At 44.4% G+C, this 57,671-nt stretch carries 56 protein-coding genes and 1 pseudogene (2 of these 57 cut by a window edge); 20 read left to right on the top strand and 37 right to left on the bottom strand.

The annotated features are described in order from the left end of the window. Window positions 1–780: the 5' portion of an exopolyphosphatase gene (gene ppx, locus QLH32_RS14255; protein WP_283266733.1), read on the bottom strand. Its footprint begins 741 nt before the window's first position; 780 of the gene's 1,521 nt are visible here — the first part of the coding sequence; it begins with the start codon at window positions 778–780; the stop codon falls past the left edge of the window. Between the two features lie 273 nt (window positions 781–1,053). On the opposite strand from ppx, the gene trxA reads away from it, so the two are divergent. The 3 genes from trxA to QLH32_RS14240 all read left to right on the top strand — a co-directional run bounded on the left by trxA (window position 1,054) and on the right by QLH32_RS14240 (window position 3,655). Further along, the gene (gene trxA, locus QLH32_RS14250; protein WP_004675702.1) at window positions 1,054–1,380 is read left to right on the top strand and encodes a thioredoxin; all 327 of its coding nucleotides are present in this window, start codon (window positions 1,054–1,056) and stop codon (window positions 1,378–1,380) included. Between the two features lie 329 nt (window positions 1,381–1,709). Further along, window positions 1,710–2,978, top strand: a complete 1,269-nt coding sequence (gene rho, locus QLH32_RS14245) for a transcription termination factor Rho (RefSeq protein ID WP_005085280.1) — start codon at window positions 1,710–1,712, stop codon at window positions 2,976–2,978. Between the two features lie 395 nt (window positions 2,979–3,373). After that, a complete protein-coding gene (locus QLH32_RS14240) occupies window positions 3,374–3,655 on the top strand; it encodes a hypothetical protein (RefSeq protein ID WP_279960044.1) in 282 nt (93 codons plus the stop codon). Between the two features lie 105 nt (window positions 3,656–3,760). On the opposite strand, the gene QLH32_RS14235 is transcribed toward QLH32_RS14240, so the two are convergent. The 3 genes from QLH32_RS14235 to pheS form a co-directional block, all read right to left on the bottom strand. Further along, complete coding sequence (locus QLH32_RS14235; RefSeq protein ID WP_004664224.1) at window positions 3,761–4,057, bottom strand: integration host factor subunit alpha; 297 nt, start codon at window positions 4,055–4,057, stop codon at window positions 3,761–3,763. Beyond that, window positions 4,054–6,435, bottom strand: a complete 2,382-nt coding sequence (gene pheT, locus QLH32_RS14230; protein WP_283266729.1) for a phenylalanine--tRNA ligase subunit beta — start codon at window positions 6,433–6,435, stop codon at window positions 4,054–4,056. The genes QLH32_RS14235 and pheT overlap by 4 nt, the downstream gene beginning before the upstream one ends. Window positions 6,436–6,504: 69 nt before the next feature. Further along, entirely contained in the window at window positions 6,505–7,485 is a 981-nt protein-coding gene (pheS, locus tag QLH32_RS14225; RefSeq protein WP_283266727.1) for a phenylalanine--tRNA ligase subunit alpha, read from the bottom strand. Between the two features lie 231 nt (window positions 7,486–7,716). Between pheS and QLH32_RS14220 the strand changes: the two genes are divergently transcribed. After that, window positions 7,717–8,715 (top strand): hypothetical protein, encoded by a 999-nt coding sequence (locus QLH32_RS14220; RefSeq protein WP_283266726.1) that lies wholly within the window; start codon window positions 7,717–7,719, stop codon window positions 8,713–8,715. A gap of 53 nt (window positions 8,716–8,768) precedes the next feature. Here the strand turns inward: QLH32_RS14220 and QLH32_RS14215 are convergent, their stop codons facing one another. The 3 genes from QLH32_RS14215 to rpmI all read right to left on the bottom strand — a co-directional run bounded on the left by QLH32_RS14215 (window position 8,769) and on the right by rpmI (window position 9,708). Beyond that, the gene (locus tag QLH32_RS14215) at window positions 8,769–8,966 is read right to left on the bottom strand and encodes a hypothetical protein (RefSeq protein ID WP_004761977.1); all 198 of its coding nucleotides are present in this window, start codon (window positions 8,964–8,966) and stop codon (window positions 8,769–8,771) included. Window positions 8,967–9,142: 176 nt separating this feature from the next. Continuing rightward, window positions 9,143–9,502 carry a 50S ribosomal protein L20 gene (rplT, locus tag QLH32_RS14210; RefSeq protein ID WP_004867327.1) on the bottom strand — a complete coding sequence of 120 codons (360 nt, stop codon included), beginning with the start codon at window positions 9,500–9,502 and terminating at the stop codon, window positions 9,143–9,145. Between the two features lie 11 nt (window positions 9,503–9,513). Beyond that, window positions 9,514–9,708: a 50S ribosomal protein L35 gene (gene rpmI, locus QLH32_RS14205; RefSeq protein WP_004637967.1), complete on the bottom strand. Its 195-nt coding sequence runs from the start codon at window positions 9,706–9,708 to the stop codon at window positions 9,514–9,516. Window positions 9,709–9,944: 236 nt separating this feature from the next. On the opposite strand from rpmI, the gene QLH32_RS14200 reads away from it, so the two are divergent. Continuing rightward, window positions 9,945–11,198 carry an MFS transporter gene (locus tag QLH32_RS14200; RefSeq protein ID WP_283266723.1) on the top strand — a complete coding sequence of 418 codons (1,254 nt, stop codon included), beginning with the start codon at window positions 9,945–9,947 and terminating at the stop codon, window positions 11,196–11,198. 53 nt (window positions 11,199–11,251) lie between these two features. Here QLH32_RS14200 and QLH32_RS14195 read toward each other — a convergent pair whose 3' ends face one another. The 4 genes from QLH32_RS14195 to thrS form a co-directional block, all read right to left on the bottom strand. Then, entirely contained in the window at window positions 11,252–11,677 is a 426-nt protein-coding gene (locus QLH32_RS14195; protein WP_283266722.1) for a YqaA family protein, read from the bottom strand. A 27-nt stretch (window positions 11,678–11,704) separates the two neighbouring features. Then, window positions 11,705–12,322 carry a glutathione S-transferase N-terminal domain-containing protein gene (locus tag QLH32_RS14190; RefSeq protein WP_283266721.1) on the bottom strand — a complete coding sequence of 206 codons (618 nt, stop codon included), beginning with the start codon at window positions 12,320–12,322 and terminating at the stop codon, window positions 11,705–11,707. 134 nt (window positions 12,323–12,456) lie between these two features. Further along, on the bottom strand, window positions 12,457–13,008 hold the full coding sequence (infC, locus tag QLH32_RS14185; protein ID WP_283269351.1) for a translation initiation factor IF-3: 552 nt from the start codon (window positions 13,006–13,008) through the stop codon (window positions 12,457–12,459). 5 nt (window positions 13,009–13,013) lie between these two features. Then, window positions 13,014–14,936, bottom strand: a complete 1,923-nt coding sequence (thrS, locus tag QLH32_RS14180) for a threonine--tRNA ligase (RefSeq protein WP_267981744.1) — start codon at window positions 14,934–14,936, stop codon at window positions 13,014–13,016. A 273-nt stretch (window positions 14,937–15,209) separates the two neighbouring features. Between thrS and QLH32_RS14175 the strand changes: the two genes are divergently transcribed. Further along, window positions 15,210–16,853: an acyl-CoA synthetase gene (locus tag QLH32_RS14175; RefSeq protein ID WP_283266720.1), complete on the top strand. Its 1,644-nt coding sequence runs from the start codon at window positions 15,210–15,212 to the stop codon at window positions 16,851–16,853. A gap of 47 nt (window positions 16,854–16,900) precedes the next feature. On the opposite strand, the gene yjgA is transcribed toward QLH32_RS14175, so the two are convergent. From yjgA to mazG, 9 genes are all read right to left on the bottom strand, one after another. Further along, window positions 16,901–17,437 carry a ribosome biogenesis factor YjgA gene (gene yjgA, locus QLH32_RS14170; protein WP_283266718.1) on the bottom strand — a complete coding sequence of 179 codons (537 nt, stop codon included), beginning with the start codon at window positions 17,435–17,437 and terminating at the stop codon, window positions 16,901–16,903. 2 nt (window positions 17,438–17,439) lie between these two features. Continuing rightward, the gene (locus QLH32_RS14165) at window positions 17,440–17,709 is read right to left on the bottom strand and encodes an HPr family phosphocarrier protein (RefSeq protein ID WP_004678316.1); all 270 of its coding nucleotides are present in this window, start codon (window positions 17,707–17,709) and stop codon (window positions 17,440–17,442) included. Next, entirely contained in the window at window positions 17,706–18,557 is an 852-nt protein-coding gene (gene rapZ / locus QLH32_RS14160; RefSeq protein ID WP_283266715.1) for an RNase adapter RapZ, read from the bottom strand. The genes QLH32_RS14165 and rapZ overlap by 4 nt, the downstream gene beginning before the upstream one ends. Window positions 18,558–18,584: 27 nt before the next feature. Continuing rightward, window positions 18,585–19,430, bottom strand: a complete 846-nt coding sequence (gene panC, locus QLH32_RS14155) for a pantoate--beta-alanine ligase (protein WP_283266713.1) — start codon at window positions 19,428–19,430, stop codon at window positions 18,585–18,587. Between the two features lie 3 nt (window positions 19,431–19,433). After that, the gene (panB, locus tag QLH32_RS14150; RefSeq protein WP_283266711.1) at window positions 19,434–20,243 is read right to left on the bottom strand and encodes a 3-methyl-2-oxobutanoate hydroxymethyltransferase; all 810 of its coding nucleotides are present in this window, start codon (window positions 20,241–20,243) and stop codon (window positions 19,434–19,436) included. Window positions 20,244–20,282: 39 nt separating this feature from the next. Then, complete coding sequence (gene folK / locus QLH32_RS14145) at window positions 20,283–20,771, bottom strand: 2-amino-4-hydroxy-6-hydroxymethyldihydropteridine diphosphokinase (protein WP_283266710.1); 489 nt, start codon at window positions 20,769–20,771, stop codon at window positions 20,283–20,285. Further along, entirely contained in the window at window positions 20,768–22,225 is a 1,458-nt protein-coding gene (pcnB, locus tag QLH32_RS14140; RefSeq protein ID WP_283266709.1) for a polynucleotide adenylyltransferase PcnB, read from the bottom strand. The genes folK and pcnB overlap by 4 nt, the downstream gene beginning before the upstream one ends. A 139-nt stretch (window positions 22,226–22,364) precedes the next feature. Continuing rightward, window positions 22,365–22,793 carry a ComEA family DNA-binding protein gene (locus QLH32_RS14135; protein ID WP_283266708.1) on the bottom strand — a complete coding sequence of 143 codons (429 nt, stop codon included), beginning with the start codon at window positions 22,791–22,793 and terminating at the stop codon, window positions 22,365–22,367. Next, window positions 22,762–23,568: a nucleoside triphosphate pyrophosphohydrolase gene (mazG, locus tag QLH32_RS14130; RefSeq protein WP_283266706.1), complete on the bottom strand. Its 807-nt coding sequence runs from the start codon at window positions 23,566–23,568 to the stop codon at window positions 22,762–22,764. Before mazG ends, QLH32_RS14135 begins: the two co-directional genes overlap by 32 nt. Window positions 23,569–23,670: 102 nt before the next feature. On the opposite strand from mazG, the gene QLH32_RS14125 reads away from it, so the two are divergent. From QLH32_RS14125 to QLH32_RS14105, 5 genes are all read left to right on the top strand, one after another. Continuing rightward, a complete protein-coding gene (locus QLH32_RS14125; RefSeq protein ID WP_283266705.1) occupies window positions 23,671–24,444 on the top strand; it encodes an SDR family oxidoreductase in 774 nt (257 codons plus the stop codon). Between the two features lie 204 nt (window positions 24,445–24,648). Then, window positions 24,649–26,019 (top strand): COG3014 family protein, encoded by a 1,371-nt coding sequence (locus QLH32_RS14120; RefSeq protein ID WP_283266704.1) that lies wholly within the window; start codon window positions 24,649–24,651, stop codon window positions 26,017–26,019. 18 nt (window positions 26,020–26,037) lie between these two features. Next, entirely contained in the window at window positions 26,038–26,445 is a 408-nt protein-coding gene (locus tag QLH32_RS14115) for a YcfL family putative periplasmic lipoprotein (protein ID WP_283266703.1), read from the top strand. A gap of 28 nt (window positions 26,446–26,473) precedes the next feature. Then, window positions 26,474–27,076, top strand: coding sequence for a penicillin-binding protein activator LpoB (gene lpoB / locus QLH32_RS14110; RefSeq protein WP_267981731.1), 603 nt, complete (start codon window positions 26,474–26,476; stop codon window positions 27,074–27,076). Between the two features lie 74 nt (window positions 27,077–27,150). Continuing rightward, window positions 27,151–28,152, top strand: a complete 1,002-nt coding sequence (locus tag QLH32_RS14105; protein ID WP_283269350.1) for a CsgG/HfaB family protein — start codon at window positions 27,151–27,153, stop codon at window positions 28,150–28,152. A 34-nt stretch (window positions 28,153–28,186) separates the two neighbouring features. Here QLH32_RS14105 and QLH32_RS14100 read toward each other — a convergent pair whose 3' ends face one another. The 4 genes from QLH32_RS14100 to cysM are packed head-to-tail and all read right to left on the bottom strand — an operon-like array spanning window position 28,187 to window position 33,735. Then, a complete protein-coding gene (locus QLH32_RS14100; protein ID WP_267981730.1) occupies window positions 28,187–30,493 on the bottom strand; it encodes a RelA/SpoT family protein in 2,307 nt (768 codons plus the stop codon). 31 nt (window positions 30,494–30,524) lie between these two features. Next, entirely contained in the window at window positions 30,525–31,952 is a 1,428-nt protein-coding gene (gene rlmD / locus QLH32_RS14095; protein WP_283266702.1) for a 23S rRNA (uracil(1939)-C(5))-methyltransferase RlmD, read from the bottom strand. Window positions 31,953–31,961: 9 nt separating this feature from the next. Next, window positions 31,962–32,777 (bottom strand): 3'-5' exonuclease, encoded by an 816-nt coding sequence (locus QLH32_RS14090; protein WP_283269348.1) that lies wholly within the window; start codon window positions 32,775–32,777, stop codon window positions 31,962–31,964. A gap of 22 nt (window positions 32,778–32,799) precedes the next feature. Then, a complete protein-coding gene (gene cysM / locus QLH32_RS14085) occupies window positions 32,800–33,735 on the bottom strand; it encodes a cysteine synthase CysM (protein WP_279960063.1) in 936 nt (311 codons plus the stop codon). A 149-nt stretch (window positions 33,736–33,884) separates the two neighbouring features. Here cysM and QLH32_RS14080 point away from each other — a divergent pair, with 149 nt between their 5' ends. The 5 genes from QLH32_RS14080 (at window position 33,885) to rsfS (ending at window position 39,797) form a co-directional block, all read left to right on the top strand. Continuing rightward, window positions 33,885–36,695 carry a GacS-like sensor histidine kinase gene (locus QLH32_RS14080; protein ID WP_283266701.1) on the top strand — a complete coding sequence of 937 codons (2,811 nt, stop codon included), beginning with the start codon at window positions 33,885–33,887 and terminating at the stop codon, window positions 36,693–36,695. 118 nt (window positions 36,696–36,813) lie between these two features. Then, entirely contained in the window at window positions 36,814–37,602 is a 789-nt protein-coding gene (locus QLH32_RS14075; protein ID WP_283266699.1) for a crotonase/enoyl-CoA hydratase family protein, read from the top strand. Window positions 37,603–37,623: 21 nt separating this feature from the next. Continuing rightward, complete coding sequence (locus QLH32_RS14070) at window positions 37,624–38,490, top strand: NAD(P)-dependent oxidoreductase (protein ID WP_283266697.1); 867 nt, start codon at window positions 37,624–37,626, stop codon at window positions 38,488–38,490. A 21-nt stretch (window positions 38,491–38,511) separates the two neighbouring features. Continuing rightward, window positions 38,512–39,306 carry a hydroxypyruvate isomerase family protein gene (locus tag QLH32_RS14065; protein WP_279960067.1) on the top strand — a complete coding sequence of 265 codons (795 nt, stop codon included), beginning with the start codon at window positions 38,512–38,514 and terminating at the stop codon, window positions 39,304–39,306. Between the two features lie 92 nt (window positions 39,307–39,398). After that, the gene (gene rsfS, locus QLH32_RS14060; RefSeq protein WP_004678353.1) at window positions 39,399–39,797 is read left to right on the top strand and encodes a ribosome silencing factor; all 399 of its coding nucleotides are present in this window, start codon (window positions 39,399–39,401) and stop codon (window positions 39,795–39,797) included. Window positions 39,798–39,837: 40 nt separating this feature from the next. On the opposite strand, the gene QLH32_RS14055 is transcribed toward rsfS, so the two are convergent. Next, a complete protein-coding gene (locus QLH32_RS14055) occupies window positions 39,838–40,455 on the bottom strand; it encodes a hypothetical protein (RefSeq protein WP_283266695.1) in 618 nt (205 codons plus the stop codon). Between the two features lie 14 nt (window positions 40,456–40,469). Continuing rightward, a complete protein-coding gene (locus QLH32_RS14050; RefSeq protein ID WP_283266694.1) occupies window positions 40,470–41,792 on the bottom strand; it encodes an ammonium transporter in 1,323 nt (440 codons plus the stop codon). 268 nt (window positions 41,793–42,060) lie between these two features. On the opposite strand from QLH32_RS14050, the gene QLH32_RS14045 reads away from it, so the two are divergent. After that, a complete protein-coding gene (locus QLH32_RS14045) occupies window positions 42,061–42,882 on the top strand; it encodes an SDR family NAD(P)-dependent oxidoreductase (protein WP_283266693.1) in 822 nt (273 codons plus the stop codon). Between the two features lie 61 nt (window positions 42,883–42,943). On the opposite strand, the gene QLH32_RS14040 is transcribed toward QLH32_RS14045, so the two are convergent. From QLH32_RS14040 to soxR, 4 genes are all read right to left on the bottom strand, one after another. Beyond that, complete coding sequence (locus QLH32_RS14040) at window positions 42,944–44,398, bottom strand: NAD(P)(+) transhydrogenase (Re/Si-specific) subunit beta (RefSeq protein WP_267981720.1); 1,455 nt, start codon at window positions 44,396–44,398, stop codon at window positions 42,944–42,946. 3 nt (window positions 44,399–44,401) lie between these two features. Beyond that, window positions 44,402–44,725, bottom strand: a complete 324-nt coding sequence (locus QLH32_RS14035) for a proton-translocating transhydrogenase family protein (protein WP_004664154.1) — start codon at window positions 44,723–44,725, stop codon at window positions 44,402–44,404. An 11-nt stretch (window positions 44,726–44,736) separates the two neighbouring features. Next, complete coding sequence (locus QLH32_RS14030) at window positions 44,737–45,864, bottom strand: Re/Si-specific NAD(P)(+) transhydrogenase subunit alpha (RefSeq protein ID WP_267981719.1); 1,128 nt, start codon at window positions 45,862–45,864, stop codon at window positions 44,737–44,739. A 685-nt stretch (window positions 45,865–46,549) separates the two neighbouring features. Continuing rightward, complete coding sequence (gene soxR / locus QLH32_RS14025; protein WP_283266692.1) at window positions 46,550–47,044, bottom strand: redox-sensitive transcriptional activator SoxR; 495 nt, start codon at window positions 47,042–47,044, stop codon at window positions 46,550–46,552. 72 nt (window positions 47,045–47,116) lie between these two features. Here soxR and QLH32_RS14020 point away from each other — a divergent pair, with 72 nt between their 5' ends. Beyond that, on the top strand, window positions 47,117–47,536 hold the full coding sequence (locus QLH32_RS14020) for a RidA family protein (RefSeq protein ID WP_283266691.1): 420 nt from the start codon (window positions 47,117–47,119) through the stop codon (window positions 47,534–47,536). Window positions 47,537–47,555: 19 nt separating this feature from the next. Further along, a complete protein-coding gene (locus QLH32_RS14015) occupies window positions 47,556–48,749 on the top strand; it encodes an MFS transporter (protein ID WP_283266690.1) in 1,194 nt (397 codons plus the stop codon). Here QLH32_RS14015 and QLH32_RS14010 read toward each other — a convergent pair. Genes QLH32_RS14010 through QLH32_RS14000 form a run of 3 tightly spaced genes read right to left on the bottom strand, consistent with a single transcriptional unit; the run spans window position 48,746 to window position 52,063 of the window. Beyond that, window positions 48,746–49,678, bottom strand: coding sequence for an alpha/beta hydrolase (locus QLH32_RS14010; RefSeq protein ID WP_283266689.1), 933 nt, complete (start codon window positions 49,676–49,678; stop codon window positions 48,746–48,748). The genes QLH32_RS14015 and QLH32_RS14010 overlap by 4 nt on opposite strands. A gap of 36 nt (window positions 49,679–49,714) precedes the next feature. Beyond that, the gene (locus QLH32_RS14005) at window positions 49,715–51,211 is read right to left on the bottom strand and encodes a flavin-containing monooxygenase (protein WP_283266688.1); all 1,497 of its coding nucleotides are present in this window, start codon (window positions 51,209–51,211) and stop codon (window positions 49,715–49,717) included. Between the two features lie 12 nt (window positions 51,212–51,223). Continuing rightward, window positions 51,224–52,063 carry an SDR family oxidoreductase gene (locus QLH32_RS14000; RefSeq protein WP_283266687.1) on the bottom strand — a complete coding sequence of 280 codons (840 nt, stop codon included), beginning with the start codon at window positions 52,061–52,063 and terminating at the stop codon, window positions 51,224–51,226. 122 nt (window positions 52,064–52,185) lie between these two features. Between QLH32_RS14000 and QLH32_RS13995 the strand changes: the two genes are divergently transcribed. After that, complete coding sequence (locus QLH32_RS13995; protein WP_283266686.1) at window positions 52,186–52,815, top strand: TetR/AcrR family transcriptional regulator; 630 nt, start codon at window positions 52,186–52,188, stop codon at window positions 52,813–52,815. Between the two features lie 357 nt (window positions 52,816–53,172). Here QLH32_RS13995 and QLH32_RS13990 read toward each other — a convergent pair. From QLH32_RS13990 to QLH32_RS13975, 4 genes and pseudogenes are all read right to left on the bottom strand, one after another. Next, window positions 53,173–53,458 (bottom strand): annotated as a pseudogene (locus QLH32_RS13990) (Fic family protein); the annotation flags it as partial. 51 nt (window positions 53,459–53,509) lie between these two features. Continuing rightward, on the bottom strand, window positions 53,510–56,611 hold the full coding sequence (locus tag QLH32_RS13985) for a type I restriction endonuclease subunit R (RefSeq protein ID WP_283266685.1): 3,102 nt from the start codon (window positions 56,609–56,611) through the stop codon (window positions 53,510–53,512). Then, window positions 56,608–57,615: a Fic family protein gene (locus tag QLH32_RS13980; RefSeq protein WP_283266684.1), complete on the bottom strand. Its 1,008-nt coding sequence runs from the start codon at window positions 57,613–57,615 to the stop codon at window positions 56,608–56,610. Before QLH32_RS13980 ends, QLH32_RS13985 begins: the two co-directional genes overlap by 4 nt. A gap of 47 nt (window positions 57,616–57,662) precedes the next feature. Then, window positions 57,663–57,671: the 3' portion of a S1 family peptidase gene (locus QLH32_RS13975; protein WP_283266682.1), read on the bottom strand. Its footprint extends 816 nt past the window's final position; only the last 9 of its 825 coding nucleotides appear in the window; its start codon lies off the right edge, out of view; it ends in the stop codon at window positions 57,663–57,665.

Genomic DNA, 57,671 nt, shown 5'->3' with positions numbered 1-57,671 from the left:
AAAATCAATTTCTGAAACATGCTTAAATTTAAGCAGGCGATCCTTTAGCTTAGACAGCCCTTCATGCGTCAGGTTTTCCTGTTCATCACTCAGTCCTAAATTGACTGCAATCTGACGGCATGCCTTGATGGTTCCACTCGAACCGACCACCGTGTCCCAACCGACAGATTTATAAGTATTGGCAATCGCAGACATTTCCTTACGTGCAGCAACGACCGCTTTATCAAACGCTTTATTTGAAATCTCACCCTCTGCAAAATAAGCCTTGGTATATGCAACACAACCCATTTGCAACGACTCAGTTTGAATTGGTTCAAACTCTTCACCAATAATAAATTCGGTTGAACCACCACCAATATCGACCACCAAACGTCGTCCGCCATTGGCCATGGTGTGTGAAACACCCAGATAAATCAGGCGGGCCTCTTCACGGCCTGCAATGATTTCAATTGGTTTTGGCAGGATTTCAGCAGCTTTCTGGATAAACTCATGGCCATTTTTTGCCTGTCTCAGTGCATTGGTCGCCACAATTCTTAAACGGTTGGGTGGCACAGAACTTAAACGACCCACAAAACGTGCCAAACAGGCCAATCCCCGCTGTTGTGCAGCCTCGGTTAAATTCTTGTTTTCGTCCAGCCCCGCTGCCAACTGTACTTTTTCTGACATTGAAGCAACTTTCTTAACTTCACCGTGATCAACACGAGCGATTGCCAAATGGAAACTATTTGAACCCATGTCAATCGCGGCAAGTAATTCTTCATCAATCAGAAAATCAGACATTATTTATATAAACCCATACACCATTCAGGCATTAGAGTAATTCACACGCCAATAATTTTAAAGTCATTTTCAGCAATAAAACTCGCGTATTTTTGCTTTTATCAAGTAAATGATTGTATAAGTCGATGGTCAACATCGTGAGCATCCATTAGACTTTTTATTTTCAAACTTGAATAATCAGAACAAACCCTTACATTGAGTAAAGTAGCAATGTAATATTCATCGTGATGATGATCAAATTCGCACTTTATTCCTTAAATTTGGAGCAACCTCATGTCTGCGACTATTGTTAATACAACTGATGAAAACTTCCAAGCAGATGTTTTAGATGCTGAAACTCCTGTACTTGTTGACTTCTGGGCTGGCTGGTGTGCGCCTTGTAAAGCGATTGCACCTGTACTTGAAGACTTGTCAAACGAATATGCAGGCAAGGTGAAAATCGTTAAGGTTGACGTGACTGCATGTGAAGACACTGCCGTGAAATATAACATCCGTAACATTCCAGCATTATTGATGTTTAAAAATGGTGAAGTTGTGGCACAACAGGTTGGCGCAGCGCCGCGTTCAAAACTTGCAGCATTTATTGACCAGAACATCTAATTGCTGAATGTAGCTGTCAATCGGAAGAAATATACTATTACAGATAGTGTATTTCTTCGTAAAAATTGACAAATTCCCCGATTTCCCCTATATTACTGGATCAAGAAGCCCTGAATGGAATCTACTTCATTACGCTTCTTACAAAACACAAAACATAAGATCGCCGCTCGGCAATAAACAATTGTTTTCACATTTCTCTCTGAAACAATGAACCAAGCTACTGAATCGTGGTTGTGTACCTACAATTACATCAGCATCTATGTATGCGGTCGATTTTTTATTCTTTTCCCAACATTATCCTCCACTTATTCCATTCTGTCTGACCACTTATGAACTTAACTGAACTCAAGAAAAAACCCATTGGCGAACTCATTAAGATTGCGGAGTTTATGGGCCTTGAAGGCATGGCACGTAACCGTAAACAAGATATTATTTTTGCCATTTTAAAGCGCCATGCCATGAATGGCGAAGAAATCTTTGGTGATGGTGTTCTCGAAATTCTCTCTGATGGTTTTGGTTTCCTACGATCGGCTGCTGGTTCATATTTGGCAGGACCAGATGACATTTATGTCAGCCCATCCCAGATTCGCCGTTTCAACCTGCGCACAGGTGACACCATTACAGGTACAATTCGTCCACCAAAAGAAGGCGAGCGTTATTTTGCCCTGTTAAAGGTGAATCAAATTAACTATGACACGCCTGAAAACTCACGTAATAAAATTTTATTTGAAAACCTGACGCCATTGTTCCCAACTGAACAGCTGGTGATGGAGCTTGGGAATGGTACAACTGAAGATCTAACCGCACGTGTGGTTGATCTGGTTGCACCGATTGGTAAAGGCCAGCGTTCAATTATTGTTGCACCACCGAAAGCGGGTAAAACCATGTTGTTGCAAAATATCGCCCAGTCGATTGTACGCAATAACCCTGAAGTATTCTTGATTGTACTTTTAATTGACGAACGTCCTGAAGAAGTTACGGAGATGGAACGTACTGTTCGTGGTGAGGTGGTGGCATCAACCTTTGATGAAGCACCTGCCCGTCACGTTCAGGTTGCTGAAATGGTGATTGAGAAAGCCAAACGTCTGGTTGAGCACAAGAAAGATGTTGTGATCCTGCTTGACTCCATTACCCGTCTTGCACGCGCCTACAACACCGTGATTCCATCATCAGGCAAGGTACTTACAGGTGGTGTGGATGCCCATGCCCTTGAACGTCCGAAACGTTTCTTTGGTGCCGCACGTAATATTGAAGAAGGTGGCTCATTGACCATCATCTCAACTGCCCTGATTGAAACAGGCAGTAAGATGGATGATGTCATCTATGAAGAGTTTAAGGGTACAGGCAACCAGGAAATTACACTGGATCGCCGTATTGCCGAGAAACGCGTGTTCCCTGCCATGAACATCAAGAAATCAGGCACCCGTCGTGAAGAACGCCTCATGGATGAAGACAATCTACGCAAGGTCTGGATTCTGCGCAAACTACTCCATCCTATGGATGAGCTTGCGGCGATGGAATTCTTATTGGATCGCATGAAAGAGACCAAGACTAATGATGATTTCTTCGACCAGATGAAGCGTAAAGCGGCAAACTAATCGCGGCACTTCATTAAAAAAGCCACCTTTTATGGTGGCTTTTTTAATTCGGTTGACACCGTTACATATTATTTACACATTATTTAAAAATCTCACATAAAAATTAAGTTATTGTTTTTTAAAACAATGAGTAAAATTTAAAGACCTAAAACAACAAACATCCGATTTAAACTTACTTTTCCATAGTTATTTTCTATCAAAAATTAGCCAATTTTTGTCATTTTTTGTCGTTTTGTTGGACAGGGCTGTAGTAATTCATGATTTGCTTTGATAGGATAGCAGCAGACCAGTTAGACTGCTCCCTGCGTTGTTACCTAAAGCGTTTAGGAATAATAAAAGCACATACAGACTAACCCAGGTTTTTTTTAATCTCACAATTTTATGAGAGTGATGCCATGTTATTCAAGAAATTTGCTGTTGCTGCTGCTATTGCCACTACTTTAGCTTTCGTTGGTTGCTCTAAGAAAGAAGAAGCTCCAGCTACTGACGCTACTGCTGCTGCTTCTGAAGCTGTAGAAGCTGCTACTGAAGCAACTGAAGCTGCTTCTGAAGCGACTGACGCTGCTGCTGATGCAACTGTTGCTGCTGATGCTGCTGCTTCTGAAGCGACTGAAGCTGCTGCTTCTGACGTTGCTGCTACTGAAGCTGCTCCAGTTGAAGCTTCTGCTGCACAATAATCTAGTTTTAGATTATTCAAAAAAGAGAACCCTTTGGTTCTCTTTTTTTATGCCTGATTTTCGATCAAGTTCAAAAAATTAAAAATAAGAACATAAAAAAGCAGATCAATCGATCTGCTCATTTCCAACACGTTGTCTAAATTTCTGGCCCGCCCTAAACGTGACCACTCGACGGGCAGAAATCGGAATTTCCTCACCCGTTTTTGGATTACGTCCAGGACGTTCGCGCTTGTCACGCAACTCAAAATTACCGAACCCTGAAAGTTTGACTTGCTCACCCGCAATCAATGCCTGGCTGATTTCGTCAAAAAATAACTCGACCATCTGTTTTGCTTCACGGCGATTTAAACTCGTAAGCTCACTTAAATGGTCCGCCATCTCTGCTTTTGTTAATGCTGTCATGAGGCCCTCAATGTCGCTTGGTAAGTGTTTTCCAACACTTGAATAATATTATCCATACCTGATTTGATTTCAGCATCTTCAAGCGTACGTGCAGGATGTTGCCATAACAATGCAAAAGCCAAAGAACGCTTGCCTTGCTCAACACCCTGCCCCGTATACACATCGAACAACCATGTTGAGTCGAGTAACTCACCACCCGTTTGCTCAATTAACCGCTGAATATCTCTTACCTCAATATTATCAGAGATTAAAAGCGCAATATCACGTCTAACCGATGGAAAACGTGATAATTCTGTAAAATTAGATACATAAGATTGCAAAACAGCCTGCTGATCCAGTTCCGCCACCCATGTTGTGCTTAAATCAAGCTCATTTTCCAGTGAGGGATGCAAACGGCCTAAATAACCAATTGACTGTCCATTCACCACAATTTCAGCAGACTGGCCTGGATGTAACCATGCACGTTCAGTACGGAAAAACTCAGCCTGCACACGTCCAGCAGCCAGAATTTCTTCCACCTCCCCCTTGAAATCGAAGAAATCCATTGCCTGTGGCTTTGCATGCCAGGATTCTGGCGTACGTGAACCCACGGCAATCATTGCCAAGGTCGGGATCTGTTTTAAATCATGAATACTTTGTGCATCCTGATAATCAAAACGCAAACCCAACTCAAAGAAACGGACACGCTGCTGCTGACGGTTTAGGTTGTACTGGACACAAGGAATCAAGCTGGATAATAAGGTACTACGCATTGCAGCCAAATCACTGGAAATCGGATTGGCAAGCATCAATGGCTGTACATTTGGGTTGAGTTGCTTTTCAAGCTTCGCATCGGCAAAGCTAAAGCTAATCGCCTCCTGATAGCCCAAAGTTGCAATGGTCTGGCGCAGTTGAGCAATTTCAAAACGGTCTTGATATTTCTCTAGTTTCACATCAATTTTTGGCAAGCTGATCTGAATGTTGTCATAGCCGTGGATACGTGCAACTTCTTCAATCAGGTCCTGATAGATTGCCATATCATAACGGTGTGAAGGTGGAATAACACTCCACTCGCTTTCATCGATTGCTGTAACAACACAACCAAGGCGTGTTAATGCATCGGCAATAAAATCACCCGCCACTTGATATCCAAGCAACTGATCAACCTGTGCCTGTTTCAATACAATCGCTTCACGTTTTGGCAATAAGCTCGTTTGTTCAGCCACCGTAATTGGGCCAAACTCACCACCAGCAAAGGCTTGAATCAATTCAGAAGCACGGTGCATGGCAATCATTGGCAGTTCAAAATCGACACCACGCTCATAACGCTGTGATGAATCGGTATGTAAACCAAAGCGACGAGCGCGACCTGCAATGGCTAAAGGCGCAAAGAATGCACTTTCAAGGAAAATATCCTGAGTATCATCGGTCACTGATGAATCCAGGCCACCCATGATGCCTGCAATTGCCAATGCTTTTTGCTCATCTGCAATCACGATGATGTCTTCTTGCAGTTCAACCTCCTGATCATTCAGCAACCTCAATTTTTCTTGAGGCTGTGCCTGTCGAACCTGAATCGAACCCTCGATTTTTGCCAGGTCAAAGGCATGCATTGGCTGGCCTAACTCAAGCAATACATAGTTAGTGATATCAACCAAAATACTATGGGTACGGATACCTGAACGTGCCAGTGCCTGCTCCATCCATTCAGGAGTCGCCGCTTTGACATTGACGTTTTTAATGATACGTCCTAAATAGCGAGGTGCCCCCTCAGTGGTGATGGAGACAGCTTTTTCATCGGTGATGGTAGCAGTAATCGCCTGAATATGAGGTTCATTGACGTTCAACTGATTGATCACTGCAATTTCACGGGCAATCCCACGAATACTGAAACAGTCGCCACGGTTAGGCGTGATGCTGATATCAATCACATTGTCATCAAGTTTGAGATACTCACGGATATTTACTCCAACTGGTGCATCCGCAGGAAGTTCCAGTAAGCCCTCAATCTTGTCTTCCAGATCAATTTCCGAAGCACCACACAACATGCCCTGTGATTCAACACCACGAAGTTTGCCTTTCTTGATTTTAAAATCGCCTGGCAATACCGCACCAATGGTGGCTACGGGTGCTTTCATGCCTGCGCGGACATTTGGCGCACCACAAACAATCTGCAATGGTTCACCTGAACCAATGTTAACTGTTGTCACACGTAAACGGTCTGCATCTGGATGCTGTTCTACCGTGAGAACTTCACCAACAACCACACCTGTAAATGGTTTTGCCACGGGCGCAAGCTCATCAACTTCCAGACCTAACATGGTCAATTGATCAGAAAGTGTTTCACTATCAATAGCTGGATTGACCCAGGTGCGTAACCAATTTTCACTAATTTTCATCTATATTTATCCTTTGCGGGATTTTTTAGGGCGAACACAGTTCGCCCCTACAATATTAATCTTTGGATTTCAGGCAAACTGGCGTAGGAAACGCACATCATTCTGGTAGAACATACGCAAGTCATTGATGCCATAACGTAACATCGCAAAACGTTCCACCCCTAAACCAAAAGCAAAGCCCTTGTATTGATCAGGATCAATCCCTGCGGCACGTAGTACATTTGGATGCACCATGCCACAGCCCAAAACTTCCAACCAGCGACCACGTTCATCCATGATATCCACTTCTGCACTTGGTTCAGTGAATGGGAAGTAAGATGGACGGAAACGAACTTTCAGGTCTTTTTCAAAAAATTCATTGAGTAAGTTAATCAGCAAACCTTTTAACTCAGCAAAACTGGTATTTTCAGCAACGTATAACCCCTCAATCTGATGGAACATCGGTGAGTGGGTTTGATCTGAGTCACAACGGTAAACACGGCCTGGACACACGATACGAATCGGTGGCTGACTGGTTTCCATGGTACGAATCTGCACACCAGAAGTATGGGTACGCAGTAAATGTGTTGCGTCAAAATAGAACGTGTCATGCATGGCACGTGCTGGGTGATGGCCTGGAATATTCAAGGCTTCAAAGTTGTGATAGTCATCTTCAACTTCAGGACCATAAGCGATCTGGAAACCCGCCTTGGTAAAGAACTGGCAAATACGCTCCTGCACCTGGGTGACTGGATGGATACTTCCCATGCGTTGACCGCGACCAGGCAAGGTGATATCAATCGTTTCACTGGCAAGCTTTTGTGCAAGCTCAGCCTGCTGCAAGGTTGTTTGGCGCTCAGTCAAAGCGGCATTGATTGCTTCACGAACCGCATGAATCGCGGCACCTTGTACTTTGCGCTCTTCAGGATCCATTTTTCCAAGCGCTTTCGATTGCTCTGCAAGCTGGCTTTTTTTCCCTGTAAATTGCACACGAACCTGGTCGAGTGCAGCAAGGTCTTGAGCCGCTGCAATGGCAGCAAGCGCTTCAGTGGTCAGGGCTTCCAGTGACATAGTAACTCTCAAAGCAACAAATTATAGAAATATAATAAAACGCTATAGTTTATCAGCTTTTTACCTGTTTTTTGAAGTTAAACGGCTGTTTAAATAGGGTGCTTTTTTGGTGGTCCTATCACTACCGAATATCAAGATGAGATAATCAAGTCAGCAAATTTTCGTAAAAAAACGATCAATATTTTAATAAAATGTATAAGATACCGATATCGTCAATGAGAAAGAATAACGATGGCGCTTGATCAAATCTGGAAACAACAGCTTACCTTGGTGAGCTATGGCAATGAATTTCTTGCAGGAAATCTCAATTTTAGCCGTTGGGTTGAACATCCTATTTTTGATCACCAATGTTTGACTTTCCGCGACCTGTTATCACAACATTTACTGGCACAACACTTCCAGATTTGGCTGGAGGGGCTGAAAAAACAGGGCGTTACCAAACTCAGTCTACACTTATCCACTTTATTGAATGAAGAGCAAAACCCAAACCCCAATGTTGAGCTACTTCCCTTTGCACATTTTATGGTCAGCCATCAGGCCAATAAAAAAACTGCATGGATTTGCGGGCAGGAACTGGCTGAATGGTATAACAGTGACAATGAGTTTGAAGTGCCTGTTTCACAGAAAATCACACTGGGCCAGGAAACTTTTTGGAGGTATGAACTGAATGACAAACTTGTCAAAAAAATAAATGCTGATTTACAAAATGTGAATTGGAACGATGTAGTGGTTTTTCTGGAACGTGAGCTTTTTGACAGCAAATATGCCCAGCATTTTCCTGAACCAGCACAACAAGACTTTCCATTTTATGGCTATAAGGTTGATCCCACCCATCTTTCAAGCCAGCAGCTTGCATTGATTCCAACGGATTATCCAGCAGATTGCGCCCACCGTTTATTACATCGCACCCAGGCCCTAGCCAACTACCTGGAAGAAAAAAGACGCCACCCCTATCATGATTCAGGTGAGCTGATTGACCCTGAGGAGCAGATCAATTTACGCAACTTTGCCCAGAAAACCGATGACCTATTTGCCAAGCTGATTGTTAAGACAGCCAACCACTATCAAACTGCACAGCTCACTCCTAAACCTGAAATTATCGACAGAACCATGGAAACATCACAGCATTTTAATCAGGCTCACCAGCATAAGGTTGGAACATCTGGTGTGATTAAGTTGATTATTCTCACGGTGATTATCTGTATCTGTGCTTACTATTTTGGGCTGTAACTATAAGCAATAAAACAACCTGCCTACACGCAATCTGGTTTTTCTTTTATTGATCAAAAAGTTGGTTTAATTTTTATAATCACCTTATGTCCGCCATCATGCTGATTGACAATGTGATGTACATTTTCAATTTCACCCTCAACTTCAGCGTCTGGCCCATAAAAAATTCGAATGGTTTCACCCTTTCTTGGCAAAATGGTCAGTTCTGTTTCAAATGCACCTTGCTGCAATCCCTCTACACTCACTAGCATATCTTTACCCCTATCTTGTTTTCTTTTACTGTAAAAAGATTCAAGGGTAAATGTCCAATCAAACGTGTTAGGGTTGTGTAAGCTCTATTTATATTTAATCTCTGTTTATTCTTTAAATTTAATCATCTAAAAATAAAAAAGACCGCTAAAAAGCGGCCTTCCTTGAATCTCTAAGCTTATGCAGCTAATGCACCTTTAGCTTTTTCAGCCAAAGCAGCAAATGCAACCGCATCATGCATAGCGATGTCAGCTAATACGCGACGGTCGATGATCACTTGAGCTTTTTTCAAGCCATCGATCATACGGCTGTATGACAAACCGTTTTGACGAGCACCAGCATTGATACGCGCAATCCATAAAGCACGGAATTGACGTTTCTTTTGACGGCGGTCACGGTAAGCATATTGACCAGCTTTGATTACCGCTTGGAACGCTACGCGATAAACGCGTGAACGAGCACCATAGTAACCTTTAGCGCGAGCAAGAATTTTTTTGTGACGGCGATGAGCCTGTACACCACGTTTTACACGAGCCATTTATAATCTCCTTAGATGTATGGGCACATAGCACGAACTGATGCAACGTCACTTACGTGAACCATTACACAACCGCGCAATTGACGGATACGCTTAGCAGATTTTTTGGTCAAAATGTGGCGCTTGAATGCTTGTTTGCGCTTGAAACCGTTTGCAGTCGCTTTAAAGCGTTTAGCTGCACCACGGCGAGTTTTTAACTTAGCCATAGTAACCTCTTTTGGGCACCTGTTCGGCACGTTTGCACTATTACAAATCGACCTGCAGGTAAGGAGTGCAGTATCATATAGCATCTACACATAAAACAAAAGCAAAATGCTCATTTTTTGATAATACCCTATCCTTTTTCTCCAAACGTTATTTCCCATAATTAATTCTCAAATTATGAGAAACATCCACAAAACCAGCGCTTATAATATATGCAAATTCTCACCCTCCAATTAATATGAATATACAGAATGATGCATTTGCGGCATTAAGGTATCGGGATTTCTCCATTGTCACCATTAACCAGTTTTGCCTGACGCTGGCAATCCTGATACAGGAAATCATTGTTGCCTATTCGCTTTACCAGATTACCCGTGACCCACTGACACTTGGTTTTATTGGACTTGCAGAGGCAATTCCATTTATTACCCTGTCTTTATGGGGCGGTTATTTCGCTGATAAATTGAATAAACAGACCATCATGAAAGTGTGTTTATTCTTTGCTATTCCTCTCCCTTTGGTTCTTTGGGGACTTTTCCATTTACATGGTTTAGAGAAAATTGGCATTACAACATTGTCTTGGGGCATTTATGCGGTCATTTTTGCCTTGGGAACAATTCGCGGTTTCTATAATCCCTCTGCCACTTCATTAAAACCATTCCTGATTCCCCGTGAGCTTTATGCCAATGGTGCGACATGGACCACGATTGGCTGGCAAAGTGGTGTCATTATTGGGCCAATGCTAGGTGGTTTTATGCTGGCATTTCTTGGACGTGAAACCAGCTTCTTTGCAGTCACGGCATTATTAGCCACCTGCTTTATACTTATTACGCTGTTGCAAAAACGTAGTTTTCCCAAAATGGAAACTGAGAATGTGCTGCAAAGCCTGACGGATGGTTTCCGTTTTATCTGGAAAACCAAGATTGTTTTGTGGGCAATTTCACTCGATCTGATATCAGTATTATTTGGTGGTGTGATTGCCCTACTGCCGATCTTTGCTGAAGAAATTCTAAAAGTAGGCCCAGAGGGCTTAGGCTATTTAAGAGCAGCTCCATCAATCGGTGCACTTGTCACCATGATTGTACTCACCAAATTCCCACCCATGCATCATGCTTGGCGTAACATGCTACTAGCTGTTGCTGGCTTTGGTGTGTTTACGATTCTATTCGCATTCTCAAACAATATGTGGCTATCCCTGTTTGCTCTCGCGATGACGGGTGCCTGTGATAGTATTTCGGTTGTTGTTCGTCAAACTGTATTGCAAATTTTCCCACCAGAAAACATGCGCGGTCGTGTTGCAGCCGTCAATGGCATGTTTGTTTCTTCAAGCAATGAACTCGGTGCTTTCGAATCTGGTTTAGCAGCAAAATATTTAGGAACCATCACAGCCACAATCTTTGGTGGTTGTATGACACTTGCTGTAGTCACTTATTGCTGGTTTAAAACCAGTGACCTATTTAAGGTGGATATTACCAAAGGTTCTGACCACTAAATTCACGCTATAGGATCTAAAGGGAAAGAGATAAATATCTTTCCCTTTAAGGCTTAAAAAACACCCAGATATAAAATATATAAAGTGAGATAACGTCCACCCTTGGCAATACTTACAATCAACAAAAATCGCCAAAAGTTTTCTTTCATTAAACCTGCAATCAAGGTAATGGGATCACCAATGATTGGAGTCCAGCTCAATAATAAAGAATAGAAACCATATTGATGATAAATTTGTTGTGCCTGCTCTAAACGTTTTTCTGAAACAGGAAACCATTTTTTATTCTTGAAATGCTCAATTTTCAGTCCCATCCACCAGTTGACACATGAACCCAGTACATTGCCAAGTGTTGCCACAAGTAAAAGATAGAAAGGGTTGGACAGTCCCTGTACAAGCAGTGTCATAAGCACCGCTTCGGACTGTAAGGGTAGTAAAGTGGCAGCCCCAAAAGCAGATATGAACAGCAACCAGTAACTCATGAGGCTTAAACTTGATGGATATAAGGATTAAACTTTTATTGACAATGCTTTCTGTATTGCAGGTCGAGCAACTAAGCGCTCGATATAGTCCTGAACATAAGGATAATCTTCCAGTTGAATCCCTTGCCATTCATGGCGTAACGCCCAAGGTAAAATTGCCATATCTGCAATTGAATATTCACCTGCAACAAATTTCTGGCCAATCAACTGCTTGTTTAACACGCCATACAAACGCTTGGTTTCATTGACATAGCGATCAATTGCATAAGAGATACGTTCTGGCGCAAATTTGTTGAAATGGTGATTTTGCCCAAGCATGGGGCCAAAGCCCCCCATTTGCCACATCAGCCATTGTTCAACCTCAACCCTTTCCTGCTCATCCGTTGGATAGAACAAACCTGTCTTTCGGCCCAGATACTGTAGGATTGCACCAGACTCAAATACCGAGATCGGCGCATTTCGTGGGCCATTCTGGTCAACAATTGCGGGAATTTTATTATTGGGGGAAATCTTTAGGAAGTCTGGCTGAAACTGATCATTTTCCATAATATTGATCGGATAGATTGTATATTCAAGTCCCATTTCTTCTAGAGCAATTGTGATTTTATGCCCATTTGGAGTACCCCAATAATACAGGTCAATCATTTATATTACCTATTCATCGTTATCTTGATTGTTGTTGCGTTATAGCATGTTTCCTAGTTGTCAATCATCAGTCAGGCACGAAAAGAAACAATAAAAAAAGCACCGCATATTGCGGTGCTTTTTCTCAAGAAAAATTACTTTTTCTTTTTCGGACCAAGTAACATGCCCATTTGACGACCTTCCATTTTTGGAGGTTGTTCAACCACACCGAACTCAGCAACATCAGCCTCAATTTTCTGTAACTGGGCCAAACCAAGCTGTTGGTGTGCCATTTCACGACCACGGAAACGCAAGGTAATTTTCACCTTATTCCCTTCTTCAAGGAAACGTAAAATTGCACGCAATTTTACCTGATAATCACCGACATCCGTTGCAGGACGTAACTTGATTTCTTTCACTTGCACTTGATGCTGTTTTTTCTTCGCATCTTTTTGCTTTTGCTTCAAGTCAAATAAGTGCTTGTTGTAATCCATGATTTTACAAACAGGTGGTTCTGCGTTCGCAACAATCTCAACCAGGTCAAGATCGACTTCCTCAGCAGCACGCAACGCTTCACTTAATGAAACGACTCCCTTTTGTTCTCCATCTGCGGCAACGAGACGTACTTCTTTTGCACGAATCTCATCATTAATCGCAGGACGGTTACTTTTAGCACCTTGTTGTTGGTTACGGTCAGGCTGTTTAATCTTTATTACTCCACAATGTACCGGCCGCGTTCGGCGACGGCAGATTTCACCAAGTCAATAAATGCATCTACTGACATAGTACCTAAATTTTTTCCTGAGCGGGTACGCACATTCACCGTCCCCTCTTCCACTTCCCGATCACCGAGAACCAAGAGGTAAGGAATACGCTCCAGGGTACGCTCACGAATCTTAAATCCGATTTTTTCATTTCTCAAGTCGGAAATGGCACGAAGCCCATTTTGCTTGAGTTTTGCGACCACCTGCTCACATGCCTCAGCCTGTGAATCGGTAATGTTCATCACACAAGCCTGTACAGGTGCAAGCCAAGGTGGCATGAAGCCCGCATAGTGTTCAATTAGTATACCAATAAAACGCTCAAAACTGCCAAGAATTGCGCGATGGAGCATGACTGGATGATCACGGTCATTGTCCTCAGTCACAAAAGTCGCCTCAAGGCGTTCTGGCATATTCGGGTCACATTGAATTGTACCGCATTGCCATACACGACCTAAACAGTCTTTCAGTGAAAATTCAATTTTCGGACCATAGAATGCACCCTCACCAGGTTGCAACTCCCACGGTAGGCCTGCGGCATCCAGAGCATCAGCCAGGGCCTTTTCCGCAGTATCCCACATTTCCTCACTGCCCACGCGCTTTTCTGGACGTGTAGACAACTTCATTTGAATGTCTTCAAAACCAAAGTCTTTATATACCGCCAAAGTCAGTTGAATAAAGTCTGACACTTCCTGCGCAATCTGGTCCTTGGTACAGAAAATATGTGCATCATCCTGGGTAAAGCCACGTACACGCATAATGCCATGTAATGAACCCGATGGCTCATTGCGGTGACAAGAACCAAACTCGGCTAAACGCAATGGCAACTCACGGTATGATTTTAAGCCCTGATTAAAGACCTGTACATGGCAAGGGCAGTTCATTGGCTTCACCGCATAATGGCGGTTTTCCGAATGGGTGGTAAACATGTTTTCTGCATAGTTTGCAGCATGTCCCGATTTTTCCCATAGAATCAGGTCGACAATTTGTGGGGTCTTGATTTCCTGATAACCATTATCCTGCTGAACCTTACGCATGTACTGTTCAAGTACCTGATAAATGGTCCAGCCATTTGGATGCCAGAACACCATACCTGGCGCCTCTTCCTGCATGTGGAACAGGTCTAAAGCCTTGCCAATTTTACGGTGGTCACGCTTTTCAGCTTCTTCAATACGTTTGATATAGGCAGCTAATTGCTTTTTGTCCGCCCAAGCTGTTCCATAAATACGTTGTAGCTGTTCATTCTTCGCATCACCACGCCAGTAAGCACCAGAGATTTTAGTGAGCTTGAATGATTTTAGGAATTTTGTGTTGGGTACGTGCGGACCACGGCACATATCCAGATAATCCTGATGGTAGTACAGGCCCATTTGTGTTTCATTCGGCATGTCTGCAATCAGGCGTAACTTGTATTCTTCACCACGTTCAGTAAATTCAGCAATCACCTCATCACGTGGTGTCATTTTTTTGATGACATCATAATCCTGATCAATGAGCTGTTTCATACGCTCTTCGATTGCCGCCATATCATCCAGTGTAAATGGACGCGGCATCCAGATGTCGTAGTAGAAACCTTCCTCGATCACAGGACCGATCACCATTTTCGCCTCTGGAAACAATTGCTTAACCGCATGTCCTACAAGGTGCGCACATGAGTGACGGATGATATCTAAACCATCTTCATCTTTCGGGGTAATAATCTGAACTGTTGCATCTTCTGTGATTAAGTCACAGGCATCCACCAAACGATCATTGATACGTCCTGCAACGGTATTTTTTGCAAGGCCTGGACCAATGCTTTGAGCAAGTTCCATCACGGAAATCGGATGATCAAACTGTTTCTGATCACCATTTGGTAAGGTAATGATTGGCATAATAAAATCCTTAAGGAGTGATGCCCCGCACAATGGAGCATATCACCGCGAGATTATGTATTGAGGCGAGCCTCAAAAGATAAAAAACGGCGGATAAAAAAGTATCCAAGATTTTACACAGGTTTAGATGCGGATGAAACCTTTGAATCAGAAAAATACAGGAACAATCAAGGAATCGTCTCATACTAAAGCCTAAATGAATTAGACTGGGCGAAACACTATGTTGGTGTGGATATAAATAAACATGACAAGAACAGCAATGGAGCAGTACACATGGTCAGTGCATATGATGAGTTACCACGAACACCAGCAAATTTTGTTGCGTTATCGCCGTTGCGCTACCTAGAGCGTGCCGCCTATATCTACCCAAATCAGGCGGCCATTATTCATGGTGAACGTCAACTTACATGGCAACAGACCTATCAGCGCTGCCGCCAGTTTGCCCACCAGTTAACCCTGTTGGGAATTCAAAAGAACGATACCGTTTCGGTGTTGTTGCCAAATGTCCCTGCCATGATTGAGGCGCATTTTGCTGTGCCAATGGCAGGCGCGGTACTGAACACAGTGAATACACGCCTTGATGCCAAAACCATTGCCTTTATGCTGGCACATGCCGAGGCAAAGGTGCTTTTGGTTGATCCAGAGTTCCGTCAGGTTGCCGAGGAAGCACTTGCCCTTGTGCCACAAAATATTATTGTGATTGATGTTTTTGACCATGAGTTTGAGGGTGAACAGGTTGCAATCGGCCAGTATGAATATGAGTCGTGGCTGGCACAGGGCAACCCCGATTTTGAATGGTTACTCCCACAGGATGAATGGGATGCGATTAGCCTCAACTATACCTCTGGTACAACAGGTAATCCTAAAGGCGTGGTCTACCATCATCGTGGAGCCTACCTAAATGCAGCCAGCAATATTCTGGCCTGTGGGATGAAGCCGCGCGCGGTGTATCTATGGACATTGCCATTGTTCCACTGTAATGGCTGGTGTTTTGCCTGGTCAATTGCCGCCAGTGGTGGCACCAATATCTGTTTACGCAGGGTTGATCCAGCATTGATCTTTAAATATATCGCTGAGTATAAGGTCGATTATTTCTGTGGTGCGCCGATTGTGCTATCCATGCTGATCAACGCCCCTCAACAGCAGAAAGTCGCTTTTGAGCATCATGTCGAGGTGATGGTGGCTGGTGCGGCTCCGCCTGTTGCGATTATTGAGGGCATGCGTCATATCGGCATCAACGTCAACCATGTTTATGGCTTGACCGAAACCTACGGCCCATCAGCACTATGTGCATCACAGGCTGGCTGGAGTGATTTATCTATTCAGGAGCAAGCGCAGCTTCATTCACGCCAAGGCGTACCATACCCATTGCAAGACAGTATGCGCGTGCTCGATCCTGAGACCATGCAGCCTGTACCGAATGATGGACAGACCATGGGCGAAATCATGTTCCGTGGCAACATCGTCATGAAAGGCTACTTAAAGAATCCACAGGCAACCGAGGAGGCATTTAAGGGTGGCTGGTTCCATACAGGGGATTTGGCGGTTTGCCATCCTGACGGCTATGCCAAGATTACTGACCGCTCCAAGGATATTATTATCTCAGGTGGTGAGAACATTTCCTCCCTGGAAGTGGAAGATGTGCTCTATCGCCATCCTGCTGTACTCACCGCAGCGGTTGTGGCAAAACCAGATCAACGCTGGCAGGAGGTACCATGTGCCTTTATTGAATTAAAACAGGGTACATCCGCATCGACTGAGGAAATCATTGCCCATTGCCAGAAAGAACTGGCCCGCTTTAAAGTACCCAAGGATGTGGTGATTACCGACATTCCCAAAACATCGACAGGGAAACTACAGAAATTTATTTTAAGGGAATGGGCGAAACAACGTGCAACGGGAGATTTTGGAAATTAACGCCCTAAAAGCAAAAGAAGTTTCTTTCGAAACTTCTTTTTGGAGCTTTAACCCTGATCTGATAACAAGGCCACTTGCTGTACATAGTTGACAAACTTGCGTTTAGAGGTTTCAAGCTCTTCCTCACTGACCTGCTGCTTGATATCCCGATGGATACGCAGTACATGCTGGCGTAGGGTATGACGTTCAGAGGCGTTAAACACCTTGCTGAACTCGTTAATAATTGGATCACCCTGGTCAATCATTCGGTCTACCCAACGCATCAATTGCATTTGTTTCTTCGCGCCCTGCTGCGGCGTTAAATAGGATAAAATGATGCTTTCATCCTCATTGCGAAGTAACTTGCCCACACGCTGGAACTGGCGACGACGTGCCTCAAATGAGCTGATCTTCTGCACTTCAAGCAATGCGTCAATTAGGCGCTCATCGACAGGAAGTTTTTGAATCTGCTTTGGATTGAGTTGAGCCAGTTGCTCACCCAAGGCTGCCATACGCTGAACCGCCTTTTTTTGCTCGGTTCGACTCGCACGCCCTTCTAATGACTCAAAATCTTCATCGGTATAACGCTGGGGTCCACGTGCCACGATTACTCTGCCTCGTAAAATTTTGCTGCGAACAGCGTTTGAATTTCTTCCAGTGCCTTGTCTTCATCGGCACCGTCAATCACCAGTCTCAGTGTAGTGCCCTTACCCGCACCCAACATCAACAATGACATAATATTCTTTGCATCAACCAGTTTGTCGCCCTTGCCAATTTGTATGGAGGAACGAAACCTGGTGGTCACCTCGATCAGTTTACCAGATGCACGCGCGTGTAAGCCGAGTTTATTAATTACATCAATTGTTGTGTCTATCATGACCAGTGCTTCATTTCTCTATGTAAGATTTGGACAGTCCATTTTGCCTCAAGGGCCTGCTTGAGTCTATCCACAATATAAACCGAACGGTGCTGCCCACCCGTACATCCCACTGAAATGGTCATGTAATGGCGATGCCCCTCTGCAAAAGCGGGCAACCACTTTTCCAGAAAGCGATAGATATCCTCAAACATCTCGTTGGTTTGCTGACTACTCTCTAAAAAGCGACGCACAGGTTCATCCAAACCTGAAAAACGACGCAGTTCCAAATCCCAGTGTGGATTAGGCAGGTGACGTACATCAAACACATAATCCGCATCCAGCGGAATGCCATGCTTATAGCCAAATGATTGCAGTATCACGATCAACTTGTCTGACTGCCCCAGTTTGGACAGTAGGATATGCTTTAAATCATGGACACTTTTATCTGTGGTATCAATATGGACGGTGGAACGGAACTGGATTGGAATCAGAAGCTGTTTTTCTTCCTGTATGCACTGCAACAGGCTGTTAAAACGGTTTGCCAGCGGATGCGGCCTACGTGAGGCGCTAAAACGGGAAACCAGATCCTGATCCTGGGTGGTCAGGTAAATGATATCGACCGTACCATGTTTTTGCAATTGTTCAAAAACATGATCAAACTCTTGCATATCGGCACGGGTGCTACGGATATCAACGCCCAGAGCCAACTGCTCAAGATTATTCTCATGATCCAGTTTTGACACAATTTCAGGCAACAACGCCAAAGGCAGGTTATCTATACAGTAATAGCCCAGGTCTTCAAGCACTTGTAATGCAGAGGATTTTCCTGAGCCTGATTGTCCTGTCACGATAAGAATACGCTTCATGGCGTTTACCCTTTTTATTTTCTAGTTTTAAGTCTTAAAGTCGACCTGTAGGTTATCGATCAAACGCGTTGTACCCAGTTTTGCCGCAACAAATAAAACCATGTTTCGATCAAATTGCTCAATTGGCTGTAAATTTGTTTGACGGGCCTCCACATAATCGACAACAAAGCCTGCCTGTGTCAATTGGTTGGAGATACTTTCCAGTACCTGCGCAAGTGCCTGCCCCTCATGCAGTTGCTGTTCGGCTTGCTTGAGCAGTTGGTAAATCGTGGGTGCAATGACACGTTGCTGTTCAGATAAATAACCATTACGGGAACTTAAGGCCAAACCATCTTCAGCACGGACAATTGGCACACCAATCACTTCCAGTGGCATGTTCAGGTCCTGCACCAACTGGCGAATAACCGCCAGCTGCTGGTAGTCCTTTTGCCCAAAGAACGCGAAATCAGGCTGTACGATGTTGAACAGCTTGGTCACCACAACCGCCACACCGTCAAAATGGCCAGGACGTGACTTGCCACACAGGTCATCGGTAATTTGACCGACACTGATATTGGTCAAGCGTGGCTGCGTGCCATACATCTGCTCTACAGAGGGTGCAAAAATGATGTCGCAACCCACATCCGCCAATAAACGGCTGTCCTGTTCCAAAGTACGTGGATAGCTATCAAAGTCTTCACCCACGCCAAACTGGATCGGATTGACAAAAATGCTGACCACCACCACATCACAGATTTTCTTTGCGGCACGCACCAAGCTCAGGTGACCTTCGTGCAAATTGCCCATGGTCGGGACAAAACCAATCAATTTTTTTGTGCTGCGTGCAGGTGCAAGTGATGCGGTTAAGCCTTGTATGGTTGTTTCTGTTTTCATGAATTACAGCTCAACTTGAAAAGTATGTTCTTTTGCAGGGAAAGACTGGTCCTGAACAGCGGCATGATAGGCCTTAAAGGCATCCAGAATTGCGGTTTCACCAGACTGTTCTTTCATGAAGTTACGCACAAAGCGCGCAACACGTCCAAAGGTTAAACCCAGCATGTCCTGTACCACCAATACCTGACCATCGGTTTCATTGCCCGCGCCAATCCCAATCACAGGGGTATTTGGAAATAGTTCAGCAATTTCCTTGCCGAGTTGTGCGGGAACACATTCAAGTAACAAAACAGCAGCACCAGCATCCACCACCGCCTGACAGTCTGCCATCAGTTGATCCGCAGATTCACGCGTTCTGGCTTGCAGTTTATAGCCACCAAACACATGCACTGATTGAGGTGTTAGACCCAAATGTACACAGACAGGGATTCCATTACGGGTCAGCACCTGCACCAGCTCGCCTAACCATGCGCCACCTTCGATCTTGACCATTTGTGCGCCAACCTGCATCACCGCCTTGGCGCTTTTCAGGCCATCTTCCAGCGTTGCATAGCTCATAAACGGCAGGTCTGTCATGATCAATGCATGTGAATTACCACGGCGCACAGCCGCTGTATGGTAGGCCATGTCTTCAACCGTCACGGGAAGTGTGGAGTCTCGGCCCTGAATTGCCATTCCCAGAGAATCACCGATTAAAATCGTATCAATTTCAGCCAATTCCATTGCTTTCGCCATACTTGCATCGTAGCAGGTGAGGCATGAGAACTTGCGTCCCTCGGCTTTAAACTTTCTTAAGTCACTTAGACTAATCATGATGATGTCCTCTACAGGCGTTTCCAGAACGAAACAGTCTTAAGCGTTTGCCCAAGACTGGTCTGCGATTACAGTCAAGCTTGCTTGCTGCACCAGTTCTAAATCTTTTAATGGATGGCCATTTAACTGTAAATGGGCATCGAGGTCCAACAACGGAATAACCACAAAATCACGATCTAAAATACCGATATGCGGTACGGTTAAACGCTCATCTTGAATCTGCTGCTGACCATAGATCAGTAAATCCAGATCAAGGGTGCGTTCGCCCCAGCGTCGCAAACGGACTCGTCCAGCCTCTTGCTCAAACTGTTGTAGTTGATCCAGTAAGGCTAAAGGCTCAAGTGCTGTATCCAGTTGCACAACCGCATTTAAATAATTGGGCTGATCCTGTGGACCCATCGGTGGGCTTTGATACAATCGGGAAACCTGAGCTGGCCCCAAACCTGCTAACTTGGCAACCGCTTCACGCAAAATCTGCTGCGAATCACCTAGGTTACTTCCCAGCCCAATATAGGTACGAATGATCATTGTGTCGGCCCAAAAACCACTTGGCTTAAATCACGTTTTACCCGTTTGCGCCTGAGAATTGGATGATCAGCACCAACCTGGCTGGAATCACCTGAAGCCTTTTCCATAAAACGGGGGGTGGATTCATCCGACCTGACACGTTCTTTTCTACCACGACGACTTCTTGGCTCAGGCACATTGACCAAAGGCTCAATTTCTGTCATTTTGGGCTCATCAACAACCTCAGTGGCCTTACGACGGCTTTTACTGCGTTGGCGGTTATACTGGCGAATCGCGATTTCTTTTTGGTCAGTGGTCATTTCCTGATAGGATTCCCACCACATGCCCATGCCCTCGGTACTGCTATCACCCGATTTTTCACGCAGCAGCAGGAAGTCAAAGCCTGCACGGAAACGCGCATGTCCAGCCAAGGCTTCGATCTGCTGTGGTTTTGGATTGAGCAAACGGGTTTGCATTTCCCATACTTCACGAATAAAGGTTTCAGCAAAACGCGGAATGATGGTACGGGTTGCCTGACGTTTCAGCACATCAAGCCCAGCCTGTGCACGGGCCTCTGCTGGCACCACACCTTTATTTAGATAAAAATCACAACGCTCTAAAAATGGTTTCCATAACAACACCGCATAGAAAAAAGCGGGATTGATGGTTTTGCCAATTTGAATCCGTTGGTCAGTATTTCGTGCTGCACGCTCAATAAAGGCAGTAAGATTTGGTGGAATTTCAGCAAACAACTGTTTCCAGACACCAAACTCAATCAGCATTGGTAAAACCTGGGTTAGGTGCCCCATGGTAAACAGTTTTTGTGACTCGTCATATAAACGGTGCGGAGAGACATCCCGCAGCAACTGCGTCATCTCAACACTGAAAACATCAAGAATGGATTGGTCAATCTGGAAATTCAGTTTTGCGGCAAAACGTAAGGCCCGTAGCATGCGTACAGGGTCTTCCTCAAAACGCTGTGCAGGCTCCCCCAGAAAACGTAGGGTACGGGTTTTAATATCATCAACCGCATGGCAAAAATCAAGTACGATGCCTTTACGGGGCTGGTAATACAGGGTATTGATCGAAAAATCTCGACGCGCGAAATCCTGCTCAATCGTTCCCCAGTTATTGTCACGAAGAATCATTCCAGATGCACTGGTGACTGCCTTTTTTGGAGGTGCACGGAAAGTCGCCACCTCAATCAGCTCACGGCCTGAGTAGACATGCGCCAACTCAAAACGCCGTCCAATAATTCGGCAACGTCGCCCAAAAACTTCTTTCACCTGAGCTGGAGTGGCATTGGTGACTGCGTCAAAATCCTTTGGATTAAGACCTAACATCATATCGCGAACACCGCCACCCACAATATATGCCTCATAGCCAGCTTTGTTCAGGCTATCAATCACATCGAGAATTGAGGGAGGAAGTTGAGCTGTGGACAGACCACATTTTGACGCGCGCAAGGTTTGCAAAAGACAGTGTCTCCTACGTCAGGACGTAAATAACAATTTGTCGCTAATCATAGCTCCAACCCACACAAAGGGCAATTTATTCTGTTGAAGTTTCAACATATCCCTCTGCTTAAAAAGCAGAAATACTTCAAAATTTCACTTAAAGTATCAGCCGTGCCTTGTTTTTTTCCAGCAACTTTGGCCCAATCCCTTTCACATTCACCAGTTCATCAACTGTTTTAAATCCGCCATTCTTTTGGCGATATTCCACAATGGCCTGAGCCTTTTTCTCGCCTACACCATTCAGGGTCTGTAACTGCTGTAGATTCGCCTGATTTAAGCTAATTTTATCGCCCTGATGATTTACAGAAGATGAAACTGACTTTGAACTGGACTGCTGTGTTGGGCGTGATAAATAATAATTGTTGTTGGACTGCTTCGCCAATTGCTGATCACGTGCCTGCTGCTGGGCTTTCCACTGGTCATAAGACTGGTCAAACTGCTGTGCATGCAGATGGGAAAAGCATCCCAGACATAAAAGAATAAATAAAACAGCCTTATGTTTGCTGTGCGGATGTGGCAAGGTCATTGGTTTTCCCCTCAAGTTTTAATTGTCGTTTTGCTTGCTCCCAAAGTTCATCCATTTCTGCCAAACTCATTTCCTGCAAGTCTTTGTGTTGTCGTTGTGCCTGTTGTTCAATAAAAGCAAAGCGGCTTCTAAATTTGTGAATCGTCGCCAACAAGGCGGTCTCACTCGACAGCCCAAGTTTACGTCCTACATTGATTAAAGAAAATAGACAGTCGCCAAATTCTTCTTGTATTTTATCAACTTCCTGCGTTGCAATCGCCTCCTGTAATTCTTCCAGTTCTTCATCCAGCTTTGCATAGGCATCTTTTACCGTTTCAAAATCGAATCCAAGCTGGGCCGCTTTGTTCTGAACTTCATGTGCCTGTACCAAGGCGGGTGCATGCTTGACCTCATCCAGACGTGACTGTGGTTTAACCTGCTTTTCCTGCTGCTTGATCTGTTTCCATAGTTCACTGACCTGCTCAGGATTTAGGTTTTGATAGTGTTCCGACTGAAACACATGCGGATGTCGACGGATCAGTTTTTCACTAATGGCATCGACCACATTGTGAAAATTAAATGCACCCTGCTCACTGTACATTTGCGACTGGAACACTACCTGTAGCAATAGGTCACCCAACTCATTTCGGATTTCATCTACATCGCCCTCCCGAATTGCCGCCTCCACCTCATAGGCTTCCTCAATCGCATAACGGGTCAGGCTTTCAGGTGTTTGCTGCTGATCCCATGGACATTTTTGTCTTAATTCCTGCATGATTGCCAATAACTTTTCCATGATGATCTCCAAACTAGGTGCAGCGAAATTGTTGCAGCAGCAAACTGCTTATGCGTAATATACACGGATTCAAAAAATATCAAGATAAAGCAAGGGAAAGCAATGCAACAGAGTGTTTTTATCAGTGGGGCTGCACAGGGAATTGGTGCTGAAATTGCGCGTTTATTTCACAACAATGGCTATAAAGTTGGTATATACGATATTAATGAGGAACAGGCAAACGCTCTGGCAAAAGAACTGGGCGACAATGCCAAAGCAGGCTATCTGGATGTCAGCAATTATCGCCAGTGGCAAATGGCGCTACAGGAATTTAAAACCTGGGCGGGTGAGCTGAATATTTTAGTGAATAATGCGGGAATTCTATATTCTGGCGCATTTGAAAATACCCCGATTCAATCCCATCACCGTACGATGGATATTAATGTCAAAGGGGTTTTAAATGGCTGCCATGCCGCATTGGCGTATCTACAAAAATCCAGTTTTGCCCGAGTGATTAATCTCTCTTCCGCCTCAGCAATTTATGGTCAGGCTGATTTAGCCTCCTACTCCGCCAGCAAGTTTGCTGTACGTGGTTTAACCGAAGCACTGGATGTGGAATGGCAGAAATATAATATCCGTGTACTTGATGTCATGCCGTTATTTGTACAGACCAATATGGTCAAGAATATGGATGCGGGCAGCATCCAGAACATTGGGGTGGACTTAACCCCTGCCGATGTGGCAAAACAGGTGCTGCATCTGGCTCAGCAAAAGGATCACGCCCTGATTCCAACCCATACGCCAGTGGGTATAAAAACCAAACTGATGTACCAGCTTTCCAGTATCAGTCCTCAGTTTTTAAATCGACTTACCAATATCTTTTTATCAAAAAGGTAAATTCAAATGAAGTCATTCATCCAAATATTCAATTTGGATGAATCGAATTAAATAATATCTTTCAAAAACTTATATAGATTAAAATTATTTTTAGATTGAATGCCAATTAAATAACCATGTTAACATCTGTTAAAAAATTAAAACATTTTGTATATTTGCGAAAAATTTTATATAGATTGTGTTTTTTTGTAAAAGGGGTTTTACATGTCATCTTCATTGGCGAAATCAAGAGTTTCGTTATTCATCATGGGTTGTTTAAGTTTCTCCAGCCTTACAGTAACCACTCAAACACAGGCTGGTTTATTTGATAGTTATACCAATACAGCGCAAAGTTTTCGCTCATCGCTGACCCAACCCCTTGATACCTCAACACAGGAATTATTTCAGAAAAAAGCCAAAAGTAATGACGCTGCATTATATCTACTGGAAAAAGCCCGTTTAGAACAGGCCAATCAACAATATGAAGCCAGTAAGCAAACCTTTGAAAATGCATTTGCCTTATTGGACGAACAAAATAACAAGGCCACCATCAGTGCATCCAAACTGGGTTTCAAGGCACTTTCCCTTGTAACCAATGACAGTGTTTCTCCTTACAAAATCCCAGAATATGAGCAAGTATTGGCGCATGTGTATCAGGCGATCAATTATCTGGCGTTAAACAATACCGAGGGTGCCAGTGTGGAAATGCGCGTGGCCCAGCGTATTCAACGGGAAATTGAACTGGCTCACAGCAAGGAAGCAGAAAAAGCCGCTGCAAAGGCACAGGAGAATGATGCTCCTCCAGCAGAATATGACGAAGCATTGGCAGGTCTCGACACTATCGCGGGTAAAGTGAAGAATACCTACCAGAATGCCTATGCTTTCTATATGGCAGCAACCTTATGGGAAGCACTGGGTGAAAAAAATGACGCGCTGGTGGACTATAAGAAAGCCTATGAATTACAGCCAAATGATTTTATCAAGAATGACGTGAAACGTCTGGACACAACGACAGGCAAAGCCAGTGCGCAATACCCTGTGATTATTTTTCTGGAACAGGGCCTCGTTCCACAAAAGATTTCCTCCACCCTCGCGATTCCAACCACAAATGGTTTGGTCAATGTCTCATTTGCCAGCTATGACCCAACAACCTATGTTGCACCAAGCCAAATTGATGTGTCAGTGAATGGCAAGACTGTGGCAAATACCGCATTACTTACCGATATTGGTGCCTTGGCGGTAAAAACCCTTAAGGAAAATATTGCAGCCAACCTCACCACCCAGATTGCGCGTTCAACCGCCAAGTATGCGGTGCAAAAAGAACTGGGCAATCGTTTAGGGGTATTGGGCCAACTTGCGGGCAACGTGTATAACACCGCCACTGAAAAAGCGGATGTACGTGCATGGAACACCTTGCCAAGCAATGCACAGGTCACCCGACTCTCACTTCCTGCTGGCAGCCATACCATCCAGCTTAAAAACAACTACGCAAATCAAAGCATCAATATTGAAGTAAAACCAAACCAGACCACTTTTATCCGTGGTATTGAAACCAACCAACAAATCGTTGCTGATAGTTTCAGCATTGCAAAATAATGACTTGAGTAAAACATTATGAAAAAACTGCTTTTACCTATAATCCTGTGTGGCTCTGTCCTTGGGCTCACCGCATGTACAGCACCAAATGCCATGCGTACACAAACAGACCCTGCAACGGGCGCAAGCAATGTCAGAACCATGACCAGCAACCCGATACTGGCAACACGCATTGGGGTCAACCGCGTCAACATGACCACGCTTGGGGATATTAAAAAAGCGTCACTGGCCTTAAAAAATGGTTGGTTCTATGCACAATCGTTTGAATACAAGATTGTTTGGTTTGATGCAGATGGCACTGAAATCAATCCAGAGGGGGCCACCTGGAAACCGATTACATTACAGGGACGTGAAGTTAAAACCGTTCAGTCTGTCGCACCAAACCCACGTGGTGTAGACGTACTTATTTACATGAAGAAAGACTAATCAACAGCTTATTTATAAGGGGTAAGACATGAAATTCCGCACTTTGGCTTTAGCAACCACAATTGGCACCATGGCATTGTTCAGTGGCTGTGCCTCCCAGTCTGTATCTTATGGCGATGCACAGGCAACTGAGACCTTAACCAAGGATTTTGGTTCAACCGACCTTCAACAAATCGCAGCCAAGATGGTTGATGACATGCTGGCGTTTCCACCTGTGATTGAAATGACCCAGGCCCGCCGTCCAGTGCTGTTTGTTGACCGTATCAAAAACAAAACACAAGAGCATATTGATACTGAATCCATTACCGATACCATCCAGAACAAACTGATTAATTCTGGAAAATTCCGTTTCGTTGACATGACTTCTGTGGGCGCAATGGCAGACCAGTTGGCTTATCAACAGCAAAGTGGCATGGTTGACAAACGCACAGCAGTAAAAACAGGTTCTCAAATTGCCGCTGAATACATGCTGAATGGCAACTTATCCAGCATCGTAAAAAACTCAGGCGGTAAGAGTGATGTGTACTACAAGTTCACCTTCAAATTACAAAACCTGAAAACAGGTATTGTTGAATGGACAGGCGAGAAAGAAATTCGCAAGTCGGCTAAACGTGCTGCTTTTGGTTTATAAACCATTCACAACAACAATGAACTCGATGTTCAGTACCTCCTGAGGCATCGGGTCACATAGAATGATAGAAAATGATGAAATCCTTATTTTGTGCAGCCCTGTTCTGCTTAACAACAATTCATTCAGCCAATGCTGCCCTACAAGAAGTCATGAAAGAAGCCACAGGTAGCGGCCCAACCCAGCAACAGGCCATTGCGGAAGCCCTGCTGATTGCAGCACAGTCTGTAAATGGCACCAGTGTCAGTTCACGTACCGATTTAGCTGAAGAAGTGAACATGGTGGTCAGCAACAATCATTGGAGCTATCAGGGTAAAACCTCGCCTGTGTTTAGCGTTGAAACGCAGGGTACTAATGCGATTAACCGCTTTCAGGTGTTAAGTATTTCTGGTTCTGGCAAGAACTACCGCGCCAAAGTGCGTGCCTATGTCAGCAAATTCCAGTCCAGTGTCGCTGATCAACATTTACGCCGCATTGCGGTGATGCCATTCCAGTATAACTATGCAAAAACACAAATCACCGATGGCAGTGATGCCGATGATTTTGTCACTGAAGTTGCTGATCTAGTTGGTACACAACTGGCAAACTCACGTCAGTTAAGTTTGGTGAGTCGAGACTATATTGAGGAAATGGCAAGTGAAAATGCCTTTCTTCGCTGGGATGGTGCCCCTGCTGAAATGGCACGTCTTGGACAGAAAGTGGGTGCTGACTATATTTTGGTGGGACGCATCAATGAAGCCAAAACCACACAGGGCCGTTCTTTCTACGGTGCCGTACCTGCTGGACAACAAGCCATCCGTCTGAACTGGCGAGTGATTGAGGTCAATACAGGCAAAGTTGCTGCCGCGGGAACAGTGAATCAACAGCAACGCCAATCCCTAGGTGACTTGATTCACAGCGCACAGCCTGCCACTTCATCTGACCTACTGGCACAGCAAATCACCAATGAAGTTTTGAGTGGCTTATCTTTAACGCCCGTCAATTATTCAAGCCAAGGTACGAATCAGATTGAGTCATCAGAACCGTTGTCTGATGCCGACCTAACACCAGGCTCAAGCGAAAAACCTGTTCGCTGGTGATCAAAAGGGGCTGTAAATACAGCCCCTTTTTTTATTAATTTCCCTGCACCAAACGTCTGGCACTGATAATGCCTGGCTGCTGCTCCAAACGCGCCAATAAACGGGACAATTGCGCCAAACCTTTGACTTCAATCAACAGTTTCATGTTGGCAATGCCATCCGCCTCAGAAATGGTATTGACCTGACGGATATTGATCTGGTCTGAGAAAATCACTTGGGTTAGGTCCTTAAGCAAGCCACGGCGATCATAGGCCTCAACCACAATCTGCACACTTTGACCACGTGTTGGCTGCATTTCCCAATCCGCCTCAACCGCACGTTCAGGTTCTTGCGTGGTCATCCGAATATAATCAGGGCACGCAATCTTGTGGATACTGACACCACGATTTAAGGTGATATAACCACCTATCGACTCGCCATGTACAGGCTGGCAGCACTGGGCAACATGCAGTTCCACATTGTCCAGTCCATCAATCAGGATGCCATGTGCAGACAAGGTATGGCTGGCACGTGGATTCAGGGCAGGTTTCAACACCAGCTCAGGCTCATCCTGATCCAGATGCATCTGACGATTGACCTGATTAATCAGAGCATGCAGGCTAATGTCACCATTGACCAGACCGACCAGAATATCATCCCCAGACTTCACATTAAAATGCGATGAATAATCATTTAAATCAATGCTTTTTGGGTGAATTGCTAAACGTGAAAGCTCTTTGGTCAGTAGCTCACGTCCAACCTCAATATTCTTGCTACGGTCCTGCTGCCTAAACCAATGACGCAACTTGTCACGGGCACGGGCGGTCTTGATATAACCTAAAGAGTTTACCAACCAGTCACGGTTTGGTTCACGATCTTTCTTGGTGAGAATCTCAACCTGTTCACCTGTTTTTAGGGTATAGGTGAGCGGTACATAACGCTGGTTGACCCGTGCCGCATAGCACTTGTTCCCCACCTCGGTATGCACATGGTAGGCAAAATCCAGAACGGTTGAACCACGTGGCAACTCCTTAATGTCACCATCTCGGCTGAATACATAGATCTTTTCAAAATTTTCAAAATCCTGAATCTGATCAATGTCATTGGATTCATCATCTTCGGTATGTGGCGTGGTTTCAGTACGTTCCTGATAGTGTTCCAGCACCGCACGGAGGGAATGTAGACGATGGTTGAATGAATGGTCAGTGTTCTTTTCACCTTCTTTATAGTTGAAGTGTGAGCAAACTCCAAGCTCCGCCTCATCATGCATGTCAAAAGTACGGATTTGCACTTCCAGTGACTTGTTTTCGGCAATCACTGCGGTATGCAATGAACGGTAGCCATTGGCTTTCGGATTGGTAATATAGTCATCAAACTGGTTCGGGATGTGTCGCCAGATTTGATGCACAATCCCCAGCGCGTGATAGCAGTCAGGGACATTCTTCACCAACACACGCACAGCACGAATATCATAGAGCTGGTCAAAGCTGAGGTTCTTGCTTTTCATTTTTCGATAAATCGAATAAATGTGCTTCACCCGCCCCGTAATCTCGGCCTGAATGTCGTACTCTGCCAATTCGGTCTTAAGCTTATCAATCACAAACTGGATATATTGTTCCCGCTCCAGACGCTTTTCATTCAGCAGTGCAGCAATTTCCTTATAACGTTCTGGTGCCAGATAGCGGAAAGCCAGATCCTCCAGTTCCCACTTGAGCTGCGCAATACCCAGACGGTGTGCCAGTGGTGAGTAAATAGTCAGGATTTCCCGTGCCACCCGTTCCTGACGTTCCTTGCTTGCGGTTGCCAGTTCACGTAAAGAATAGGTACGTTCCGCCAGCTTGATGAGAACCACACGAACATCTTCAGTCACCGAGATCAGCATTTTATAAATGCCACTGAGGTGTTCACGCTGGTTATTGTTGAAATGGTCTTCCAGACGCTTGTTTTTTTCAATCAGTTCAGACAGTTTACCCATTGCAAGTGTGCCCTTGACCAGGCTATGCACTTGCTCGCCAAACTGTTGCTGAATATTTTCCAGGGTGATTAAGCCCTCACGCACACTGCGGTACAACACTGCCGCTGAAAGCGTATCTTCATCAACATGCAGATGCGCTAAAATATCGGCCATGCCAATCCCTGTACTAAAGGTATTGGTCCGATGGTTTACCGTGGTTTCCAGCTCTTTTGCCAAGGTCAGTTCTGCAACCTGCTGAAGTTGCCTTAACTCTGCCCCATCCAAGATATCACGCACCCGATCCAGCCAGGACACCAGACCACTTTGCGCTTCAGCGGCATGTTCTACAGTCGCTTCCTCAGACAACTCATGGAGCTGTCCAGGTAACTGTTCACGTACTGTGACCATACCATTCTCCTCTGGCTAAATAACTCATTTTCTAATCGTTTATCTCTTCGATTTTTTCAGGCTGCCCAATCTTTTCAAACTGTTCAGTTTTCTCAAATAGTGCAATGGATTCAATATGTTCAGTATGTGTAAACATATCCATCACTGCGGCTTTTTTGAGTTGATAGCCATATTGTGCCAGTACACCCGCATCCCTTGCCAGTGTTGAAGGATTACATGAAACATAAACGATTCTTTTTGCTCCAAAATTAGGTACATATTGCATAACTTCAACCGCACCTGAACGTGGAGGATCAATCAATAATGCATCAAATCCCTGTTTTGCCCAAGAATGATGCGAAAAGTCTTTTGTTAAATCTTGTGAAAAGAACTGTGCATGGGCCAACTGGTTTGCTTTCGCATTCTCTGTTGCCCGTTGCACCATCTCATCACTTGCCTCAACACCGACCACCTGACCCGTCTCACCGACACAGCGTGCCAAAGGTAGAGAAAAGTTGCCCAACCCACAAAACAGGTCAAGCACCCTTTCCCCTTTCTGTAACTGTAGCAATTCACATGCCAACTGAATCATTCTCGCATTTACCCCACTATTGACTTGGGTAAAGTCCAGAGGTGAAAATGCAAACTTGATGGCAAAGTCATCCAGGCTATAGTGCAGACGCATCTCCGCATGGACATCATCGACACGATGAACACTGTCCGCACCTTTCGGCTGCAAATACAGTTGCCATCCCTTGAGTAACGTAAATTGACGTAATTGGTTGACATCCGACACATTTAATTCATCTAAATGACGAACTAGCAATGCGACCTCGGTATCCCCCATCGCCAATTCTATATGACCAATATGAGCCTTGCCTGTTAGACTTTCGAGAAGTTTCTTCAGTTCAGGCAATACATCCGACAGGGTTTGGTCCAGCACCTTGCAGTGCTGGATTTCAGTCAGATGGTTGCTGTGATGTTCACGAAACCCCATCACCAGACGATTCTGCTTATGCAGATAACGTACCCCGATACGCGCACGACGGCGATAATCGGTTTTTACAGAACGAATCGGGTCCAGCCACTGTTCAGGTTGCAATCCTGCAAAATGCTGTAAATGCGACTGCAATACCTGCTGCTTAAGTAAAACCTGCTGGTCAGGGTGAATATGTTGCAAGCTACAGCCACCGCACACGCCAAAATGTGGACAGATCGGATCAATTCGCCCCTCGGCGGCATCACTTTCCAGCCTGAGCATTTCCGCTTCTTCCAGACGGGTGGTCTGGTTGGTAATCTTCGCCTGTACAGTTTCCCCCACCAGCGCATAGCGGATAAACACTTTCTTGCCCTGCTTTTCCTTGGGATGGTCTGGATGCGTGCCATAATGCGCAATTCCACGTCCTTCATGTGAAAAGGACTCCACCTGAAAGATATAGACAGGATTTTGTGCTGGGCGGCGTTTTGCTTTATGTTTCAAAAGATGAACCTAAATTTTTGGTGCAAACGTGTGTGCGGTGAATACAGTATATTGCGATGTCTGCCGCCATACCTGTAAAAATTCTGTTTGTTGCGTCTGTGTCTGTAAATAATCGGCTGTCGCCTGAATCCATTGCTGGTGATCCTGTTGATTCAACTGACCTTTTAGCAATAGCCAGCGCAGATAGACCAGCCATGTGTTAAGCACATCACCCTCACAGTAACTGGTGAGTTTCAACCATTGTTCAGTGCGTACATATTCAGGCACATGATAACCCGTTTCACCACGTTTTCCAGGGAATCCCAACAGACAGGCAATGTCATCCAGCTTCTGGAAATTACGCCCATTAAACATCGCCATCACATCCATCAGGTCAACATGGCGATGATGGTAACGATTCTGGTAATTGTTAAAGCGCTTCTGGTTATCAATTTCACCCTGATCAAACAGGCTTGGCGCAGAAAGCCCATGATACATAGCACGGAACAGAATCACGGGCAGGTCAAACTGCGAACCATTCCAGCTCACCAGCGTCGGCTGCTTCTTGTCAAAAATGGACAGGAATTTTGTCAGCATTTCTGCCTCGGAACCCTGCTCCCGACTAAATGAAAATAGGCGAAAGCCCTTTTCATCAATCCATAAACCTGAAATACAGACAATTTCATGCAAGGGTAGACGCTGAAAATCGCTGCCTGATTCCTGACGGCGGATTTTGGTCAGTGCCTGTTCCACATCGGTTTCAGGCAAATCAAGATGATAAAGATGAGCACCAGCCTTTAAGTCAGTCAGTGTTTCAATATCAAAAACTAAAATTGGAAAACGCAAGCTCATCATTCAGTGTAATCAGTTAGGCCTGATCTTCATCTTGAACTGAAAACAGCCCTGTTGACAAGTAACGATCACCACGGTCGCAGATAATGCACACAATCACGGCATCAGGTGTTTCCTCAGCAATTTTGAGTGATGCCCACACCGCCCCACCAGAAGAGGTTCCCGCACTGATGCCTTCCGTACGTGCCAGTTTACGCATGGTCTGTTCCGCTGCAAGCTGTGGAATATCAATGATACGGTCCACACGGCTACGGTCAAAAATGGTTGGCAGATATTCTTCAGGCCAACGGCGAATTCCCGCAATGCTCGCCCCATCTTCGGGTTGTAAACCGACAATCTGAATCTCTGGGTTTTGTTCTTTTAAATATTTTGAAACACCCATGATGGTGCCCGTGGTGCCCATTGAGCTGACAAAATGCGTAATTTTTCCAGCTGTCTGCTTCCAGATTTCAGGACCTGTGGTGAGGTAATGCGCCTCAACATTATCTGGATTGCCAAACTGGTTCAGGACAAAGCCCTTGCCATCCGCCTGCATTTGCGTGGCAAGGTCACGCGCACCTTCCATTCCCTGCTGCTGCGTCACCTCAATCAGTTCAGCACCATAGGCCAGCATGGCGTCCTTACGTTCCTGACTCATGTTGTTTGGCATGATCAGCTTCATTTTATAGCCACGCATCGCGGCAACCATCGCCAGGGCTATTCCCGTGTTGCCACTGGTGGCCTCAATCAAGGTGTCGCCTGGCTGAATCTGCCCACGCTTTTCTGCCTGGACAATCATGTTATAGGCAGGGCGATCCTTGACCGAACCCGCTGGATTATTGCCTTCCAGTTTTGCCAATACCGTAGCTTGAGTATGACACGCCAAACGCTGCAAACGGACTAAAGGGGTTTTACCAACATAATAGTCCAGTAAAAATTCATCTGCTAAAAAATCAGTTTGCGTATTCGTCATGATCGACACCGATATTAAGGTGGCGACTATTGTATGAAAAAAATGGAAATACTGCACCTTTTCACTATGCTTTTTATTGGCTAGCCCATACCGCTGTTTGCCACAAAGCATGCTAAGATGTTGCACAGAATGATAAATCTGACCGCATTATGTCAAATTTCAATAAAACCCTGTCAAAACGCTTACGGCTCAATCATGCCTATGGACAACTGATTGCCCTCATTCTAGTGCCAATCGCAATTTTGACAGGTGTGGGAATTTTCTGGGTTTTATCTGAAACGACCAATGCGGCCAAACAGCAGCAACGCTCCGACGCCTCCGCCATTCTGGCACGCTACCACCAGACCGCGAATGATCTACTGCAACTGGTGCAGCAACATCCTGACCAATATGACCGCGCCCAGAACATCATGCAGAAGATGTTTGATGAGCGAAACCTGCAACGTGCGGTCCTGATTGACAACAAGGGGCAGACCTACTTAAGCGTGGGCTACCAGAACAATCGCTTCTGGCCAACGTTTCCTGACAACAGTAATTTTTTTGGCCCGATTTCGCACAACCACAATAATATTTATGGTGCAAAACTGGATGCCAGCAATCCTGATTCTGTGTGGCTGATGATTGAACTGGACAATCAGCCTCTGGAACTGGCCCGCTATAAAATCCTGCTTTCGCTGGTGGCGACAGGTCTGATTACTCTGATGATTCTATTATTTTGCCTGAATGTTTTTTCACGACGCTGGCTGGCACCACTGTATGAAATCCGTATGCAGATGCAGCGCCTGAATGCCGATACACTGGATCAGCATATTGTGGTGAACAGTACAGGCGAATTACGTCTGCTCCAACGGGATATTGCCAATGTGGTTAAACGTCTACACTTTAGTTTTCTGGAACTTAAAGAACATACTGAGCAAACTGAAGAAGACTTACGCCGTACACTGGATACGCTGGAAGTTCAGAACATTACCTATCGTCAGGCACGCGATCAGGCGATTTCATCAAATCAATCCAAGTCCGTCTTTTTGGCCAATATCAGCCATGAACTCAGAACGCCATTGAACAGTATTGATGGCTTTATTCATTTGCTGTTACGCCAGCAAAACCTAAGCAATGAGCAGAACCTCTATCTACAGACCATCCGAAAATCCTCTGCACATTTATTGGCATTGATCAATGATGTACTGGATTTCTCCAAAATTGATGCAGGCAAGCTGGAACTTGAGACTGCCCCTTTTGATCTTGAGGAAGCCATTTTTGATGTGATGGACATGCTTTCGCCGTTGGCCGCACAGAAGCATATCAATATGGCATTTTATTATGCCGAGAACATCCCACAACATGTGATTGGTGATGCGCTACGTTTCAAGCAAATTCTGACCAACCTGATTTCCAATGCCATCAAGTTTACCCCTGATGGTGAGATCATTGTCCGTGTCCGCATGGAAGATGATGATATTGGACAGTGCCTACTACATTTCAGCGTTCAGGACAGCGGGATTGGTCTCAGCGGTACCGACCGTAAAAAGCTGTTTGAATCATTTTCGCAGGGTGATGCCTCGGTTACACGTCAGTTTGGTGGAACAGGACTGGGCCTGGCAATTTCCAAGCAGCTTGTTCACCTGATGCATGGCCAGATTGGATTTGAGGATAATCAGGAACGTGCACCAACCGAGAAAGGTTCAACATTCTGGTTTACCGCCTCATTCAAGCTTGAGGAAGAAGATGAAACTGTGGAGCATCCTCATTTCGACCAATTGAAAGTGGTGTCTTATCTGGCCCATCCCGCAACCGCGAGTGTGCTGCGCTCATATCTGGAAAACTACCATGTGGCGCATATTGAAACACAGTCGATCCTTGACCTGTTCAGCCGCCTCAACCACCTGAACCAGCAGGAAAACACCTGGCTCATTGTTGACCATAGCGGTGATACCGAAGCCTTACTCAAGGAAATTCGCCAGCGTTATCATGGCAATCTGGCAGTTTACGGTTATCAAATGAGCCTTGAGCCGAACATGCTGAATGAATACCGTGCCCGTCCACTGTATCAGCCATTAAGCCGCCGTGAACTGGTCCAATTGTTGGGTAACCAGCCTGTGTTTGAACAGGAATCTGAGGATTTCAATGGTCAGGGCTTACACGTATTGGCCGTTGATGACCATCTTCCCAACCTGATTGTGCTTGAGGCACTGTTGGGCGAACTGAATGTCACCACCACCAAGGCATTAAGCGGCCAGAAAGCGATTGACATGATCCAGCAGCGGATTGAACAAAAGCTGCCACCCTTTGACCTTGTGTTTATGGATATTCAGATGCCTGTCATGTCTGGAATTGATACTACCCGAGCCATTCGCTCGCTTGAGTCAACGCTGGATACAGGCATGCAACTCCCGATTATTGCACTGACCGCACATGCACTGGCTGATGAAAAACAGAAATTGCTAAAAGTGGGTATGAATGATTATGTGACCAAGCCAATCCAAATGGAACAGATCATTCAAATCCTGACCCATTGGACCAAAAACAACTTCTCTTCCCAGCCTGTCAATACTGAACAGAAGCACCCGACAGAATCAATTGATCCACAGATTTTAAACTGGCAGCAAAGTATCCAGCTGGCAGCCAACAAGGAAGAACTGGCGCAGGACCTATTGGGTATGCTGGTGGATAGCTTTGATACTGAACTGACTGAAATGCAGCAATTGATTGAGTTGGAGGATTTCCCCCAGCTTGAGCATGTGCTACACCGCCTTTATGGTGCAACACGCTACGTTGGCACCCCAGCTTTACAAAAGGTTTCAGGGGAATTTGAGCAATTCGTTTCAACCCTGCGTAAAGAGCGCCGCAAAGCAGATGATGCCTTTATACGGGAAACCAACCATCGTTTTAATGAGTTGAACTTTGCGATTGATCAGGTTAGACAGGCCGCCAGCCTGATTTTACATTCCCACGATACCTAGGGTCTGCTGGCATCTACAAGATGCTGGTCATCACCGCTATTTGTGACTGTGGTGTCATGTTTCAGGTGAAAGACTCATGTTATGCTGCCCAGCATCGAACACAATAAGAGTAAGGCAAATGGCACTGTTACGAGTTGAAAAGAACAATGGAATTGCAACGGTTTACCTCAACCGCCCAGAAAAACGCAACGCGATGAGTTTTGCGTTATTAAAAGAACTGGTGACAACTGCAAAGAAAATTGAAAAAGACCGTTCGATTCGTTGCGTCATTTTAACAGGTGAGGCACAGGTTTTTAGTGCGGGTATTGACCTATCTGACCTGAACAACCCTAAAAATACCGCATTCGCCGCATGGGAACTGATCAAGCCAGGTCAAAGCCTGTTCCAGAAAGCTTTCCTGATTTGGCAAAACTTACCAATTCCAGTGATTGCCGCAATTGAGGGTTATTGCTTTGGGGCGGGCATGCAGCTTGCGCTTGCTGCGGATATCCGTATTGCAACGCCGACCACCCAAATGTCAATTATGGAAAGCCGCTGGGGACTGGTTCCAGATATGGGCCTAACCCGCTCATTGAAAGGACTGATTGGCGTTGATTTAGCCAAGGAGCTTACCCTGACCGCACGTGTATTTGATGCAGAATACGCCAAAGAAATTGGTTTGGTCACACATCTGGACAACAATCCGTTGGCAAAGGCCAATGTGATTGCACAGGAAATGCTGCAACGTTCCCCAGATGCCATCATGGCAGCGAAACGGGTACTAGATGCCATGGAACACCAGCCAGAAAAGGCACTACGTTTAGAGAAGTTATGGCAGCTTAAACTTTTGTTGGGTAAAAACAGCAGTCTTGCACGCAAGAAAGACAAGAATCCTGAGATTCAGTTCTTACCGCGTCAGTATAAGTAATTACAGCTTGGATAAATTCACATGCATGTTGATCAACAAACACCTATCGCTTTTTTAGGTATGGGTTTAATGGGAAGCCGAATGGCCAGCCGATTATTACAGGCGGGTTATACGGTAGCAGTTTGGAACCGTAGCCCTCATGCATGTGAGCCACTTATTCAACAGGGCGCAGCAACTTTAGCTTTGGAAGATATTGGAAATTATCCTGTCATTCTCACCTGTCTGGCTGACGATCAGGCAGTTCAAAGTGTTTTTGCCCAAATCCAGCCTTATTTACAGGCCAGACAAGTCATTGTTGATTTCTCCAGCTTATCGGTCGCAGCAACGCAACAACTGGCGCAATCTGCTCAACAGCAAGAGGTTATCTGGATTGACTCACCTGTCTCTGGTGGAACAATCGGTGCTGAACAGGGAAGCCTGGTTATTTTTGCAGGTGGAAATGCTCAAACGATTCAACAACTCAGTCCAGTTTATCAACTACTATCGCAGCGTGTGACCCGCATGGGAGACTCAGGCACTGGTCAAGCCACTAAAATCTGCAATCAATTGATTGTTGCGGCAAACAGCACCCTGATTGCTGAAGCAGTGGCGCTTGCTGATCGAGCTGGAGTGGACACCACACTCCTTGCCCCTGCGCTTGCAGGAGGTTTCGCAGATTCCAAACCTTTCCAGATTCTTGCACCACGTATGGCAACTCACAACTTTGAACCTGTGCAATGGAAAGTGCAAACATTATCAAAAGATTTAAACAATGCGCTAAAACTTGCACAAAATCTAAACTTAAAGATACCTGTTGCACAAAAAGCTTTATTACAGTTACAAGCCCACCAAGAAAATGGCTTTTCTGAGAAAGATTTAGCAACTATCATTCAATATATAGAACAATAATATTGATTTGGGGAGCCTGAAATGAGCCATCTTGCAGTCAATTTATCCATGATTTTTACTGAAGTTCCTCTTATTGAGCGCTTCGCCTTGGCACATGCCCACGGTTTTGAACACGTTGAAATTCAGTTTCCTTATGAACTCGACATTTTCGATATTCGAACCCAACTGGAACAGCACAACCTCTCCCTATGTCTGATCAATGTTCCTGCTGGCGACCTGATGCAGGGTGGTAATGGGCTAGCGGGTATCCCAGGACGAGAGGTGGAGTTCCATCATGCACTTGAGCTGGCAATTCGCTATGCCACAGCATTGGATGTTCCACGTGTGAATATTTTAGCGGGCAAACAGCCTTTAGACGCTGACCTGCTCCCTTGTTTAAACACCCTATCAAGCAATCTCAAACTGGCCTGTCACATGCTGACAGAGCAAGGGATTGAACCCCTTTTCGAAATGATCAATGGCACCGACATGCCTCGCTTTTTGGTGCAGAATATTGCCCAGGCACAGGAAATGCTGGAGGCCATCAACCATCCCGCACTGAAAATGCAATATGACTGCTACCATATGGCCATGATGGGTGAGGATATTTTGACAGGCCTACAGGAAAACCTGCACCAGATTGGACATATCCAGTTCGCCGACTGCCCTAGCCGTCACGAACCCGACACGGGCAATATTGCATATAAGGCAATTTTTGACTGGCTATTACAAAGTGGCTATCAGGGCTTTATTGGGGCGGAATATAAACCAAAAACCCATTCAGATCAGTCCTTTGCATGGAAACAGAAATACTTTGCCAATGACGTTAACACCTAGAGTCAGACATAAACTGTTACCGCTAAATTTGAACTTTTTAGAGAAAAACGGTATATTTGACAATGAGTAATTGTCAGGAAAATATACCCTCTATGAATTTAGAACCATCGCCCAGCGCTTCTAATTCTCACGACCTAAAAATCAAAACATCGAATCAAGATGTACAGGCTTGCTTAAAAGTTGTACATGAAGCCCTCACAGATGTAAAAGCCAAAGATATTCTAGAACTTGATGTCAGTTCGATCAGCAATGTTGCCGATGCGATTGTGATTGCAAGTGGCACCTCAACCCGTCATGTTAAAGCCCTTGCGGATAATGTTGCTGATGAAGCACGTAAAGCAGGTTTTCGCCCAATTGGTGTCGAAGGTGAACGCGATGCTGAATGGATCCTCATTGACCTTGGTTTCGTTGTGGTACACGTGATGTTGCCAACAGCCCGTAAATTCTATGATCTTGAAAGTTTATGGCGCGCACCTGAATCCGTTGCCTAAAACTTAAGAAAAGCGACCAATAAGGTCGCTTTTTTCATTCCTACAACAACTGGCTTAAGTCGACTGCTGGGTGATGCTGTTTTATTTCATGCTTAATCTGTGCATACAGTTGATCCGCCTTGCCTGGACCATAAAAACTACAGTAGATCGCATACAGCGTTGTAATCATAACCGCATAAGCCTCTTTCGGCATTTGCATCAAGCACTGCTTCTCTGAACCTGCAATATACCAATATCCAGCAAGTAAACGATGTTTCTTCATTTTGCCCTGAATCTCTGCCACAAAATCCAGATAATCAGGTTGACTGACGCCTTTTAACACACCCATCACAAAGTCATGGAACGCCTGAAACAGGTCCATTGTTTCGGGACTTGTCTCAGCGGGCATAACTTCTTTATCCGTTTTTACCTTGAGGCGTTCCTGTTTCTCAACCACCGAAATTTCATACAATACCTGCCGCAACATCTCCTTGCGCTGCAAGCGTAGGTCATCACTGGTACAAATTTCACTGAGAAAACGATTTAATACAAAGGATGGCTGGTGACCATATTCACTTTCCCAGTACTGCAAAACCCGCTGCAATACCGAGTCTGGCAAGAACTGTGCAAGCCCCTTTTCCACTGCCAGCCTTTTTTGTTCAATGCTTAATTCAGCCATAACAATCACCTCCCTTAATGGCGATGAGTGATATTTTCGGTTTCAAAGGTGACATCCCTCTGAAACTCTGGGTATGACAATTCAGCATGTTCGGTATAATCCAGTCCCCGCTGTTCATGTTGCTGGGAAACCCTTAAACCACCGAGAACCTTGTCGAGCACCTTAAACATGATAAACGCGGCACCAAAGCCCCAGACAAATGCGGCCCCCACACCCAAAGCCTGAACGGAGATCACATCAAGGTTAAACGGTTTCTCCAGAAAGAAGACACCTGCGGCAATGGTTCCCCATGCTCCACACACCCCATGTACTGCAACAGCATCCACCACATCATCCAGCCGCATCTTTTCAATTAACAAAGGTACAAAAGTCATCAGCAAACCCGCTATAGCACCTGTGATGACCGCAAATAGGGGTGACATGGTGGCACAACCCGCCGTGATTGAAACCAGACCACCCAGTGATGCGTTAATGGTATTGCGCATGAGCACCGCCTTGGATTGAAGCAAGGCCAGAACCATATACGTTGCAGCCGCAGCACAGGCAGCCAAATGCGTGTTGAGGGCAATACGTCCAATGCTCACACTTGCGGCAACCGTGGATGCCGCATTAAACCCAAACCACGCAAACCATAGCACAAAGCCACCCAATGCCACCAAAGGCAGATTATGTCCTGCTAGAAAATGGCTTTGCCCCTTACGACCAAACCGTCCCAAACGAGGGCCAAGCACCATAATGCCTGCAAGCGCAACCCATCCACCAATTGAATGCACCACAGTTGAACCAGCAAAATCAATAAATCCCAAAGCTTTCAGCCAGCCATCACCACCGAACAGTCCGCCCCATGCCCAGCTACCAAATACAGGGTAAATGATGCCACTTACAAAAACCGCACTTACCACATAAGCCACAAAATGGATGCGTTCAGCCATGGCACCACTGGCAATCGTGGTGGCTGTCGCCGCAAACATCATCTGAAAGAACAACAGGTTCCAGTGCCAGTCATCCAGTTGATCTGGCATAAAATGACTGAGTCCGATCCACCCTGTTTGATTCAGGCCAAACATCAGGCCAAAGCCAAACAGCCAGAAAATAAGTCCTCCAATACAGGTATCCATATAGTTCTTCATGAGTACATTCACGGTATTTTTACTGCGCACCGAGCCGCTCTCGATCAGTGCAAAACCTGCCTGCATAAAGAAAACCAGAATACCACCCACCACCACCCATACACTATCCAGGGAAATACGGATTTCCTGAATATTTGTCGTGGTTTCAGCAGATGCATGGGATGTGAGAGATAGTAAAAACAACAATATTAAAATTATACTTTTCATAAAATTCCCCTAGAAACACCAAGTAATCCGATGCAAAGACAATGCCAAAATGAATTCTTTTTTTCTTTTAATAATTCATTGGTTTATATTTATTCATCATAAAAAAATGATCTAAACTAAATACTTAATATCCAGACCTTTATACACCTTTTATCAATAACAATCTCTTCTTCCCTTTCAAATTTGACATGACAAGTTGTCAAAATTACCGCACTATAGGGCCTGCTTTAAAATTCATCAAATAAAGAGCATTATTGGAGTAGATGAAGTGAAAATTCTGATTACAGGTGCAAATACAGGTATTGGTTTTGCCACAGCGGAAGAGTTGGTAAAGCAAGGACAGCACGTCATTCTTGCCTGCCGTAATCCGCAAAAAGCGCAAGCTGCGCAGGATAAATTGCGTGCATTGGGTCACGGGCAGGTTGATTTGGTTTCCCTCGATTTGAACAGTCTTGAATCAACCCGCAACACAGCCGATGAGATTGCAGACCGCTACGGTAGTCTTGATGTCCTGATTAACAACGCAGGACTATTTGCCAAAACCAAGCAGCTGACGCAGGATGGTTTTGAACAACAGTTTGGTGTGAATTATCTGGGCCACTTTCTACTGACACATAAGCTGATTCCTGTTTTGGAACAGGCACCTAAAGCTCGAATTGTACATCTCGCCTCAATTGCACATTGGGCTGGTTCAATCAAACCGAATAAGTTCCGTGCAGAGGGTTTTTATAATCCCCTGTTCTATTATGGTCAGTCCAAGCTCGCAAACCTACTGTTCAGCAATGCACTTGCTGAACGCATGGCTGGCAGCAGCATCACCAACAACTCACTGCATCCAGGAGGCGTTGCCTCTGACATTTATCGCGAACTGCCAAAACCTGTTTATGAAGTGATGAAAATTGGTTTAGTACCGACCTCGGTTCCTGCAAAGTTGATTACGCAAATGGCGACTGGAGATGATTGGGCGAAGCGTAATGGAGAATATGTCAGTGCACACATGCCAGACTTGAAATCACCACATGCTAAAAACCAGCAACTTGCCCGTGATCTTTATGCACAATCTATGGATCTTGTAGAAAAATACCTTTAATAAATATGCTCTAACAAAAAAGCCACCTAACGGTGGCTTCTTCAATCCTGATGAGGTCAGATTAGTGACCACCACCATTGATTGCTTTTGTCATATCTTCAACAACTTTCTTCGCATCACCAAAGATCATCATGGTTTTTTCATTGTAGAACAAGTCATTGTCCAGACCAGCATAACCTGTTGCCATAGAACGCTTGATCACCATAATGGTACGTGCTTTATGCGCTTCAAGAATCGGCATGCCATAGATTGGTGAGCTTGGATCATCTTTCGCTGCTGGGTTAACAACATCATTCGCACCGATAACCAGTACCACATCAGTTGCTGGGAAGTCAGAGTTGATCTCATCCATTTCCAGGATATCTTCATAGGCAACATCCGCTTCAGCTAACAATACGTTCATGTGACCAGGCATACGACCCGCAACTGGGTGAATCGCAAAGCGAACTTTTACGCCCTGTTCTTTCAGGATTTCACACAATTCTTTAACCGCATTCTGTGCACGACCTTGCGCCATACCATAACCAGGTACAATCACAACGCTGTCTGCATTTGACATCAGGAAGCCTGCATCATCTGCTGAACCAGAACGGTAGTTACGCTGAACTTGCTCACCTTTGTCTGCTGAGGCAACTGCTGCACCACCCATTGCACCACCAAACAATACGTTGATGATTGAACGGTTCATCGCTTTACACATGATATAAGACAGAATCGCACCAGAAGAACCAACCAGTGAACCAGCAACGATCAACATATTGTTTTCAAGTGTGAAACCAATACCTGCCGCAGCCCAACCAGAGAATGAGTTCAATAGCGATACCACAACTGGCATATCACCACCACCCACTGGTGCAATCCACACCCAGCCGAATACAAGTGCAAGAGCCGTCATCGCCCAGAATGCAGTCATGTTGCCTGTAGTGAAGAAGTAGAAACCACATGCAAGCATTGCAATAAAGATGATCGCCTGAACAGGTTTAACCCATGCACCAGAAATTGTTTTGGCCCATTTTTTCGCAGCCAATTTACCATAGGCAAATACAGATGCCGTGAACGTAATCGCACCAACGAAACAGCCCACGAACAATTCAAACAGGTGAACTGCGCTCATGTGTGCATGCTGTACGCCAGCAGCTTCCAATGCATCTTTATTTTGCTCAAACAATGCAATTAGCTGGTTATTGTGCAGAATCGCAGCAATTGCAATCAATACCGCAGCCAAACCCACCAATGAGTGCATCAATGCAACAGTTTCAGGCATTTGTGTCATAGGTACTGTTTTCGCACGAGCGATACCCACAACCGCACCCAGCACCATCGCTCCGCCAATCATCCAAACCACAGGGTGTTCAGCAACGAAGAATGTGGTGATGACTGCAATGGTCATTGCGACCATGCCATAACGGTTACCCGCGATTGCAGTCTTAGGACCAGACAAGCCACGCAAGGTTAGGATAAAGAGAACTGCACCAATCAGGTAGAACCAGTTCGCAAATTCACGAATAAATTCCATCAATTAGCCCTCTTTTTTCTTTTGCTTTGGCTTGAACATCTCAAGCATACGAGCAGTTACTGCAAAGCCACCGAAAATGTTGATACTTGCCAGGAACACAGCAACTGCGCCAAGGATACTCACAACATTTACACTCTGGAATGCAACATTGGCATCAACACCAATCGCAGGCATACCAACCGTCTGAATCATTGCCCCTACGACAATGATTGAAGACAATGCATTGGTTACCGCCATTAATGGTGTATGTAACGCAGGCGTTACACCCCAAACCACGTAGTAACCTACGAAGATGGCAAGGACGAAAATCGTAATCGTTTCAACCATGAGAACTCTCCTTAACCGCGCTTGAGCAGTACTTGACCGCCATGAGTCACGAGTAACGCTTTTTGGATTTCATCTTCTTGATTAAGCACAAAGTTCTTGTCTTTGTCGAATAATGTCTCAAGGAAGTTGAAAACGTTACGTGCATACAATGCAGATGCTTCAGTTGCAACTGTGCCTGGAATGTTTGGAATGCCCAAAATCTTCACGCCATTTTCAGTTGTAACTGTTTCGCCCTCTTTAGAACCCTCAACGTTACCGCCAGTTTCAACCGCCATATCCAAGATGACAGAACCTGGTTTCATTTTGGCAACAGTCTCAGCCTTGATCAGACGTGGAGCATTACGACCTGGAATCAATGCGGTGGTGATGACGATGTCAGCATTTGATACCGCTTTATCTACAATCGCAGCTTGATCCTTGATGTATTGCTCACCAGGCTGCCAACCATATCCGCTTTTCGCAGCTTCAGCAGCACGTTGTTTTTCTTCATCGGACATTGGTACGTCTAACCATTTACCGCCTAAAGACTCAACCTGCTCTTTTGCTGTTGGACGCAAGTCAGTTGCCTCAACAACCGCACCCAAACGTTTTGCAGTTGCAATTGCCTGTAGACCTGCAACACCAACACCCATGATCACGACACGTGCAGGTTTCACTGTACCCGCAGCGGTCATTAACATTGGGAACATACGCTGGTATTCAGCCGCAGCCAACAATACAGATTTATAACCTGCCAAGTTTGCCTGAGAAGAAAGTACGTCCATATTTTGTGCACGGGAAAGTGTACGTGGCAGTAATTCCAAGGCAAAAGCGTTGACCTGCTGAGCAGCAAACTGGTCCAGTTCTGGATTGCGGTAAGGGTCAAACATTGCAACCACAGTCGTATTCGCCGCAAGCTTTTGAATTTCGTCACCCTTAGGGGCACGTACCTTCAAAATAATTTGGCTGCCTGTATATGCATCGTCCGTAATAGTTGCGCCAACTTGTTCATAAGCACTGTCAATATACGCGGCTTTAACACCAGCACCACGTTGAATGACAACGCTATGACCTGCGTTAATCAACTTCTTTACTGTCTCAGGTGTAGCAGCTACACGACTTTCACTGGCGACAGTTTCGGTTGGGATTCCGATCTGCATGAGCGTTCCTCAAGCTAGTTTTTCTTAAGTAAACATCGCGGATAGCAATGTTTCCCCCAGGAGTATTCTTTGTAGAATTTTGGATTCTAATGGAACTTTTTTAAAATTCCACCCACTATTTATTTAATAAATACCCATATTTTGAACTGATGATTCATATTGATATTGAAACCTTGTATGCTCAGCATGTTTGGCTTTTGATAAATCATACTTGCTTAGCCATACACATCGAAGATAAAAATTTCATTCTCTTCTGTATCTATCCGTTCATTTATATGCCTTGTGCCTTTTTTTCATTCAATGCCAAAGCGGTATAGATTAAATAACCCCATGTTTTATCTATCATCATAAATAGAACACACACCAACTCTTTAAACATTGTTCATATTCAGGCTTGGCTAAAACGGGTCTATGGACTGAAACCGCATCATAATCGTGCAGCTATGTAGAGAAATTGGCTTACATGAACTTTTATTGGTTTTTTCGGCGACTATTTATCTCGCAAACTGCAAGACCTATTTCAAGACAACAAAATAGGGGTTATCAATAAATCTGAATTGTATGGTCGCCATCCCTCAGAAAAACTAAAAAGAAATGTAAAAACTTGAATCGGCATTTTTTCAAGTGATATTTATGTAATTTTGTCTGATCAAAATAGATTTAACGCACAATATTGGTGCAAAAATCACTCTATCTCATTCATCATTTTATTTTTCTGATTCAGCAACAATAAAATTTCCTGAAAATGCGCACCCATTGATCGTTCTGCCAGACAATCATCAGGATTTCTCAGTGGACATTGTTCCAGTGATAGGCAACCACAGCCAATACATTGATCAAGCTGTTGGCGCAATTGCAAGAGCATCATAATTTGCCGATCAAGCTGTGACTGCCACTGCTGAGACATGGTTTGCCAATCTTTTCTACTTGCAACCTGCTGCTTGGGCAAGCTTTCAAAAGTCTCTTTAATTTGTTGCAGGCTAATCCCGACTTGTTGGGCGGTTTTAATAATGGCAATTCGCCTGAGCATTGCCCTTTGGTAACGGCGTTGATTTCCTGTGGTTCGTGTGCCCCAGATCAATTCCTTTTCCTCATAGAAACGAATGGCAGCAACACTTACGCCACCACGTTTTGCAAGCTCCCCGATGCTGAGCCAAGTCTGCAATGGCACTTTTTTCAAAATAAGCTTGACCTCTAGTTAACTTGAGCTTTGATACTAACATAGCCCAAGTTTTAGGAAATGGTCTGTCTTATGAATCAGGTCAACACACCCGCATTTAAAACCATTAACCCAGATAAACTGTATGATCCGCGGAGTAATGGTTATAGTCATGTTGTCATTGTGGAACCCAATATGCGTATCATCCATATAGCAGGCCAGGGAGGAGAAAACAAAAATGGTGAACTTTCCGATTTTTTTGACCAACAGGTACAACAAGTCTTTTATAATATTCAGCATGCTTTAATCGCCGCTCAGGCACAACTTTCAGATATCGCCGTTTTGCGTGTACTGATTGTTGACCATAATTCTGAAAAACTTCAGGTATTGGCAGGCATCATGCGAAGTTTATGGAAAGATCATGCTTTTCCTGTATGCACATTGATTCCTGTTTCCAGATTGGCATTAGCAGGAATGCTCGTTGAAATTGAAGCAACCGCATATACTGCATAAACCAGTGATAGAGAAAATTATGTCAGCCCCTCAAGATATTAGTCAAAATAAGGCCTTGCTCTGGTTTATGGCTGCGGCGTGCGGTCTGTGTGCAGGTGCCAACTATTATAGCCAGCCACTGATCCACTCCATTCAGCAGTATTTTGCCGTAACAGAAAGCCAGGCTGCCCTGACCGTCACTTTTGCACAGGTTTCCTATGCCTTGGGTTTGCTATTTATTGTGCCAATGGGTGATGTGGTCAATAAGACCAAGTTTATTCCCCTACTCATGACTTTATGCGCTCTAGGTTTATTTCTGAGCGCTTTCTCAGTGAACCTGCCAATGTTATGGGTTGGAACAGTACTGGTTGGGTTATTTTCCGTTGCGGCCCAAGTGCTGATTCCCCTCGCCACCATGACGGTACAGCCTGAAAAAACAGGCGAAGTTGTTGGCTTTCTCATGAGCGGTTTATTGGTGGGTATCTTGCTGTCGACCAGTCTGGCAGGATTGTTCTCCAACCTGTTTCACTGGAAAGTCATTTATGTGGTCAGTGGGGTCTTGATGCTGATATTGGCTTATGCGCTTAAAAGCCGCTTGCCCTACGTCATGCGCATGAAAATGAATTATGGGCAAATCTTTGTTTCGATGGCTCAACTCTTGAAGCAGGAAAAGCGTCTATTGTTACGGGCACTTGCAGGCGGGTTTGCCTTTGCGGCAGTCAGTATCCTGTATTCCACCATCGCACTTCTGCTAAGCTCGGCCCATCATTTACCTGACCTGGTGATTGGGATGGTGAGTCTGGTGGGTATTTTTGGTGCCTTATCCACCCAATATATTGGCCGATATGCTGATCAGGACTACACCAGGCAACTGACCTGGATGGGCTGTGCCTTATTCATTATCAGCTGGATTTGCTTCTATTACGGGCAAACAGTCCTCATCAGCTATATTGTTGGCTTTGCCCTGATCCAGTTGGCTTTGGCATTGGTACACACCAGCAACCAGAGCATTATTTTCCGCTTACGACCTGATGCAAAGTCACGTATCAATGCAATCTATATGACCGCCTATTTTACTGGAGGTGCCTGTGGTTCCGCACTTGGCATTTTTGCATGGAATCATGGCGGTTGGACCATGACCTGTTTGGCAGGCCTATGTCTGGTTCTTGCGTGTATGCTGTTTAGTTTACTGGATAACCTTTTAATGAGGAAAAGCCTAGTCACTACCAATTAAACCAGTTTACCCTGTATAAACTGACCAATTTCATCCAGTGCATCATCTGCCTTTTGGATCAATAGATTAAACATTTGAAAGTTATGCCACATATTTTCATAGACATTCAAGGTCGTTTCTACACCAGAAGCCTCAGCACGACTGGCTAAATTTCTTGCATCGCCTAGCAATATTTCCTCACTACCCGCCTGAATCAATAAGGGTGGCAAGCCTTTGAGGTCAGCAAAAAGTGGCGAAATGCGTGGATCATCTGCGTTTAATTTTCCTCGATAACCATCGCCACCCCGTTTCAATGCCAAACTTTTCAGCATCGGGTCACGTTTGACATTGGCACGCACAGAAACTGAACTCAGCGTCATATCAACGTAGGGTGAGATCATCACCATTCCCGCAGGCAGGAGTTGCTGGGTGTCTCTCAGTTGAATCGCCAAGGCAAGTGCCAGCGCACATCCCCCAGAATCACCGCCTAAAAAGATTTGATCAGGTCGCCAGCCATCACTTAATAAATGTTGATAAACCGTTTTGACATCATCCAAAGCGGCAGGATAAGGATGTTCAGGCACTCGTCGATAATCCAGCATATACACAATGACCTGAGCTCTCGCTGCCATCTCTGTCGAAAGTGCCCGATGTGTTCTGGATGAACCTGCAAAGAAAGCACCGCCATGACAATGCAATAACACGCCTTGGGGTCGGGTTGGCGGAGTTGCCACCTCAGCCTTTACAATATTCTGGGTGGCAGCGTCTTTTAATTTGATCTTTTTGATCAGGACATCAGTTCTGGGTCTGAAAATTGTTGCGCCAATTTCCATTGCACCACGCAATACAGGAAAAGGTAAAGGCAAGCCACTGGCTGTTTTAAAGCTGAATCTCAAGCCTTGTTTCAGTAAACTTTCTTTTATTTTTTCAATATTTATGTTCAGTCCCATTTTTATCTACCCCAGTTCATCTATCAAGCAATACAATTAACTGGCTTTTTTTGCTGTTTTAATCGCAGCCTGATTCTGAAAGCTCAATTGGTAATCATTTAGGTTGCAGCTTGCCAAACGTGAACGCATTTCAAACGTTGTCCACGGCCATAAAGTACTGTTACGCCCATTGGCATCAATAAAATAACTGCTACATCCGCCTGTATTCCAGACCGTATCTTTCAAGGCTGTTTGTACTTCGTCATTATAATTGGCCAACACATCAGGGCGAATTTCAATGGTTTCAATCTGTTGTGCCTGGGCTTTTTGCAAGGTATCCAGAATATAAGCCAACTGCGCTTCAATAATGATCAAGGCAGATGAACTGACCGCAATATTTGGCCCAAACATGACAAAAGCATTTGGACAGCCCTCAACCACAGTGCCTAAATAGCCTTTGGCACTGCCCTGCCAAAGCTCATCCATGGTTTTGCCATCTTTATTACGAATCTGCTTGGCAACAGGTGGATTACTGATCTCAAAACCTGTTCCAAAAATAATCGCATCCACCTCATGTTGCGAACCATCACTGGCAATCAGGGTATTGCCACGAACTTCCTGAACGCCACAACGTAATACATCAACATTGGATTGTGCCAAAGCTGGATACCAGTTGTTGGATTGCAGCACCCGTTTACAACCAATGGTAAAGTTGGGAATTAACTTTTCACGCAGTGCCGCATCTTTCACACCTAAACGGATATTAAGTTTGGCAACACGTTCAATCTGCTTAATCAGTTTGGGATGGTGCATACTGGAGTTTAACGATTCAAAAACGCCATACACGCTATAACGAGTCAAACGCTGGGTGATTGGTAAGGCTTTAAATAACAGTTGTGCCGCTTTTGGCAGGCTCTGATCCATCTTTGGCAATACCCATTGCGGGGTACGCTGAATCAGGGTCAGTTTTTGCACTTTCGGCTGAATGGCTGGGACAAACTGAATCGCTGATGCACCTGCCCCAATCACTGCCACTTTTTTATTGCTTAAATCAACATCATGCTGCCATTCGGCTGAGTGGAAACATGCACCTTTAAATGTATCTAAACCCTTGATTTGAGGAATCACTGGTTCGTGCATTGGACCGCCAGCCATAATCACAAAACGGGCATGTAGATCACCCCGACTGGTTTTAACCACCCAATGCTTTGCCTGATCATCCCATGCACTTTCAATCATTTCATAGCCAAAACGGACGTATTTCTCCACATCAAATTTTTTGGCAACATCCTGAATATAATCTTTAATTTCTGCCTGTGGAGCAAATACCCGACTCCAGTTTGGATTGGGTGCAAATGAAAATGAGTACAATGCCGATGGTACATCACAGGCACAGCCTGGATAAGTATTAGCACGCCAAACACCACCAATTTCATTGGCTTTTTCCAAAACGACAATATCAGTAAAACCTGCTTGCTGTAACTTAATCGCAGCCCCAATTCCTGCAAAACCAGCCCCAATCACAACGACATGAAATTTCTCAATCTGAGCCATAAAATCTTTCCCTTATTTTGTTTTGGTCAAACGGTCTAAACGCTGAGTATAGGCTTGACGATCATTTTGATCCAAGCCTTTTAAAATACGGTCATCACCGAAAAAGCGACGTGCTTTGGTATTGAGCCAGTGCGGGACAAAGCCATAGGCTTTCGGGGTATGGGTTAAATAATTTGGTACAGCAATTTCAGTCAGATTATGTTTTACAGCCGTGATAATCGCTTGAGCCACATCTTCAGGTTCAACGGTTGGAATCGGTAAATTATCACCTGTACCCGATGACAGTTCAGTACGTACTTTGGACGGCAATACCGCAGACAAACCAATCGGCGTATCCCGTAATTCCTGTTGCATAGAAGCGGTTAAACCCACCACCGCAAACTTGGTTGCACAATAAATACTTGCACCAGGAATCGGATATTTACCTGCCAAAGAGGCAACATTGACAATATGTCCTGACTGACGTTGCTGCATTTTTGGCAATACGGCTTTCATGCCATGAATCACGCCACGCAGATTAATATCAATCTGGGCATCGGTAATGGCTTGGCTTTCATCTTCCATTTTACCCATTGGCATGATGCCTGCGTTATTGATCAAAATATCAATTGCCCCCAACGCCTGTTCAGCCTGAGCAATAAAATCATGAAAAGATTGCTGGGAACGTACATCCAGATAGCCGCCAAAGCCCTCTAGTTTGCTTGCAGCTTGCTGGGCAAGTTCGGCATCAATATCGCCAATGGCAACTTTCGCACCCAATTTTTTAAATGCCAGTGCTGTAGCAAAGCCAATCCCTCGCCCACCACCAGTAATCAACACCACCTTGTCGGTAAATACATAACCCTTTGCCATCACCCTATTTCCTCTTAAATTAATTATCCACAATTTCGGAATACAATGTCATATTAGGAATTTAATGTCAATTACTCAGCTATACTATCGTAATCCTGACTGGGTTCTGCTAGACTTTTGCCATGAATGAACACACTCCATTGACTCGGGCTGAACGCCAACGTCTGCAATTACAAGCTGAAATTATTGAAGCGGCTTTTCTTGAATTTTCTGAACGTGGTTATCATCAGACTGCGATTTCTGACATTGCCAAGCGTTTAGGGATTGGGCACGGTACTTTTTATCGCCATTTTCAAAATAAGCGGGACATTTTAGATAAGGTCATTCTGGATACCTTATATAAAATTACTGCACTTTTAGCCGAAGAAAATGCACCTGATGCGGTGTCGACTCTTGAAGACTACATCATTCAATGTGAAAGGATTGCGGATAGATTTCAACAATTTGCCAAAGATAATCCTAAAACTGTTCGCCTGATTCTGCTGGAAGCCACCTCGATTGATAAAGAAATGACAGCGCATATCAATAACTTGTTGCATATGGGTGGGTTGTTTGTGGCAAATTATTTAAACAACGGTATCCAGAAAGGTTTTCTAAAGGCAAATCTGGATACCGAAATGACGGGACATGCAGTGGTTGGAATTATCATTGCAGGCGCGCTACGCTTTCTTTCAGATGTCGAAAATCCCAAGATGCTTGAACAGTATGCGTATGCTGCTGTTCAATTGTTGATTTCAGGTGTGGCTGCCTAATTGCCCTATTATAAAGGCAAAAGACTATAAAGAGTTTGGATGTGATGATTGGTGAATTGATCACAAAACTCGTATAATGCTGCCCTTTCCTTGCCTGTCCAGATCCGAGAGCCTTTCTATGCAATCACTTGAGTCATTAAAGCCACGTATTTCCGTTGCGCCGATGATGGATTGGACAAGTGAAATTTTCTTTATAAAATAAATCAAAAACTTATCAAAAAAATTTAAATTTTTAGGCGTAAAATAGGCGCAAATAACGTCCATATTTTGTCCAATTTTAAGTACCTATTATTTTTATTTCAATTGATTATTTTTCACCCAACCCAGTGACTTACGTGGAATTTGAGTCACCCAGCCTTATAAACTCAATCTATATCTTTGCTTTGGACTTTTTGGCTTGTTTAAAATAGTACGTTGAATCAGCTCTGCCTATATCGCTGGATTAAGGTAATTCTGCTGAAAAGTTGGACGATAAGTCAAATCTAGTAAAGACATTAATTCTATCAAACTATATTCTCTCTACTCCATAACCACAATCTAACGTTGAGCATGATCACCAGCTTGTACGGTAGCTTGATCGGTATCATGTACGGTGACTTGATCGGTTGCTGATGAATTCTAAAATGACATCAAAAATCATTTTTCAATCCAAGCCCTTAATAAGGAGCAGAACAACCTACTCCTTAACCTTATATCAACTTGTCCAAGCATTCGATAACATTTCAGCCTGCTTCATAACTAACTCAATCGCCTCTGCCGCTTTGTCAGGTGGATACTTCCAACGCTGTAAAGTACGACGCACCAAGATTTTAAGCTGAGCACGTACACTATCTCGAACTTGCCAATCCACAGTTGTCGATTTACGCAATTTCTCAGTGATTTCACGAGCAATCTGCTTCAGTGTATCGTCTCCAAGCTCACGTACCGCACTTTCATTATTTGCCAAGGCATCATAAAAAGCGATTTCGTCAGGATTCAGACCCAGTGAGGCTTCACGTTCCATATCTGCCTGAAACTCTTTCGCCATCTGGATTAACTCCTCAATCACTTGAGAGGTCTCAATCGCACGGTTGTTATATTTCCTTAAAGTTTCCTGCAAACGATCAGAGAAACGCTTTTCTTGTACAAGGTTATTACGAGTTTTTGCCTTTATACCATCATTCAATAATTTTTCTAATAATTCGACCGCCAAGTTACGATATGGCATTTGTCGAACATCTTCTAAAAATTCATCTGACAGTAAACCAATATTTGGTTTATCTAAACCACATAGCGCAAATACATCTGCCACACCATCAGCAACAACAGCATTATCCAGAATTTGTTTAAGCGTACTATCCTTTTCTGCTTGTGATAATTTACGATCCACAGAAGTATGCTTACTAATGACTGCTTTAATGGCTGAATAAAACGCAATTTCCTTATGCAATGTCTTGGCTTCATCCAACGTACCACACAATGAAAAGGCTTTATTGACTGCAAGTACTAAATCCAAGAAGCGTTTTTTGCCATCTTTTAGACTCAGCACATAGTTGGCTGCTGGAATTATCAAGCGATGTGCTTGCGTTTCATAACCACTTAAGTCTAATCCAGTTTGGTCATTGGTCTTGGCAAACATCCCACGAATGGCATCCATTTTTTCAGCAAGCACAGCATAAGCTTCTTCCGCACGTAAAGTTGGCTCGCCTTTTCCTTTGGCATCTGTATAGGTTTTTAATGCCTGCTTTAACTCATTGGCAATCCCAATATAATCAACAACCAAACCACCTTGCTTGTCTTTAAAGACACGGTTCACACGAGCAATCGCCTGCATCAGGTTATGCCCTTTCATTGGTTTGTCGATATACATGGTATGGGTACAAGGTGCATCAAATCCTGTCAGCCACATATCCCGTACAATCACCAATTGCAAAGGGTCATTCACATCTTTAAAACGTTTCTCTAAGCTTTTCTTCACTTGCTTATTGTAAATATGGGGCTGTAGCAATGGCTTATCCGATGCTGAACCCGTCATCACAATTTTGATTTTTCCTTTTTTCGGGTCATCATCATGCCAATCTGGGCGCAGAGCAATAATTTCATTATACAAATGCACGCAGATTTCACGGCTCATGGTCACAATCATACCTTTGCCTGCCGTAGCTTCAGTACGGGCTTCAAAGTGCGTCACCAAATCCGCAGCAACCTGTTTCAGGCGCGGGGTCGCACCAACCAACTTCTCTAATCGACTCCATTCCCCTTTGGTCTTTTCACGACTACCTACATCTTCTTCATCTTCAACCACTTCATCAACTTGATCAGAGAGTTCCTCGATTTCGGCCTTATTAATATCTAGTTTTGCCAAACGGGATTCATAATAGATCGGCACGGTTGCGCGGTCCTTGACAGCATCTTGAATATCGTAAATCGAAACGTAATCACCAAAAACGGCTCGGGTATCTTTGTCTTCACTGGAAATTGGCGTACCTGTAAAGCCAATAAATGCTGCATTCTTTAAAGCATCACGCATATGCTTGGCATAGCCAAATTTATAAGTACCATCATTAGACAGTTTGGCTTTGAGCCCATATTGGCTACGGTGGGCTTCATCTGACATCACCACAATATTGTGCCGACCATTCAGCAATGGATGCTCAGTTTCTCCATCGAGCAAAGCAAACTTTTGTACCGTGGTAAAAATAATTCCGCCTGATTCACGTTCAGCAAGCAGTTGTCTCAGTTCATCACGATTATTGGCTTGTACTGGCATTTGTTTTAATAATTCTTGTGCCTGACTAAAGGTTTCAAACAGTTGTCCATCTAGGTCATTACGATCAGTCACTATCAATAATGTAGGATTCTGCATAGCTGGTTGTTGTAAAAGTTTACCTGCATAGCAACACATCGAAATACTTTTACCTGAACCTTGAGTATGCCAAACCACGCCTGCTTTTTTATTACCAGTCGGATTAGCGGCGGCAATGGTGGCTTGAATAGCTTCACGCACTGCATGGAACTGGTGATAGCCCGCAATTTTCTTAATCGTTTTTTCACCATCAGTTTCAAATAGCACAAAGAAACGGATGTAATCGAGGAATAACTCACGATCAAAGAAACCTCGAATAACCGTTTCCAGTTCCCACTCTAGCTGAGGCTTATCATCTTCATTTTTAATGGTACGCCACGGTAAAAAGCGTTCTTGGCTTGCTGTCAATGAACCGACTCGAGCTGTAATGCCGTCACTCACCACCAAAGCTTCATTAAAAACAAACAGATCAGAAACTTCTTCTTTGTAGGTTTGTAGCTGGTTAAAGGCATCGCAAATATTGGCGTTTTCATCGGTAGGGCTTTTTAGCTCAAGTACAGCAAAAGGGATACCATTAATAAAACAGATGATATCAGGTCGTCTTGGCTGCTTTGTGCCTTGAATGGTGAATTGATTGATTGCGACAAAGCGATTTTGATACAAATGATTAAAATCGACCAAAAACGCATGGTCATTCACCCAATCATCGTCTTTTTTGTAACTGACAGGTACACCCTCAATAAGCATACGGTGAAAAGCACGGTTATTGGTGATTAAATCCAGACTTTCAGGTTTAGTGAGTTTCTGTAAAACCTGCTCAAAACAACTCACTGGCAAATGTGGATTTAAGCGTTCAAAAGCAGTTTGTAAATCTGATTCAATCAGAACCTGCTTATAGTCTTTACGTAAAGGATTGCCACTGTCAGGTGCAATATTGACACCATGAACGACATCCCAGCCATTTTCAGAGAACCAGTCTAGGCATAGGTTTTCAAGTTGGGTTTCGTTCATGGGTTCAGTCCTTGTACCTGTAACATTTTACCTTGCGCAGTTAAACGATATTGTTGCAAACGGCTATTCGGTTTGTCTGGAATGGTCATTTCTATTAAACCTACTTGTAATGCAGGTTGTAAATATCTATTATTAAATGACTTTCTGTCTTTTAAATCTAATTTTTGCTGAATTTGCTCTCGGCTCATTTCCCCAATCATACACTGTAATAAATCCTCGACTTGGGGGGTGACTTGAGGGGTGACTTGGGGGCTAACCTGATGACGAACTGCCTGTTGAATCATGGATAACATAAACTGGATAAATGGGGCAATATCCGTTTGTTGTGTACTGTTTTGAATCGCTTGATAATATTGTTGTTGGTGTTGATGAATCAGACTTTCCACAGGAATATAACGAAAAATCGGTTGCCATTCCGATAAAATCAGCGTTTGCCATAACCGCCCCATACGCCCATTACCATCAGCAAAAGGGTGAATAAATTCAAATTCATAATGGAATACACAGCTTTTAATTAATGGGTGGTCGGGACTATGTTTCAGCCAATGTAATAAATCATTCATTAAACGTGGCACTTGAGATGCAGGTGGTGCAACATGAATCACTTGTTCGCCTGACATCACCCCAACACCGCCTTGTCGATATTGTCCGACTTCGGTAATTAGCCCTATCATTAAGGTGTGATGTGCCTGTAATAAATCTTGTTCAGCATCACTTTTCCAGTTCGGCAACTGCTCGTAAGTTTGTAAGGCATTATGTGCTTCCTGTATTTCTCTTGGGGGAGCAAGCACTCGTTTACCATCTAAAATTGCTGTGATTTGTGCTTCGTCTAAAGTGTTTCCCTCAATCGCAAGTGAACCTGTAATGGTGCGAATACGGTTAATTCGTCTTAACCGTAAATCCTGTTGTTGAGTTTGTGCCGTTATCCGCCCGATTTGCTCACTAATATAAGCAACTTCATTTAAAATTGGTGTGGTTAAAGTATAGGGCGGTTGGTATGGCATGATTAGTCCTTTAAAATTCGGAAAATTTCATCACAAAAATTAAAGGTTCATGATAC

Origin of the sequence: Acinetobacter corruptisaponis (genome assembly GCF_030053775.1) — a bacterium.
GTDB classification, from domain to species: domain Bacteria; phylum Pseudomonadota; class Gammaproteobacteria; order Pseudomonadales; family Moraxellaceae; genus Acinetobacter; species Acinetobacter corruptisaponis.
Note: the sequence above shows the minus strand (reverse complement) of the source record. Positions and strands in the feature narration are given on the sequence as shown.

Bases quoted from the DNA above. Each gene is read 5' to 3' on its own strand.
- trxA (WP_004675702.1), top strand. From the start codon at position 1,054: ATGTCTGCGACTATTGTTAATACAACTGATGAAAACTTCCAAGCAGAT.
- rho (WP_005085280.1), top strand. From the start codon at position 1,710: ATGAACTTAACTGAACTCAAGAAAAAACCCATTGGCGAACTCATTAAG.
- QLH32_RS14240 (WP_279960044.1), top strand. From the start codon at position 3,374: ATGTTATTCAAGAAATTTGCTGTTGCTGCTGCTATTGCCACTACTTTA.
- QLH32_RS14235 (WP_004664224.1), bottom strand. From the start codon at position 4,057: ATGACAGCATTAACAAAAGCAGAGATGGCGGACCATTTAAGTGAGCTT.
- pheT (WP_283266729.1), bottom strand. From the start codon at position 6,435: ATGAAAATTAGTGAAAATTGGTTACGCACCTGGGTCAATCCAGCTATT.
- pheS (WP_283266727.1), bottom strand. From the start codon at position 7,485: ATGTCACTGGAAGCCCTGACCACTGAAGCGCTTGCTGCCATTGCAGCG.
- QLH32_RS14220 (WP_283266726.1), top strand. From the start codon at position 7,717: ATGGCGCTTGATCAAATCTGGAAACAACAGCTTACCTTGGTGAGCTAT.
- QLH32_RS14215 (WP_004761977.1), bottom strand. From the start codon at position 8,966: ATGCTAGTGAGTGTAGAGGGATTGCAGCAAGGTGCATTTGAAACAGAA.
- rplT (WP_004867327.1), bottom strand. From the start codon at position 9,502: ATGGCTCGTGTAAAACGTGGTGTACAGGCTCATCGCCGTCACAAAAAA.
- rpmI (WP_004637967.1), bottom strand. From the start codon at position 9,708: ATGGCTAAGTTAAAAACTCGCCGTGGTGCAGCTAAACGCTTTAAAGCG.
- QLH32_RS14200 (WP_283266723.1), top strand. From the start codon at position 9,945: ATGAATATACAGAATGATGCATTTGCGGCATTAAGGTATCGGGATTTC.
- QLH32_RS14195 (WP_283266722.1), bottom strand. From the start codon at position 11,677: ATGAGTTACTGGTTGCTGTTCATATCTGCTTTTGGGGCTGCCACTTTA.
- QLH32_RS14190 (WP_283266721.1), bottom strand. From the start codon at position 12,322: ATGATTGACCTGTATTATTGGGGTACTCCAAATGGGCATAAAATCACA.
- thrS (WP_267981744.1), bottom strand. From the start codon at position 14,936: ATGCCAATCATTACCTTACCAAATGGTGATCAGAAACAGTTTGATCAT.
- QLH32_RS14175 (WP_283266720.1), top strand. From the start codon at position 15,210: ATGGTCAGTGCATATGATGAGTTACCACGAACACCAGCAAATTTTGTT.
- QLH32_RS14165 (WP_004678316.1), bottom strand. From the start codon at position 17,709: ATGATAGACACAACAATTGATGTAATTAATAAACTCGGCTTACACGCG.
- rapZ (WP_283266715.1), bottom strand. From the start codon at position 18,557: ATGAAGCGTATTCTTATCGTGACAGGACAATCAGGCTCAGGAAAATCC.
- panC (WP_283266713.1), bottom strand. From the start codon at position 19,430: ATGAAAACAGAAACAACCATACAAGGCTTAACCGCATCACTTGCACCT.
- panB (WP_283266711.1), bottom strand. From the start codon at position 20,243: ATGATTAGTCTAAGTGACTTAAGAAAGTTTAAAGCCGAGGGACGCAAG.
- folK (WP_283266710.1), bottom strand. From the start codon at position 20,771: ATGATCATTCGTACCTATATTGGGCTGGGAAGTAACCTAGGTGATTCG.
- QLH32_RS14135 (WP_283266708.1), bottom strand. From the start codon at position 22,793: ATGACCTTGCCACATCCGCACAGCAAACATAAGGCTGTTTTATTTATT.
- mazG (WP_283266706.1), bottom strand. From the start codon at position 23,568: ATGGAAAAGTTATTGGCAATCATGCAGGAATTAAGACAAAAATGTCCA.
- QLH32_RS14125 (WP_283266705.1), top strand. From the start codon at position 23,671: ATGCAACAGAGTGTTTTTATCAGTGGGGCTGCACAGGGAATTGGTGCT.
- QLH32_RS14120 (WP_283266704.1), top strand. From the start codon at position 24,649: ATGTCATCTTCATTGGCGAAATCAAGAGTTTCGTTATTCATCATGGGT.
- QLH32_RS14115 (WP_283266703.1), top strand. From the start codon at position 26,038: ATGAAAAAACTGCTTTTACCTATAATCCTGTGTGGCTCTGTCCTTGGG.
- lpoB (WP_267981731.1), top strand. From the start codon at position 26,474: ATGAAATTCCGCACTTTGGCTTTAGCAACCACAATTGGCACCATGGCA.
- QLH32_RS14105 (WP_283269350.1), top strand. From the start codon at position 27,151: ATGAAATCCTTATTTTGTGCAGCCCTGTTCTGCTTAACAACAATTCAT.
- QLH32_RS14100 (WP_267981730.1), bottom strand. From the start codon at position 30,493: ATGGTCACAGTACGTGAACAGTTACCTGGACAGCTCCATGAGTTGTCT.
- cysM (WP_279960063.1), bottom strand. From the start codon at position 33,735: ATGACGAATACGCAAACTGATTTTTTAGCAGATGAATTTTTACTGGAC.
- QLH32_RS14080 (WP_283266701.1), top strand. From the start codon at position 33,885: ATGTCAAATTTCAATAAAACCCTGTCAAAACGCTTACGGCTCAATCAT.
- QLH32_RS14075 (WP_283266699.1), top strand. From the start codon at position 36,814: ATGGCACTGTTACGAGTTGAAAAGAACAATGGAATTGCAACGGTTTAC.
- QLH32_RS14070 (WP_283266697.1), top strand. From the start codon at position 37,624: ATGCATGTTGATCAACAAACACCTATCGCTTTTTTAGGTATGGGTTTA.
- QLH32_RS14065 (WP_279960067.1), top strand. From the start codon at position 38,512: ATGAGCCATCTTGCAGTCAATTTATCCATGATTTTTACTGAAGTTCCT.
- rsfS (WP_004678353.1), top strand. From the start codon at position 39,399: ATGAATTTAGAACCATCGCCCAGCGCTTCTAATTCTCACGACCTAAAA.
- QLH32_RS14055 (WP_283266695.1), bottom strand. From the start codon at position 40,455: ATGGCTGAATTAAGCATTGAACAAAAAAGGCTGGCAGTGGAAAAGGGG.
- QLH32_RS14050 (WP_283266694.1), bottom strand. From the start codon at position 41,792: ATGAAAAGTATAATTTTAATATTGTTGTTTTTACTATCTCTCACATCC.
- QLH32_RS14040 (WP_267981720.1), bottom strand. From the start codon at position 44,398: ATGGAATTTATTCGTGAATTTGCGAACTGGTTCTACCTGATTGGTGCA.
- QLH32_RS14035 (WP_004664154.1), bottom strand. From the start codon at position 44,725: ATGGTTGAAACGATTACGATTTTCGTCCTTGCCATCTTCGTAGGTTAC.
- QLH32_RS14030 (WP_267981719.1), bottom strand. From the start codon at position 45,864: ATGCAGATCGGAATCCCAACCGAAACTGTCGCCAGTGAAAGTCGTGTA.
- QLH32_RS14020 (WP_283266691.1), top strand. From the start codon at position 47,117: ATGAATCAGGTCAACACACCCGCATTTAAAACCATTAACCCAGATAAA.
- QLH32_RS14015 (WP_283266690.1), top strand. From the start codon at position 47,556: ATGTCAGCCCCTCAAGATATTAGTCAAAATAAGGCCTTGCTCTGGTTT.
- QLH32_RS14010 (WP_283266689.1), bottom strand. From the start codon at position 49,678: ATGGGACTGAACATAAATATTGAAAAAATAAAAGAAAGTTTACTGAAA.
- QLH32_RS14005 (WP_283266688.1), bottom strand. From the start codon at position 51,211: ATGGCTCAGATTGAGAAATTTCATGTCGTTGTGATTGGGGCTGGTTTT.
- QLH32_RS14000 (WP_283266687.1), bottom strand. From the start codon at position 52,063: ATGGCAAAGGGTTATGTATTTACCGACAAGGTGGTGTTGATTACTGGT.
- QLH32_RS13995 (WP_283266686.1), top strand. From the start codon at position 52,186: ATGAATGAACACACTCCATTGACTCGGGCTGAACGCCAACGTCTGCAA.
- QLH32_RS13985 (WP_283266685.1), bottom strand. From the start codon at position 56,611: ATGAACGAAACCCAACTTGAAAACCTATGCCTAGACTGGTTCTCTGAA.
- QLH32_RS13980 (WP_283266684.1), bottom strand. From the start codon at position 57,615: ATGCCATACCAACCGCCCTATACTTTAACCACACCAATTTTAAATGAA.